The 57,197-nt window shown below is 58.6% G+C and carries 53 protein-coding genes, 1 tRNA gene and 2 pseudogenes (2 of these 56 running past the window's edge); 23 read left to right on the top strand and 33 right to left on the bottom strand.

The genetic code is table 11. The features are described from left to right. A protein-coding gene (locus tag FVF58_RS12210; RefSeq protein ID WP_149670152.1) for a LysR family transcriptional regulator crosses the window boundary here: on the bottom strand, window positions 1-871 show its 5' portion. 233 nt of this gene lie to the left of the window's left edge; 871 of the gene's 1,104 nt are visible here — the first part of the coding sequence; its start codon is at window positions 869-871; the stop codon falls past the left edge of the window. Window positions 872-909: 38 nt separating this feature from the next. On the opposite strand from FVF58_RS12210, the gene FVF58_RS12205 reads away from it, so the two are divergent. Further along, the gene (locus FVF58_RS12205) at window positions 910-1,107 is read left to right on the top strand and encodes a hypothetical protein (protein ID WP_149670151.1); all 198 of its coding nucleotides are present in this window, start codon (window positions 910-912) and stop codon (window positions 1,105-1,107) included. 104 nt (window positions 1,108-1,211) lie between these two features. Here the strand turns inward: FVF58_RS12205 and FVF58_RS12200 are convergent, their stop codons facing one another. Then, the gene (locus tag FVF58_RS12200) at window positions 1,212-3,068 is read right to left on the bottom strand and encodes a phosphoenolpyruvate carboxykinase (GTP) (RefSeq protein ID WP_149670150.1); all 1,857 of its coding nucleotides are present in this window, start codon (window positions 3,066-3,068) and stop codon (window positions 1,212-1,214) included. A 378-nt stretch (window positions 3,069-3,446) separates the two neighbouring features. On the opposite strand from FVF58_RS12200, the gene FVF58_RS12195 reads away from it, so the two are divergent. Further along, window positions 3,447-4,460: a D-2-hydroxyacid dehydrogenase family protein gene (locus FVF58_RS12195; protein WP_149670149.1), complete on the top strand. Its 1,014-nt coding sequence runs from the start codon at window positions 3,447-3,449 to the stop codon at window positions 4,458-4,460. 155 nt (window positions 4,461-4,615) lie between these two features. Here the strand turns inward: FVF58_RS12195 and FVF58_RS12190 are convergent, their stop codons facing one another. Together FVF58_RS12190 and FVF58_RS12185 are read right to left on the bottom strand one after the other, a co-directional pair. Further along, window positions 4,616-5,491 (bottom strand): patatin-like phospholipase family protein, encoded by an 876-nt coding sequence (locus tag FVF58_RS12190; protein ID WP_149670148.1) that lies wholly within the window; start codon window positions 5,489-5,491, stop codon window positions 4,616-4,618. A 35-nt stretch (window positions 5,492-5,526) separates the two neighbouring features. Next, entirely contained in the window at window positions 5,527-5,931 is a 405-nt protein-coding gene (locus FVF58_RS12185; RefSeq protein ID WP_149670147.1) for a PaaI family thioesterase, read from the bottom strand. A gap of 203 nt (window positions 5,932-6,134) precedes the next feature. Between FVF58_RS12185 and FVF58_RS12180 the strand changes: the two genes are divergently transcribed. From FVF58_RS12180 to FVF58_RS12165, 4 genes are all read left to right on the top strand, one after another. Then, a tRNA-Lys gene (locus tag FVF58_RS12180) sits at window positions 6,135-6,210 on the top strand. Between the two features lie 28 nt (window positions 6,211-6,238). Next, a complete protein-coding gene (locus FVF58_RS12175) occupies window positions 6,239-7,453 on the top strand; it encodes a tyrosine-type recombinase/integrase (protein WP_246217030.1) in 1,215 nt (404 codons plus the stop codon). A 629-nt stretch (window positions 7,454-8,082) separates the two neighbouring features. After that, window positions 8,083-8,496 carry a DUF3010 family protein gene (locus FVF58_RS12170; RefSeq protein WP_149670146.1) on the top strand — a complete coding sequence of 138 codons (414 nt, stop codon included), beginning with the start codon at window positions 8,083-8,085 and terminating at the stop codon, window positions 8,494-8,496. A 3-nt stretch (window positions 8,497-8,499) separates the two neighbouring features. After that, window positions 8,500-9,597, top strand: coding sequence for a protein kinase domain-containing protein (locus FVF58_RS12165; protein ID WP_149670145.1), 1,098 nt, complete (start codon window positions 8,500-8,502; stop codon window positions 9,595-9,597). A gap of 119 nt (window positions 9,598-9,716) precedes the next feature. On the opposite strand, the gene FVF58_RS12160 is transcribed toward FVF58_RS12165, so the two are convergent. The 9 genes from FVF58_RS12160 to FVF58_RS12120 all read right to left on the bottom strand — a co-directional run bounded on the left by FVF58_RS12160 (window position 9,717) and on the right by FVF58_RS12120 (window position 18,054). Beyond that, window positions 9,717-10,649, bottom strand: coding sequence for a restriction endonuclease (locus tag FVF58_RS12160; protein WP_149670144.1), 933 nt, complete (start codon window positions 10,647-10,649; stop codon window positions 9,717-9,719). 90 nt (window positions 10,650-10,739) lie between these two features. After that, window positions 10,740-11,684, bottom strand: coding sequence for a hypothetical protein (locus FVF58_RS12155; protein WP_149670143.1), 945 nt, complete (start codon window positions 11,682-11,684; stop codon window positions 10,740-10,742). Beyond that, the gene (locus tag FVF58_RS12150) at window positions 11,668-13,131 is read right to left on the bottom strand and encodes an Eco57I restriction-modification methylase domain-containing protein (protein WP_149670142.1); all 1,464 of its coding nucleotides are present in this window, start codon (window positions 13,129-13,131) and stop codon (window positions 11,668-11,670) included. Before FVF58_RS12150 ends, FVF58_RS12155 begins: the two co-directional genes overlap by 17 nt. Next, window positions 13,128-13,325, bottom strand: coding sequence for a ribbon-helix-helix domain-containing protein (locus FVF58_RS12145; RefSeq protein ID WP_149670141.1), 198 nt, complete (start codon window positions 13,323-13,325; stop codon window positions 13,128-13,130). The genes FVF58_RS12150 and FVF58_RS12145 overlap by 4 nt, the downstream gene beginning before the upstream one ends. 503 nt (window positions 13,326-13,828) lie before the next feature. Then, a complete protein-coding gene (locus tag FVF58_RS12140; protein ID WP_149670140.1) occupies window positions 13,829-14,326 on the bottom strand; it encodes a 3'-5' exonuclease family protein in 498 nt (165 codons plus the stop codon). 35 nt (window positions 14,327-14,361) lie between these two features. Continuing rightward, window positions 14,362-14,565, bottom strand: coding sequence for a hypothetical protein (locus tag FVF58_RS12135; RefSeq protein WP_149670139.1), 204 nt, complete (start codon window positions 14,563-14,565; stop codon window positions 14,362-14,364). Window positions 14,566-14,624: 59 nt separating this feature from the next. After that, the gene (locus FVF58_RS12130; RefSeq protein ID WP_149670174.1) at window positions 14,625-14,930 is read right to left on the bottom strand and encodes a HigA family addiction module antitoxin; all 306 of its coding nucleotides are present in this window, start codon (window positions 14,928-14,930) and stop codon (window positions 14,625-14,627) included. Window positions 14,931-15,607: 677 nt separating this feature from the next. Continuing rightward, window positions 15,608-17,725 (bottom strand): TraI/MobA(P) family conjugative relaxase, encoded by a 2,118-nt coding sequence (traI, locus tag FVF58_RS12125; protein WP_188130799.1) that lies wholly within the window; start codon window positions 17,723-17,725, stop codon window positions 15,608-15,610. Between the two features lie 2 nt (window positions 17,726-17,727). Then, on the bottom strand, window positions 17,728-18,054 hold the full coding sequence (locus tag FVF58_RS12120) for a plasmid mobilization protein (protein ID WP_149670137.1): 327 nt from the start codon (window positions 18,052-18,054) through the stop codon (window positions 17,728-17,730). Window positions 18,055-18,672: 618 nt separating this feature from the next. On the opposite strand from FVF58_RS12120, the gene FVF58_RS12115 reads away from it, so the two are divergent. Then, complete coding sequence (locus tag FVF58_RS12115; RefSeq protein ID WP_149670136.1) at window positions 18,673-19,665, top strand: hypothetical protein; 993 nt, start codon at window positions 18,673-18,675, stop codon at window positions 19,663-19,665. Between the two features lie 924 nt (window positions 19,666-20,589). Here FVF58_RS12115 and FVF58_RS12110 read toward each other — a convergent pair. After that, entirely contained in the window at window positions 20,590-21,102 is a 513-nt protein-coding gene (locus FVF58_RS12110; RefSeq protein ID WP_149670135.1) for a hypothetical protein, read from the bottom strand. Window positions 21,103-21,545: 443 nt separating this feature from the next. On the opposite strand from FVF58_RS12110, the gene FVF58_RS12105 reads away from it, so the two are divergent. From FVF58_RS12105 to FVF58_RS12090, 4 genes are all read left to right on the top strand, one after another. Beyond that, on the top strand, window positions 21,546-23,030 hold the full coding sequence (locus tag FVF58_RS12105) for a M23 family metallopeptidase (RefSeq protein ID WP_149670134.1): 1,485 nt from the start codon (window positions 21,546-21,548) through the stop codon (window positions 23,028-23,030). A gap of 498 nt (window positions 23,031-23,528) precedes the next feature. Continuing rightward, window positions 23,529-23,879, top strand: coding sequence for a hypothetical protein (locus FVF58_RS12100; RefSeq protein WP_149670133.1), 351 nt, complete (start codon window positions 23,529-23,531; stop codon window positions 23,877-23,879). A gap of 175 nt (window positions 23,880-24,054) precedes the next feature. After that, entirely contained in the window at window positions 24,055-25,188 is a 1,134-nt protein-coding gene (locus tag FVF58_RS12095; protein ID WP_188130798.1) for a sensor histidine kinase, read from the top strand. A 107-nt stretch (window positions 25,189-25,295) separates the two neighbouring features. After that, the gene (locus FVF58_RS12090; RefSeq protein ID WP_149670132.1) at window positions 25,296-25,679 is read left to right on the top strand and encodes a response regulator; all 384 of its coding nucleotides are present in this window, start codon (window positions 25,296-25,298) and stop codon (window positions 25,677-25,679) included. A gap of 304 nt (window positions 25,680-25,983) precedes the next feature. Here FVF58_RS12090 and FVF58_RS12085 read toward each other — a convergent pair whose 3' ends face one another. Further along, complete coding sequence (locus FVF58_RS12085; RefSeq protein WP_188130797.1) at window positions 25,984-26,385, bottom strand: hypothetical protein; 402 nt, start codon at window positions 26,383-26,385, stop codon at window positions 25,984-25,986. Window positions 26,386-27,461: 1,076 nt separating this feature from the next. Between FVF58_RS12085 and FVF58_RS12080 the strand changes: the two genes are divergently transcribed. From FVF58_RS12080 to FVF58_RS12040, 9 genes and pseudogenes are all read left to right on the top strand, one after another. Further along, window positions 27,462-28,181, top strand: coding sequence for a Crp/Fnr family transcriptional regulator (locus FVF58_RS12080; RefSeq protein ID WP_149670131.1), 720 nt, complete (start codon window positions 27,462-27,464; stop codon window positions 28,179-28,181). Between the two features lie 404 nt (window positions 28,182-28,585). Continuing rightward, window positions 28,586-29,050 (top strand): IS66-like element accessory protein TnpA, encoded by a 465-nt coding sequence (tnpA, locus tag FVF58_RS12075; RefSeq protein ID WP_149670130.1) that lies wholly within the window; start codon window positions 28,586-28,588, stop codon window positions 29,048-29,050. Beyond that, the gene (tnpB, locus tag FVF58_RS12070) at window positions 29,050-29,403 is read left to right on the top strand and encodes an IS66 family insertion sequence element accessory protein TnpB (RefSeq protein ID WP_188130796.1); all 354 of its coding nucleotides are present in this window, start codon (window positions 29,050-29,052) and stop codon (window positions 29,401-29,403) included. Before tnpA ends, tnpB begins: the two co-directional genes overlap by 1 nt. A 101-nt stretch (window positions 29,404-29,504) precedes the next feature. Further along, window positions 29,505-30,839 (top strand): annotated as a pseudogene (tnpC, locus tag FVF58_RS12065) (IS66 family transposase); the annotation flags it as partial. Between the two features lie 160 nt (window positions 30,840-30,999). Beyond that, complete coding sequence (locus FVF58_RS12060) at window positions 31,000-32,232, top strand: site-specific integrase (RefSeq protein WP_149670128.1); 1,233 nt, start codon at window positions 31,000-31,002, stop codon at window positions 32,230-32,232. Beyond that, complete coding sequence (locus FVF58_RS12055) at window positions 32,229-33,176, top strand: tyrosine-type recombinase/integrase (protein ID WP_149670127.1); 948 nt, start codon at window positions 32,229-32,231, stop codon at window positions 33,174-33,176. The genes FVF58_RS12060 and FVF58_RS12055 overlap by 4 nt, the downstream gene beginning before the upstream one ends. Then, a complete protein-coding gene (locus FVF58_RS12050; protein ID WP_149670126.1) occupies window positions 33,173-34,168 on the top strand; it encodes a tyrosine-type recombinase/integrase in 996 nt (331 codons plus the stop codon). The genes FVF58_RS12055 and FVF58_RS12050 overlap by 4 nt, the downstream gene beginning before the upstream one ends. A gap of 88 nt (window positions 34,169-34,256) precedes the next feature. Further along, window positions 34,257-34,538 (top strand): annotated as a pseudogene (locus FVF58_RS12045) (transposase domain-containing protein); the annotation flags it as partial. Window positions 34,539-34,783: 245 nt separating this feature from the next. Continuing rightward, entirely contained in the window at window positions 34,784-35,911 is a 1,128-nt protein-coding gene (locus tag FVF58_RS12040) for a J domain-containing protein (RefSeq protein WP_149670125.1), read from the top strand. Between the two features lie 236 nt (window positions 35,912-36,147). Here the strand turns inward: FVF58_RS12040 and FVF58_RS12035 are convergent, their stop codons facing one another. The 3 genes from FVF58_RS12035 to FVF58_RS52655 all read right to left on the bottom strand — a co-directional run bounded on the left by FVF58_RS12035 (window position 36,148) and on the right by FVF58_RS52655 (window position 38,271). Then, window positions 36,148-36,840: an alpha/beta hydrolase family protein gene (locus tag FVF58_RS12035; protein ID WP_149670124.1), complete on the bottom strand. Its 693-nt coding sequence runs from the start codon at window positions 36,838-36,840 to the stop codon at window positions 36,148-36,150. Window positions 36,841-37,294: 454 nt separating this feature from the next. Beyond that, entirely contained in the window at window positions 37,295-37,786 is a 492-nt protein-coding gene (locus tag FVF58_RS12030) for a low affinity iron permease family protein (protein WP_149670123.1), read from the bottom strand. Then, window positions 37,783-38,271, bottom strand: a complete 489-nt coding sequence (locus FVF58_RS52655; RefSeq protein WP_246217028.1) for a hypothetical protein — start codon at window positions 38,269-38,271, stop codon at window positions 37,783-37,785. Before FVF58_RS52655 ends, FVF58_RS12030 begins: the two co-directional genes overlap by 4 nt. Here FVF58_RS52655 and FVF58_RS54715 point away from each other — a divergent pair. Then, a complete protein-coding gene (locus tag FVF58_RS54715) occupies window positions 38,240-38,329 on the top strand; it encodes a tail fiber assembly protein (RefSeq protein ID WP_408368196.1) in 90 nt (29 codons plus the stop codon). The two genes, FVF58_RS52655 and FVF58_RS54715, sit on opposite strands and share 32 nt — an antisense overlap. Before the next feature lie 97 nt (window positions 38,330-38,426). On the opposite strand, the gene FVF58_RS12020 is transcribed toward FVF58_RS54715, so the two are convergent. The 3 genes from FVF58_RS12020 to FVF58_RS12010 form a co-directional block, all read right to left on the bottom strand. Continuing rightward, a complete protein-coding gene (locus tag FVF58_RS12020; RefSeq protein WP_246217034.1) occupies window positions 38,427-39,692 on the bottom strand; it encodes an ABC transporter substrate-binding protein in 1,266 nt (421 codons plus the stop codon). 1,557 nt (window positions 39,693-41,249) lie between these two features. After that, window positions 41,250-42,155, bottom strand: a complete 906-nt coding sequence (locus FVF58_RS12015) for a hypothetical protein (RefSeq protein WP_149670120.1) — start codon at window positions 42,153-42,155, stop codon at window positions 41,250-41,252. A 59-nt stretch (window positions 42,156-42,214) separates the two neighbouring features. Then, window positions 42,215-42,526, bottom strand: a complete 312-nt coding sequence (locus FVF58_RS12010; protein WP_149670119.1) for a hypothetical protein — start codon at window positions 42,524-42,526, stop codon at window positions 42,215-42,217. Between the two features lie 94 nt (window positions 42,527-42,620). Here FVF58_RS12010 and FVF58_RS12005 point away from each other — a divergent pair, with 94 nt between their 5' ends. Next, entirely contained in the window at window positions 42,621-43,394 is a 774-nt protein-coding gene (locus tag FVF58_RS12005; RefSeq protein ID WP_149670118.1) for a hypothetical protein, read from the top strand. Between the two features lie 970 nt (window positions 43,395-44,364). Here FVF58_RS12005 and FVF58_RS12000 read toward each other — a convergent pair. The 12 genes from FVF58_RS12000 to FVF58_RS11945 all read right to left on the bottom strand — a co-directional run bounded on the left by FVF58_RS12000 (window position 44,365) and on the right by FVF58_RS11945 (window position 55,676). Next, window positions 44,365-45,459, bottom strand: coding sequence for a phosphoserine transaminase (locus FVF58_RS12000; RefSeq protein ID WP_149670171.1), 1,095 nt, complete (start codon window positions 45,457-45,459; stop codon window positions 44,365-44,367). Window positions 45,460-45,488: 29 nt separating this feature from the next. Then, complete coding sequence (locus FVF58_RS11995; protein WP_149670117.1) at window positions 45,489-46,727, bottom strand: ATP-grasp domain-containing protein; 1,239 nt, start codon at window positions 46,725-46,727, stop codon at window positions 45,489-45,491. 82 nt (window positions 46,728-46,809) lie between these two features. Then, window positions 46,810-47,007, bottom strand: a complete 198-nt coding sequence (locus FVF58_RS11990; RefSeq protein ID WP_149670116.1) for a hypothetical protein — start codon at window positions 47,005-47,007, stop codon at window positions 46,810-46,812. A 549-nt stretch (window positions 47,008-47,556) separates the two neighbouring features. Beyond that, window positions 47,557-48,318 carry an SDR family NAD(P)-dependent oxidoreductase gene (locus FVF58_RS11985; protein ID WP_149670115.1) on the bottom strand — a complete coding sequence of 254 codons (762 nt, stop codon included), beginning with the start codon at window positions 48,316-48,318 and terminating at the stop codon, window positions 47,557-47,559. 23 nt (window positions 48,319-48,341) lie between these two features. Next, complete coding sequence (locus tag FVF58_RS11980; protein ID WP_149670114.1) at window positions 48,342-49,256, bottom strand: LysR family transcriptional regulator; 915 nt, start codon at window positions 49,254-49,256, stop codon at window positions 48,342-48,344. Between the two features lie 9 nt (window positions 49,257-49,265). Next, entirely contained in the window at window positions 49,266-49,601 is a 336-nt protein-coding gene (fdxA, locus tag FVF58_RS11975; RefSeq protein ID WP_149670113.1) for a ferredoxin, read from the bottom strand. Further along, the gene (locus FVF58_RS11970) at window positions 49,601-50,374 is read right to left on the bottom strand and encodes an enoyl-CoA hydratase-related protein (protein WP_149670112.1); all 774 of its coding nucleotides are present in this window, start codon (window positions 50,372-50,374) and stop codon (window positions 49,601-49,603) included. Before FVF58_RS11970 ends, fdxA begins: the two co-directional genes overlap by 1 nt. Further along, window positions 50,371-51,549, bottom strand: coding sequence for a CaiB/BaiF CoA transferase family protein (locus tag FVF58_RS11965; protein WP_149670111.1), 1,179 nt, complete (start codon window positions 51,547-51,549; stop codon window positions 50,371-50,373). The genes FVF58_RS11970 and FVF58_RS11965 overlap by 4 nt, the downstream gene beginning before the upstream one ends. Next, a complete protein-coding gene (locus FVF58_RS11960; RefSeq protein ID WP_149670110.1) occupies window positions 51,546-52,931 on the bottom strand; it encodes an FAD-dependent oxidoreductase in 1,386 nt (461 codons plus the stop codon). The genes FVF58_RS11965 and FVF58_RS11960 overlap by 4 nt, the downstream gene beginning before the upstream one ends. Window positions 52,932-52,967: 36 nt before the next feature. Continuing rightward, window positions 52,968-53,807, bottom strand: coding sequence for an ABC transporter permease (locus FVF58_RS11955; RefSeq protein ID WP_149670109.1), 840 nt, complete (start codon window positions 53,805-53,807; stop codon window positions 52,968-52,970). After that, on the bottom strand, window positions 53,807-54,640 hold the full coding sequence (locus FVF58_RS11950) for an ABC transporter ATP-binding protein (protein WP_149670108.1): 834 nt from the start codon (window positions 54,638-54,640) through the stop codon (window positions 53,807-53,809). Before FVF58_RS11950 ends, FVF58_RS11955 begins: the two co-directional genes overlap by 1 nt. Before the next feature lie 4 nt (window positions 54,641-54,644). Continuing rightward, window positions 54,645-55,676, bottom strand: coding sequence for an ABC transporter substrate-binding protein (locus FVF58_RS11945; protein ID WP_149670107.1), 1,032 nt, complete (start codon window positions 55,674-55,676; stop codon window positions 54,645-54,647). A 445-nt stretch (window positions 55,677-56,121) separates the two neighbouring features. On the opposite strand from FVF58_RS11945, the gene FVF58_RS11940 reads away from it, so the two are divergent. Continuing rightward, on the top strand, window positions 56,122-57,197 hold the 5' portion of the coding sequence (locus FVF58_RS11940) for a porin (RefSeq protein WP_149670106.1). It continues 52 nt past the right edge of the window; the window shows 1,076 of its 1,128 coding nt (coding positions 1-1,076); the start codon lies at window positions 56,122-56,124; its stop codon lies off the right edge, out of view.

Below are 57,197 nucleotides of genomic sequence, written 5' to 3'. Positions count from 1 at the left end.
CGACCAGATGATCGATGAACGTGCGCACCTTCGCCGGCAAGTGACGGCGGCTCGGATACGCAATGTTGATCTCGACCTGCGGCAAGCGGTAATCGCCGAGCAGCCGCACAAGCCTGCCGCGCGTCATGTCACGGCCGATCAGGTAGCTCGGCAGAATCGCGATGCCCATGCCGAGCAACGCGAATTGCCGCAGCATTTCCGTGTTGTTCGCGACGATCACGTTCGACGGACGCACCCGCACTTCGCCTTCGGGGCCCGTGAACACACGCTCGTCACCCCAGTACTCGGACGGCAGGCTCAGGCACGGATGCTCGAGCAGGTCCTCGGGACGAGCCGGCGTACCGTGCTTCTCCAGATAAGCCGGCGTCGCGCACACGGTCATGCAACCGGTGGTAAGACGCCGTGTGACGATGCTTGCGCTGCGCATTTGCCGCGCGATCACGACGCCCACGTCGAAGCCTTCTTCGACCAGATCGACCTGACGGTCCACCAGCGTGACATCGGGGATCACTTTCGGATAGCGCTCCGCGTACGTTTGAAGCACGGGGGCGAGATTATGCAAACCGAATACGACGGGCGCGACGATTCGCAACGTGCCGACGGGTTCGTGATTGCGCGCGACCACCATCTGTTCGACGTCTTCCAGTTCGTCGAGAATCTGGCGCGCGCGCTCGAGATAGACCTGGCCGGATTCGGTCAGGGACAAGCTGCGGGTTGTGCGATTGAGCAGCCGCGTACCAAGACGGCCTTCGAGATCCGCAACGTGACGGGTGGCGACCGCATTGGAAATATCCATCGCGCTCGCAGCGCGGGCAAAACTGCCGAGATCCGCCACTTTGACGAAAACTCGCATCGACTGCAAATGATCCATAGGACAACTCCTGCCGTGTTACTGCTTCCTGACAATTAGTGAAAACCAGTGAAGCGAACTTGGAATTCTCCTACGACTCGCAAGATCGTGCAGAAGTTGCCCGCGAAACTCGAAATATTGCCAATTTTCGTGCAACTCCATTGCCCAATGCGGGGCAGGATCGTCGATTGTTCCGAGATCTGAAACAATCTGCTGCGGTGCAGCTTGCACTGTGTTTTTTGTTCGAACAGACGTAAAGGTCACTCCTGCATTGCGAAATCCGCAAAAATCGCCGAATTGGGACAGGTCACAAAAAAGCCGCCCGAAGGCGGCTGTTCTCTGCAAAGTGAATGCTCACATGCTAGGCGGCGAGCTTTCCTTCGAGCGTGCGTTTAGCCTGCGTCAAAGCCGGCGGCAGGCCTTGTTGCAATGTGTCAAACAGCTCGGCATGGAGGGCGAGTTCATCGCGCCAGGCCGCATCGTCGACAGAGATCACCTGCTGGAATTGCTCGCGGCTGAAATCCAGGCCGCTCCAGTCGATGTCCTCGTAGTGCGGCGACACGCCGAACGCATGTTCCTCGCCTTGCGCCGTGCCTTCGATCCGGCCGACCATCCAGCTCAACACGCGCATGTTCTCGCCGAAGCCCGGCCAGACGAACTTGCCGTCCGCGCCCTTCCGGAACCAGTTGACGCAGAAGATTTTCGGCAGCGTCGCATTCAGCGTTTGCAGACGCTCGCCGGTCTTCAGCCAGTGGCCGAAGTAGTCGCTCATGTTGTAGCCGCAGAATGGCAGCATCGCGAACGGATCGCGGCGCACCACGCCCTGCTGGCCGGCCGCGGCTGCGGTCGTCTCGGAGCCCATGGTCGCCGCCATGTAGACGCCCTCGACCCAGTTGCGCGCTTCCGTGACGAGCGGCACGGTGGTGGAACGGCGGCCGCCGAAGATGAACGCGTCGATCGCCACGCCCGCCGGATTTTCCCAGTCGGCGTCGATCGACGGACATTGCGAGGCCGGCGCCGTGAAACGCGCGTTCGGGTGTGCAGCCTTGCGCCCGCTCTCCTTCGCGATGGCCGGCGTCCAGTCGCTGCCCTGCCAGTCGATCAGGTGCGCGGGCGGTTCGTCCGTCATGCCTTCCCACCAGACGTCGCCGTCGTCCGTCAGCGCGACGTTCGTGAAAATCACGTTTTCCTTCAGCGTCGCCATCGCGTTGAAGTTGGTTTTCTCGCTCGTACCCGGCGCGACGCCGAAATAACCCGCTTCGGGGTTGATTGCGTACAGGCGACCGTCCTGGCCCGGTTTGATCCACGCAATATCGTCGCCGATGGTGGAGATTTTCCAGCCGTTCAGGCCTTGCGGCGGAATCAGCATCGCGAAATTGGTCTTGCCGCACGCCGACGGGAAGGCCGCCGCGACGTGATGCTTACGCCCTTCCGGCGACGTCACGCCGAGAATCAGCATATGTTCGGCGAGCCAGCCCTCGGCGCGGCCCATGGTCGACGCGATACGCAACGCGAAGCACTTTTTGCCGAGCAGCGCATTGCCGCCGTAGCCCGAACCGTAGCTCCAGATTTCGCGCGTTTCGGGAAAATGGACGATGTATTTGGTTTTGTTGCACGGCCACGGCACGTCCTGCTCACCTGCCGCGAGCGGCGCGCCCACCGAATGGACGCACGGCACGAACTCGCCTTCTTCGCCCAGCACGTCGTACACCTTGCGGCCCATGCGCGTCATGATCCGCATATTGGTCACCACGTACGGGCTGTCGCTCAGTTCGACACCGATATGCGCGATCGGCGAGCCGAGCGGGCCCATCGAAAACGGCACGACGTACATCGTGCGGCCGCGCATCGCGCCGTCGAACAAACCGTCGAGCGTAGAGCGCATTTCAGCCGGGGCGATCCAGTTGTTGGTAGGGCCGGCGTCTTCCGCGCGCTGCGAGCAGATGAAGGTGCGGTCCTCGACGCGCGCCACATCGGACGGATCGGACCATGCGAGGTAAGAATTGGGGCGTTTCGCCGGATTGAGTTTCTTCAGGGTGCCCGCTTCGACCATCTGCGCGCAAAGGCGGTCGTATTCCTCCTGCGAGCCGTCGCACCAGACGACCTTGTCCGGTTTGGTCATCGCGGCGACCCGGCGAACCCAGTCGATCAGTTTGCGGTGCTTGACCCACGCGGGCGGCTCAATAGTGGCCTGTCCTTCGAATGAGGGATGATTCATCGACTCGTCTCCGTTTGAAAGCAATGGAAAAACGGCACAAGCCCGGCGACGCTGCATGCGAGAGGCATTCAATTCATCGCGCCGAGGTTTCGTTTACCCCGTCGCGCAATTGCGCAGGTCAACCTGGGCCATCCAGCTTGTTGGGCGGAGGCGCCCTGCTGACGGGGCTTCTGCAACCGTCTGTAAAGCGGCTTGCCTCAACACGCAACAAACTGTTAAAAACGATCTCAATTTGCCATTACGTGGCGCTGCCGTACTTCGCGACAGTTTCTACGGTAAGGCATCCAACCAGACCGGCATGTGACCTAGGTCACATGATGGGACAGTCAGCATAACACTCCGTTGCGCACCGCTATGGTGCGTCGCAAGACACATACCATGAAGATTGCCATTCTCGACGATTACCAGGACGCCGTTCGTAAGCTCGACTGCTTTCAATTGCTGGCCGACCACGAAGTCAAAGTTTTCAACAACACGGTCCGAGGTCTGGGCCAACTGGCAAGCCGTCTTTCCGAAGTCGATGCACTCGTCCTGATTCGCGAACGTACCCGTATCAACTCACAACTGCTCGACAAATTGCCGCGTTTGCGCATGATCAGCCAGACCGGCAAGGTGTCCAGCCACATCGACCTGGCTGCCTGTACCGAGCGCGGGATCGCCGTGCTGGAAGGCAGTGGCTCGCCGTTCGCGCCCGCCGAGTTGACATGGGCTCTCATCATGGCGGCCCAGCGCCGCATTCCGCAATACGTAGCTAACCTTAAGCAAGGCGCCTGGCAGCAGTCCGGGCTGAAGACTTCGGTGCTGCCGCCGAATTTCGGCTTGGGCCAGGTGTTGCGCGGTCAGACGCTGGGGATTTGGGGTTACGGCAAGATCGGACGCCTGGTTGCCGGGTACGGCAAGGCGTTCGGCATGAACGTGCTTGTGTGGGGCCGCGAGCATTCGTGCGAAGCCGCTCGCGCTGACGGCTACGGCGTAGCCGAGAGCCGCGAAGCGCTGTTCGAACAGAGTGACGTGCTGTCGCTGCACCTGCGCCTGCACGACGACACGCGAGGCATCGTCAAGCAGGAAGACCTGATGCGCATGAAACCGACCGCGTTGCTCGTCAATACGAGCCGGGCCGAACTGCTCGACGATAACGCGCTGGTGAACGCGCTGTCGCATAACCGTCCGGGGATGGTGGCGATCGACGTCTACGAAAGCGAGCCGATCCTGCAGGGCTATAGCCTGCTGCGGATGGAAAACGTGATCTGCACGCCGCACATCGGCTATGTGGAGCGCGAGAGCTACGAGCAGTATTTCACTGCGGCGTTCAAGAACATTCTGGCGTTCGACGCCGGCGACACGGCCAGCGTGGCAAATCCGGAAGCGTTGCAGGGTGGGCGTCGGCGGTAACTTTGGGTGATGGCTTGCCGAGCGCGATTGAATTGCGCAAGCCATCCAATGCGCCGGCTTCGATGTTTTATCTGGTTGCGGCCTGAGGTGCCCTTGCTCCGGCGCGCGGCTCGCAAACCGCGCACGGTTGCCGGAACACCTCGTTGCGACTCACTTCAACGCGCTTCGTGCGCGCCAGCTTCCAGCAAATCGGGTATGCGCGCGAGGAAGGTCTCGCCATCGACGCGGCCGAGGTTATACGCATGCACCATCTGCGAAGGGCTCGTGTAATCCCAGCTCGAAATCGGTACCTTGCGCGACGGCTGCACATAGAGCCGTTGCTGGACGCCGTGCGGCACGACGAACATCTGCGGCCGTGGATAGAGGCGCGTGACCATCACCAGCACGTTGCCGGGCGCGTCGGCGTCGAGCGCGCCGACCGGCACGTTGTCGACCATGCCGCCGTCCAGCACCGGCCGACCGTTGCGCCGCAGAACCGGCGTGAACGGTGGCGTGCTCGACGATTGCAGGATCAGATCGGCGAGATCCTCGACGCTCGCGCAATCCTGCGCGCGCACGAATTCCGGATGGAAGCCGAGCGTCTGCCCGAGCGTCGGATGCAGCGTCTTGCGCACGTATTTTTCGATGTTGTACGCGATCAGACCCGCGGCGACTGCGCTGCGCGCGCCGAGCCAACGCGGCAGATGCGACACGCCGATGCGGATTTCCGGCGCGTCGGCGAGCGTCGAAAACTTCTCGCCGTAGATGTCGAGCAGCGCCTGCCGGTAGATCCGGTAATGCGGAAACACCGACTCGCCGCGCAGCAGGTTGCCCCAGTAGGCGTTGCGGGTGTTGTGACGCAGCGCGTCCTGGTAATACCGCATCACCCAGTCGGAATCGCGCGTGTAGAGCATGCACGCGGTCGCGGCGCCGGCCGAAATGCCGGTAATCACGCGAGGACGAATACGCAGCTCCGGCTGCACTACGTCCCAGAAACCCGCCTGCCACCAGCAGCGATTGCCGCCGCCGGCGAATACGACCTGATCGAACATCTTGGGTACTTCCTCCGAGGCCGCCGCCGCCCGCTTCAGTCGAGCAGCGCGTACGTAGTGGTGGCGTGAACGGCCATGTTGCCGGTTTCGTCGAATAATTCGACTTCGCCGAACACCAGATTGCGGCCCATGCGCAGTACACGCGCGGTGATCAGCACGTCGCCCTTGCGCACCGCGCGCATGAAATTGATGTTCAGCGACACCGTGCTCATCGGCTTGAAGCCGCCGAGCGCGGCCGAAATGGCGACGATCATCGCTGTGTCGGCGGCCGCCATGAACACCTGGCCGCAGATCACGCCGCCCGAATGGCGCAGGCCGCCGGAAAACGGTAAGCGCAGCGTCGCGCTTTCTTCGTCGACCTTGACCGGTGTCAGCGTGAGAGCCCGGACCCACGGCGCGAGAATGCGGTCGAGTAGCTCGATAGTCTCATTGTCATCCATGGCAGTTCCCGGTCGAAAGCTGCGCGACGCTTCACGCGGCGAGGTGTCCGCGACATGATACCGGCTCGGTGCACGCTGCGGCTTTTTCGCGGTCGCGTGTCTGTGGAGGGATGACTCGGGGCCGTCCGAACAAATATTTTTAAGAAATCTGCTAAGGGGGCTTGGCAAGCTCGAAAAGTTACTGCATAATTTCCCTTCTGTTGGGGGCGTTAGCTCAGTTGGTAGAGCAGCGGACTCTTAATCCGTAGGTCGAGTGTTCGAGTCACTCACGCCCCACCACCGAATTTTTCAGTAGAAAATCAAGCACTTGCGAGCGATCGTGGTGCTTTTTTTTCGTCTGTCTCTAGTGCGTGGCGGCGTCAAAAACTGGCCTTTGCCGGAAATCTGCCGGAATTCGAGAATCCAGACCAAGCATTTCATCAATGTCTCTGGGAGCTGGAACATGGCATACATCAGTCAACGCGGCGTCTACTGGCGCGCCGAAATCCGCCGGCGCGGCTACAAGCCCGTCTACCGTACGTTCGACACGAAGCAACAGGCGCAGCAGTGGGCCCGGCGCGTCGAAGCCGACATGGACTCCGGTCTGTACTTCGATCGCTCAGAGTCCGAGCGCACCACCTTGCGCGAGGCGCTAGAACGGTACCGGCGCGACATCGTTCCCGAAAAGCGCCACCCATATCAAGAGAATCGTCGCATTCAACGGTGGATCGATCACGGCCTGTCGTATCGAACTCTCGCGAGTCTGCGTGGAGTCGACTTCGCCAAATATCGCGACGAGCGCCGTTCTGCCGGCAGGGCAGAAAACACCATCCGCCTTGAACTCCAGATCATCAGCCATCTCTTTGAAATTGCGCGCAAGGAATGGGGCATGGAGGGGTTGATGAATCCGTTAGACAATATCCGGAAGCCCACCGGTAGCCAGGCACGCGACCGACGCCTACGCCTAGGCGAATTCGAAAAGCTGCACAGTCTATTGTCCGCCGGCGGGAACCCGTGGGCCGCGCCTGCGTTCGAACTCGCCATCGAAACGAGCCTGCGCCAATCTGCGCTGTTCAGCGTGCGTTGGGAATGGGTCGATCTAGGCAGTCGCATGCTCAGATTTCCACCCGACGCGCGAGGCGCCGACAACAAAGGCATACCGGCTCTACTACCGCTATCGAGTCGCGCGATCAATATATTTCGTCACCTTGCGGCAATCGCCGAAAGTCCAGAGGTCAGAAGCGCTCGCTCGCGACAGGGTCCGGGAAATGTCGCCCCGGAGGAACTTCGTGGGCGGGTGTTTGGCACCACCACGAACGCGGTGATTTGCGTGTGGAAAAGGGTGATCCAGGCCGCCAGCGTCGACGATCCCGGGTTCAAAACTCTTCGCTGGCATGACCTTCGGCACGAGGCTGCCTCACGGCTTTTCGAGAAAGGCTTGCACCCGATGGAGGTCGCGTCGATCACAGGCCATCGAAGCATGCAGATGCTGAAGCGATACACGCACCTCAAGCCGGAAAGCCTGTTGGCTCGCCTAGGCTAAGAAGGCGGTCGGAGTCCCCGTACATAAAACTGGCAGCGGACGCCTTCCTCACGACCGCGCCAGCTGGGTCGCAAACCCCGGCTGCTACTGCTTGCTGGTAGCCCGGCACGGACCGGGCCTCTACGTTCTGTTCGCCGGCGAGCTTGAGCTTCTCCATCGTCTGGCCTGCGCGGCGGAGCCTAGCGGCCGTAGCACTGTCGAAGCCGCGCGCAACCAGCCCCTTCTCGGTTGGGTTGTTCGTCATACGGACGGACTATATGACGGAAACTAGTCAATCGCGAAGCCTAACCGCTCGTTCGAGCCGCCGCCTGCGGCGGCCGAACTCGAACGTTGAGCGTCCGCTACCAAGCTCCCTCCTTGCCGGTCGATGCAGCCGTTTTGTGTCGTCGACATCAGTTACGACAGGCCGGGTGTGGGCCATCAAGGGACGGTCGATAAATGGCGGTGAACGACCGGTGCGTGGTTGTTATGCGAACGGTCGAGATTCGCCGCAGTCGCTCCCGCCAGATATATCGCGCAACGCGAATAAGCGATGCTCAAAGTAACTCTCTGACCGCATATTCAGCACTTTGTGACAAAATCTGCCGTCGTACATCAGTCAGTCCGCCCTAATCCTTGGAGGTCGTGCAATGGTCGTCGCCGGTGTTTTCTTAAAAGCTAACGTCGCAAGATTCGTGACTCTTACCGGTAGCCGAGAATCGCATTCGACTGTGGGAAGTCGTTTCAACAAGCTTGAACTGACCAAGAACCCGACGCAGGACGATGTTGAGGTATTTGTACAAGCCGTTAAGGCGTTTTGTGCCGAACACTCGATTGACAAATTGGTGCTAAATCGTAGGGCGACTTCCGGTCAAGGTGCTGGTGGCGCCGGGACGTTCGTCATTGAGGGCATTTTACTCGCGACGTCGCCCGCGCCATTGGTTTTCGCGCACAATGCAACGGTCGCTGCAACAGAGCGGAAGGAGTCTGCACTAAAAATGCATCGGCCTACAACCGCTGATCTTGGCAAAGCCTATGACTTGGCCTTCGAAGGTCTAAACTAAGCTATGCCATTTGATACTAGCCATTTACCGGACGAGGCAAAAAGTGCACTAAAGCAGTTTCCGGAGTTCGAAATTGCCTCGTTTAATGATTCCGGCGCAAACGGGTACGTCCTCATAGGACGACACACTGTCTTGCAAAAGCAAGTTGCAGTTAAGATTTATTTTCATGGCACAAATGATATCGACCAAGAGCCAGCAATTGTTGCAAAGATTAACCATGAAAATGTTCTGAAAGTTTACGACGCCAGAAAAGTTGGAAAAGACTGCTCATATTTCATGATGCCGGCGGCAAGCGAGGGAGATCTTTCAAAATATCTGGATGCTTATTTCCTTTCACTACCGCTTTCTCATAAGCTACTTTGTCAGCTTCTGTCCGGCATCGCCGCCTTGCATACAAAACCGAACTTATTGGTACATCGAGATTTAAAGCCGGAAAATCTACTTGTTCACAACGATACAATTTTGATCGCGGACTTCGGTTCTGTTCGTCGAATCGACGAGCAGACTCGCACCGCACCGGCATCCAAGCACAGCATCCTGTATCGGCCACCCGAAGCTTTCGGGGAAGAGGCGTTCTTTGGGTTCGCGTCGGACATATATCAAGCGGGGTTGATAGGTTTTCTGCTTTTTGGCGGAAAACTACCAAGCAATTTGCTGTCTTACATGAAGAAGAAACAGAAAGCTGCTCTTTCTGCTATCGCTGGCGCCTATGAGCAATCAAAATACGTCGACTCCTGCATTGAGGAAAAGATAGTTCGTGGTGATCTTGCGGATTTTGGAACGTTACCTTTTTATATTCCGAACTCCATCAGGCGCGTTTTGAAGGCCGCTATTTCGCCGATTGAAAGGAGATACACTACAGTTAGTGAGTTTCTCGCCGATCTACTCCGACTGCGGAATCATTTGCCGGACTGGACTACGCGCGGGAAAGCGGTGCTTCTGCAGAACTGGCAAGGCATAGACTACCGGCTTCCGCACGACGAAATAGCGGTATACAAACGAAGAGCGGGGGGCGAGAAATACCGCCGTGACAACACCTACGTCGGTAACAGCCATGCCGAGTTGTTCGCGCAAATGAAAGACCGAATGGGGCTACCTTGATCTGACGACATTGCTCGACTGCCCGCCTTCAGAGTGACGTATTAACGGTATTAGCGGGCGTTGGTGTACGGAATGTTGCCGTTCGGCCGAACGCGGCCCAGGCTGCCCGGGAGTTCCGACTACGTCGATTCTTCATCAAAGTAGTCGCTGTCAACCTTCGGAACTTTGACTGTGCGTGCAGAGACACCAACTTCGTTGTCGATCATGAGTTCCGCCAACCGCGCCCCGTCGACCAGTACAACACGTTCTACGGACTTGGCGAACCCAATAGCTTGAGCCGTATAGGCAGATGTTGTGATGAACACTCCTTTGTTTGCACGCTGTCCAGCGAGCGCCCCGTAGAACGCTTGCACTTCTGGCCGTCCCACGGCTTGTTGCCAACGTTTAGCCTGAACGTAGACCTTCTCCAGCCCTAGCTTGTCAAGCGATATGACTCCGTCTATTCCGCCATCGCCAGATCCACCGACGCGCTGAAGATCTGCCCGACTGGCGCCGTAACCCATACGATGCAGGAGATCTAAGACGATCGTTTCGAAGAAGGAAGGCGAGACGGAGCCAAGTGTTTCAAGCAGTTCGGCGGCGACCGTTTGACGTAATTCAGAGACAGCTTCTGCAAGCCGGTCGTCTGGACTCGCGACTGAGGACGTCGGAGAACACTCTTCTACTAACTCCACGGAAGCCAGCGATTCGCTATTAGGTGGCGGCTTCAATCGAACATCTATGAAACCCACGGCAAGCTGCTCGACATCCTTCGGGGATAGCGGTGCCGGATGCGATTGCGCGAACGCAAGTCCCTGCTCAGTGATCTGCCAGTGACCACGGCGAGGGCTACTGGATAGTCCGGCGCGTTTCAGTCTGTCATGCGCCCATCCCGCTCGATTTTTATAGATCGGGTGTGAGCTACTCGCCAAAAGTTCTTGTCGGTCGGCATCAGAAATCCCGAGCGCTTGGGCGGAGGCCTCATGCGCATCTCGCGCAGGCGCTCCAGTCGGATGCGCGACCAAGTAGCGAAGGATTGGCTCTATGAATTTGTCGTAGCTGGGAACTGCCATTGAGCACTCGCCCGATAGATGGTAAGGCGTAGTCGCCCTAACAGTAATTGAAACTGAAACGACCGATGGACTTGTGTATCAAGTAGCCTCTTACGCCGACGTCGCTATCCGCACCTCATAATCCAGCGTCGGGAAGGCTTCTTGGCCGATTTCCGCATTACCAAAAACGGGAGATTCCGGTGCCCATTCTAGTCGACGTGTTATTGACTTAAGGTCTGGAGCACCGAACAAATAGCGCTCTTCATACCGCAGATAAAGCGTCTGAAAAAACTGTTCTAACCGCAGTGGGCTGTCATGCGGTGGAAAGTCGGTAAGCACATCGCCGGCGCGCTCACCTGATACTTCAATCATGGCCAGCGTTACCGCTTCATACCGACTGACGTCGTTGCGAATCCCCCGACGCCCAGTGAGTTCGCGCAGCGCCGAATGAAAGCGAAAAATCGACTCCACCGGTGCCCCACCTTCCTGGACAGCAATGTCATTGGCCAAGAGTTGTCGAGCTGGCGTCGCTTCGTCCGGGGCCAATTCTTCGGCCAGAGCGGCCACCACACGGTTGGCGCGGATGACGAACATGTAACCGAACACCATCGCTGGATAGGTGATGTGCAGGTTTGTACACTCACCGATCGTCTCTTCCATACGATTGGTCAGGTTGCGAAAAGCGCCGGTCATACCTTTGCATGAAACAGCGATCACCGGGCCGATCCCGTCCTTCGTTACAACCACATCGACGTTTTTTGTCTTCAGCCCCCCCAGCACGGTCCGCTCCCCGCCTGTTGCTTTGCTGGGATCGAAATGCAAATGGTGCTTGGACCCACGGGTCACGACCGTGAAGGGCGGTCGTGGGGTAACGTCATCCGGATGGAACCCTCCTTCGAGCACTAGTCGACACGCGACATACCAATGCAGCGGCTTGATGTGCTGCTGGCTTTGCGTGGCCCCCGTGTATGTGCCGAAGTGATGTAGCGCTTCTCTCTGATTGATCCACTGGCAGACGCGTGAATCGGCAGAGACAGCATTACTGCGCAACGGCATAGTGCCTCCATTCGCGCAGGGTCGTGAGCGCTTCCGCAACAATCAAGTTATTCATGCGCAGAAGATCCGATTCCGAGGGCAGGACAACCTGAGTTGCTTCGCGCGGCTCAAGCTTGAGCATGCCGCCTCCGAGCGGATGCCCTTCCAATTCGGTGCTCAGTTTGACGAAGGGCGATTCCCATGTGTCCAAAAGGCTCGAAGCATCGACGCCTTCGCGCAGCCTCACGCTGTGCACGGAGTTAGTACAAGTACAGCCGGCGTCGTTACGCACAAGGTTTGCCTCGAGGCCCGACATGTAGGACAGGAAGAAATCCGGAATCTGCACATCCGGTACGGAATACCATGGCTCTCGGACGCGGCACTTGTAGGCCTCACGGGCGATGACGCCGGCCTCGGAGTCGAGGTATCGGGAAACTGACGCGGGGACACGGCCTGTCTTCGGCATACGTAGCAGCAGAACCTGCTCGTCATTTTGATGCCATGTGCCGACCGTAGACGCGGTCAGACGTCGTCTCGGAAGAGCGCGGCCATTGCGCACTGTCGGATGAAGAAGTTGCTTGGGGATGCGAAGACGGCTTGCATCGGATGGACGCAGGTGGAAGAAATCATTGGCGCCGCTGACATAGCCAATGCCAATGTTTGCCAGCTCGCCGAACCGTTGTGTCTTCTTATGCGCGACGATCTCCCGGTACAGGCTTCTGGCTTCACCAGGCATCAAAAAGGGCCGTAGACGCCGTCCCCAAAGCCGCCAGTCGGCCATGGAGACGCGAGCGAAGCTCCTCGGCGGCGCAAGCATGCGCCGAAAAGTGGACAAGGCGGTAAAACGAATTTCCTCTGTTTGCTGGCCGAAACCGTCGGCGTAGAGCAGCCAACAGTCTTCCGAGAGTTCTGGAAAGAGCTTGTCACGGACGGCCACAACGTGCAGCACTGCAAAATGGGCAGCGAGATACTCGATGAGAGGCGCTGAGTAAGGCGCGTGACCAATCTCCGCCGGGACAACAAACGCCATACGGCCGCCGGGTTGCAGCAGACTTGCTGTCGCCACGAGAAAAGGAGCCCACGAGGAGCTAAGCCCGCTGAACTTGGCTCCGACCTGGGCACACAAGCGCAGCGCGCGATCGCGGACGTCGCCCTTGAAGGTCTGATAGCGAATGAACGGCGGGTTACCTGCCGCGCATTCGAACCGCTCCTGGGTATTGCTTGCCCACGCAAAGAAGTCGCCGTCATGCACGAGCGCCCACGGCGCCCGTTCCATCGCCTGCTTGCTCGCGGCTAGGTCTTGCTCAATGCCAACGCTGTTGCGGTGTCCTGCGATGAAACGGCCATCTCCACAGGATGGGTCGAGCAACCGATCATGTTCGCTGCGTAACGCCCACCGCAACAAACTTTCGGTGACGGCATCCGGGGTGTAATAGGCCCCCGATTCCTTCTGGCTAAGTGGCTTCATAGCTTCTTTTTCTCAAGCAACGGCCATTGGTCCGCGACGTATTTTTCGGCCGCGTCCCGGATGACCCAGGCGACAGAGACTTTCTTCTCTTTGGCGATATCTTGCAAGATTTGGTACAGCTCCGGCGGTAGGCTGGCAGATGCTCGCGTCGCAGGCGGCTTTCCCGTCGGCTTACGCCCTCGTTTGGTAGCCATGACACGACGTCCGTGAATTCGATACAGCACTTTACATCAAAGCGAAGCAATTTTGCCGGTCGCCAGGACGTGCGCTCAGGGGTTGCCCTTAGGAGCCGGCGAACGGCAAGAAGCACCTAATCCGATGGACCGATGACGCGAGCGATCGAAGGGCTGAAGCGGGCAATCCGGCACCTCGTGTGTGCTGAACCTCCGTGACCGCCGTCGACCCAAATCAGACAAACAGACTTTGCGAAAGCCGACGTCAATCCGTGCGCTCAGAGGACTCCCCCAAAGCGGAAGTATTCAGCGCTCGTCGCGCACGGCGCGCTCCCGATAAGTGAACGTGTTAGCGAAGATTGAGTCAACGTCTACGAGTTGTCCGATCTGCCTCTGCCTCCCGCGCGCAAAGCCGTTCCGTGTAGGACTCCCGCCGGCCCTCTTCTCTCACGAGCGCGAGACTGATAAGCCTGTGTTGTGTCTGGCGACGGCGGTCTATCCGGTATAAAGAAACAGCAGCAGAGCTAGCGAAAAGCGAAGGCATTCGCGCGGGCGTCATGCAGCGCGTGATGTTCTCCGCCGTGCTCTACGATGTACTCGGTGAAACGTTGGGCGTCGATCCTCTGTGCCACGTTTTCATTCTTCCACCCGCGCGGCAGCGGCCCGTCAAGCAGATGGCCAAGAAGTTCTAAATCGCCTTGAAAGTCGTAGCACAGGACGGGCTTGGGCTTTAGTGGCACGGCCAGCAGCCACACCCGCAGTTCGTCGCGCAGTTGTGCAAATGGCATCGATCGGCCCGGAAACTGGCCGAGCTGGGGCAGCACGACCTCACGTACAAAGTCGCTGCATAGCGGGCGTTCAAAGTCCAGGGATTCGCCGTAGAACTCACGCCCGTCCTCGCCCGCAATCGCCACGCTGATGAGCTGGAAGGCATTAAAATCCGTGAACTCGGTATCAAGGAAGTAGCGGGTTTTCCACGGACTACGTGGTCCTCTGTTCCTAACCATTGCCGGTACGGTCATCGATTTTGTCCATGTGCGTTCAGTACAGGTGCCCTTCAGCTCGCCCAGATCTCCCAGTTGCTCGCATAGTAGCGTCGGTTACACTCCGCGCAGAGCCGCTTGACCTCGCCGGTCAGGTTCACCCTGATTGCCGGCATCGCCCCGCACTGCTCGCAGGGCATCACCACGTCTCCCGGTTTCCGGGCTGCGTCAAAGAGCCCCTTCACGTGGTCATCGGTCAGTCTAGGTAACAATGCCATATAGAAGTCCTAAGTTTTTCGGATTAAAAACCGACATCCCTCTTCTTGAGAAAGGAGGGCTAGAAAAGCGCCGGTTGCCGCTCCGATGCAATCGGCACGACATTCAGTTCGGCGAGCCGCCTGCGCGCCTGCGCAAGGTCATGCAACAGTTGCCGCTGAAGCCAGGTTTCTGCACCACCACCGAATGCTAGATCGAGCCGCAGTGCCATTTCAGGTGAGATGCCAGCCTTGCCGGTGATCAGGTTCGTCAGCGCCTGCCGGCTGACACCCAGCACGCGTGCGCCATCGGTAACGGTCAGCTCGAAGCGCTCTAGACACTGCTGGCGAACCAGTTCGCCTGGATGAGAAAAATCGGGATCGGCCATCAGCAAACGATAACGCCAACCGTCGCATTTGGCAAGTGACAAGCGACACTTACATGTTCGCGCGTCAGGGGTGATGTACACTTCCCGATGCTGCTGAGGTATTTGAAATCAGGTCATCGACGCCTTTCCCAAGGAGCTCGGATGCAGCAACAGCTTTGCCCATTTTTTACTCCAAAAAAATAGTTAATTGTTTGATGATGTTTTGGGGCTAAAGGGTCAGCCTTTTTGGGGAAAGGTCAAAACTTTTGGGGAGAGGGGGAAAACCCTCCGCAACTCGTTGAAATCACGGCAGAAGCGGGTGCCCAGCGAATGAGATAAGGTCAAAATTTTTGGGGGCAAAGTCTCGATTGACGCAGTAGATGCGTATCGGAAAAGGCGTTCGTGCGCAAGGCACGTGGCCTGACTTAAGAAGACTTTCCGACATTTCCGCCGCACCTCTCTGAGCACTCTCAAACGCAACTTAAAATCGCAAAAGCTCGACAAGCTGGCCCAGCTTGCTGTTGCTCTCTAGGCTCATCCGGTCCCGCTTGTCGCACTGTCGACGCTTGCCACATCGGATAGAGACCGTGTCGGGGATCTGCTCCCCCTGCTCGATCGTGAACGGCAGCCAACAGACATCTGTCCGGGCGCCAGCTAGACCAGCCGTCCTGCGTCGAAGCAAACCTTTAGCTCCTCCGCTACCCTCGACGCCCTCTTCCCTTTCGGACAGTTTTGATTGGTGTCGCTCCCGATGATGCAGCTGGACTAAGTTCGACGGGTGCTGATTCCGGTTGCGCGATCAGTGTTTGTGGGTTGACCGGTACGACCCCGGGCACGTCGGGACGCTCCGATGCCTCGTTCCGCACGACAGGGATTTTCCCGTTTCGCGCCTGCAGGGCGATGTAACGAGCCTGCACCGGCTGCAGCTCACGGTTCCGGACGGTCATGCCAGCATTGACGGCCGCCTTGACCATGCGCTCCACGAAAATTGCATCGCCCCCCGTCAATACGATCGAGCGCCCCCACTTCTCGCGCGCATGCAACATCGTCAACGCAAGATCCTGGTCGGTGACTGTCTTGCGATCGAACGCCAACCGGTTGCCTCTGTCGACGAATACCGGCTCACCTGTGGCGCGTCGATATTCGACATTGCCGTTATTCGTCACCCGCCACGTCAACCCGCGAATCCGCTGCAGCAGTGCATCAGCCTGTTCTGCGCGTATGCGCCCAGATTGAGCCAATCGGATCGACGCCTCTTCCTTTTCGTGCGCAAGCAAACCCGCCAGTACTGCATCAGCGTCGTCGTCGCCCTGCAAGGAAGTGACGGCGTTCACGTCCACGCACGAATCGGCGCGCGCCTGTTTGCGGCTCCTGCGTCCCGCGTCATACACCAGACCCCGCAGCGCTTTGAGCGCTGCTAGATCCCCCGCCTGCGCTTCAGCTTCAAGCCATGTTCTCCATGCAAGCGGAGCCGGACGCGATACGAGTATGGCCTCGCGTCGTGCCTGGGCCTCCGCGTTGACAAGCCATCGGTCTAAACGGGCATTAATGGTCAAATTCCTGCGGCGGAGTCTCCGTTCGTGCGAGTCTGGCTCGTCCTGGAGCAGCGCTTTTTTTTCAGCAGCCGTTTCCACACGCAGCGCATCAGTCTTTGCCTTGCACCATGCAGCCACCTCCGCTAACTGTGCCTCGGTAGTGGATCGGGCGGCCTTTGCTGCCTCCTGCGCCGCCCGATAGCGCTCGATCAGCGCGGAGCGTTCCGCGGCCCGCTCCAAGCGCCTCGCCTCGCGTCTGAATGGATCACGTTTCGGCGGGGTACTGCCTTCCTTGCGCCTGTCTGACATCGGTGGTTTGACGGTCGTCGTGAGCGCTGTGCGGTCTGGCGTGAAGGGGCCAATCACCTGCTCGGCCTCACCCAGTCTGATGCCCCGCAACGCCTGGCTGACGGGCAAACGGATCGTCCCGCCGGTTTCGTTGATTGCATCGAGCTGGAAGGATCCGGCGCCCGTTTTGCGGACACGCATGCCGTGTTCCCCGAGCAGCTGATGCACGGCGTCCCATCCTGCCGCAGCATCAAGCAGGTGCGCCATCTCGTCCCTGACCATCTCCCGGCAATATTCAACCAGACTGGGCTTGTCCGACCAGGCCGCCATGCGACGCGCCTTCTCCCCGCGAAGCGAACGGTCGACGTCCGGTGCGTCCCGCCAGGAAGTCTTGGGAACCACGATTTTTTTCCCATCCGGCCGGGTCTGCACGACAAACAGACCGTCATCGTGAAACCACCCGTTCCTGATCTCGATCTCGCGCGCGGCCCGGTGCAGGGTTCGATGCATCCACGGCAGATGCTGCGATTTATAGGTATCGGGATGAACGCGGCTGACCTCGATGTGACAGTGAAGATTGTCGGTGTCGTTGTGGATCGCCATGAGCGACTGGTGCTCATGCAGGTTCAGCGCTTTCAGCACATCGCGCCCGGCCGCAAAGATTGCGTCGTACGACGGCCGTTCATGCTCTGGCCAGCTCACGATGAGGTGGACCACCGGGTTTTCGACATTGGGATTGCGCATCGCGACGCTATGAAACTGGGCGGCGGCGGTGGCAACCGAACGGATCCGGTGTAATGACACGGCCACGCATTTGTCCTGCCCCGCCTGACCGTGAGCCTGTGCAACGTATTCCGTGAGCGGCCCAAACCCGGGACGCTCACGCACCGCCCGCGCATGTTCATCGGCACTGATTCCACCCGTGATATACCGCGCGAGTTCTCCGAAATCGGATTTTCCGTCATGTCGATTCGGGACCTCTTTGACAATCATTGTCAAACAGCCCGCTGCATCGTTTCGATGCATTCGTTGACAAACGCCCTGAAAACCTCGTCATTCAACGTCGAGCCCGGATTTTCCTGAATCCCGTTTCGCAATGCATCGACACGGTCTGCAATACGTGTCAGCACCAGAATAACATCGGCATTGTATTGAACGTCAATACGACGCCCGAGCGCGCAGCGGCGAACATATTCTGAAAACGTCAATCCTGCTACGGATGCCCGGACTTCGATTCCCGCTGCATCTACCAGTGTAAGCCGGAATTTTTTTGTAATCGTCGCGTTGTCGTTACCGGAGTTTAAGGTCGGCCTGGTTTTCATCTCTGATCGGGCGCAAAGTGCGCTAACTTGTTTTCAGGTTTGTTTTCAGGTGCGGGTCTCGGGGCGCAGCCCTGAGGTTCCCCGGGAGGGCCGGTGGCGACGGGGCGCGCAGCGATCTAGTCACCGGGCCGGTGGGGCCGCAAATGAAATTTGTGGCCACGCCCGGCATCCTGTCCTAGGTTTCAGGGTTCAGATTGTAGATTAAATGAAGATGGAATGGAGATGAATATGACATTAGATGTATATTAACAAAAGGCGGACCGGTGGCGGGTTCGTTATAGTCTGTCGACGGCGGTTGGATAAACCGGCCAGTGATACATGATTCAACTCAAGCATAATGATGAATAACCTACCGGTTATTTATGCACCAGTTATACATTACTAGTGCATTAACAGACGCACCAGTTTATGCACGCGTTATTCATTCTTCACATGCTTTAAAGACGGTTCAAGGACGATGTTGATGCTCGAAGGCGTCGAAACATCGTTGCTATTCATCGCGTTGAAGATGTTTGATGCATCATTTGTTGCCTTGTTTTTTGAAAGAACCGCCAGGTGAATGATATTTTGCAGAGCGGGCAGACAGGCGCGAGACCAATTCACTTCAAAGAGACAACCATGACGGTAATCAGAAAACCGACGAGAAAAATCGGCCTGATCGACATGCACGCGATCGGCATCGTCCTTGAAGTAGCGGCGGTGGCCGTTGAGCCTGAGGAATACAGCTATCGGACGGTGTTCAGAAAAACGATGCCGAAGCTGTATGTCATGCGGCAACACGGCATGTCTTTCCGGCAGCTTCATCGGCTCCTCCACCAGGCAGGCTTTCCAATCGCGCTTACGACACTACGGACGTACTACAGCAAATGCCTGCTCGAGATGCGTGGTGAGTGTGAGCAGTACCTCAGGAAGCTGGACAGGGTCATGAAGGGCGCGGGAAAAGCCGCAAACGTCGACCTCGCGCAACTTCGCGCAGCAAAAACGGCTGTCCGGAGCGCCGTGACCGCAGAGGAAAACACCGGAGCGGCCGCGGCGATCAGGGCATTTGCTACGTTCGATACCACAGCAGGCGGAGCCACGGTGGCCCCGGCGCCAGCAACACGGGAAGCCGCGGCGCCGCCGCGGTCGCCCGAACCGTCGACAGGACCGGAGCTATCCCCGGCCAGCGCACCCGCGCACTGCAAACCCCAACCGCCGGTGGTTGCGGTTGTTGCGCCGGTCGCCGCCCCTGCCGCACCTTCGCGCGCCACGAGGGCCGCAAGGCAGGCGCACCAGCCGCTCCGTGCGGCAGGCGCACCCGGTTCGCCTCACTGCCTCACAGCCCCGAGTGAGGCCCAGATTGAAGTTCTCGATGGCTTACCGCCTGAGGCGCTGTCCGATGCCCTGCTCGAACACCCGGCGATTCCCGCCCTGATGCTTACCCGCGCCCAACGCCTGTTTGTCGGACGGCTGGAATACCGCGATGCCGCGGGATCACCCTGTCTCGAGAAAGGGACGGAAATGATGAACCGGAGGGAATGGAAGCCCGCGGTGCCGCCGTCTGTGGGCAGAACCAGCGGCGACTTTGTTGAATTCGACACAACGATCATTGGACGACGCAAGACCCGCTGAGACATCCGGCACCGTGGCAGCAAAGGTTGACGGATGCCGGCCCCGCGCCCACGAAACATCAGGAGCGTGGGCGATACCCCGATAGTGACCCGGCCTTGCCAATCCGGCCGAACGCACCAAAACCCTGCCAGCTGGGGCTTTCAGGCCAAATCCCTGGTGGTCCTTGAGGCTTCCGTCAGCCGTCCGGCTTGAACCTGAGCGTTGGCCCGACATGCACGCAATCTTTCCGCCTAAAATTGCGATTCAGCCTGAAAACCCCTGCCAGACTGCGCTTCACAGCCAGACGGACCGTTCAGATCTGGCGGTTTCACGCCTGTTTTCCGTGTGTGGGTATCGGGACATCGCCCATGCTATCGGGGTATGGCCCACGCCCTCGCGCGACATCCGGCAAACGCCACCGCAGCGTGCCGCCCTTTCGCTACACTGCCTGCTCGCAACCAGCCCTCTTCGAAGCCCGGCCATGACACACGACAAAGACCTGCGGCCCGATTTCCTCGCCTCACTCGATTCGCTGGCCTCCGTGCCGGCGACGTCTGGTCACCGGGCAGGCATGCCGGACAGGGACGTCGGTTCGCGCACCGACACAGGTGAGGGAGGCAACAGCCTCCCGGCTGTCAGAGACAACCTCCCTGTCGCCAGTGAACAGGCGATTACAGGGGACCACGCGGCCGGATGACCGGAAGATCCTAGCGCGGTGCGAGGCGCTCGGACTGCCGCTTCTGAAAGCGGTGCAGCTTGCGGTTGCCAGTGATCCGGCCGACCCGAATGCGCTGCTTCGCCTGCTGGACCTCGATTTTCAGACCGGTGAGCCGGTCCAGCGCAGCAGGCCACAGCGCTCGCTGTGGATGGCTGCACAGACCTCCAGCGTGAGCTATCGGGGCACGCTGGCCGCTAGTGTCGCGCTGCCGACGTCCGACGGCAGCGCTAGGAAATGTTGAATTTCTTGAAAAACGTATCCCAATAAGCGATCGCAGCTGTGAATACTTCGTCTGCTCGCTTTCGGTCGCCGCTTAATAGCTCGACTTTCAGAACGCTCCTCGACAGTGCCATCGCTGTTGCAGCTCTGGCACTGATATCGGTGACTTGCACGCGCCGCTGGTAACTCGAATCCTTGTCCAGTGTTAGGTGCTTCGAACCTGTCGCAATCTCAAAGCAGATAGCCAGTGCGTCGGATTCTTGCCTGATAAGGCTGTGCAAATCATTGAAAGTATGCAACCCGAGATCCTTCAGATTCCCGCAATTGTTGGGATTAAACTTTTTCCATACCCAATCCGCAACGTGCCACACGGTAATGGCGAAATTCATCCCATGATCACTTATAAGATCGTTGTCGTCCGGAGATGACTCGGCGGCCCGCAACCGGCGCAGTTCACGCTTAGCCTTTTCAAGCATATCGACGGGAGTTTTGATTTCAAACGAAAGTAATGAAGTTTTCACTGGGCAGTCTCTCTGTTCGCGAACCAGGCCGCTCCCGAAAGGAAGGATAGGTTCTTCGCCGTTAGATGCAAGCGCAGCGCAGCGTCATCTGGGTCGTTTGAAGCAGTCCGGTTGCAGCGACAGGCGAGTCGCGGCCATCTAGAGTCATTCGCTGGCATCGTACAGCCGACATTCGGGCGTCGTAGTTCGCACAGTACCGGTCGTTGGTGCGGACGACTCTCGCCGCGTCCGGTATCTGGTATCGCTCCGCGGAGATCTGCGCCATCTCGGCACCACAGCACGAGACCGCTGGCGATCCACTCCCGGGCCTCGGCCAGCTCAGAACGCACTGGTCGCTGTGACAGCTAGGACGCTCGGCCGGCATGCATTGACACTTACTGAGTACTTCCTCTGTGAACGCTCTTGTCACCTATACTTGCTTTGCGTGACTTCGGTCGAACTCGATGTTGAATATGCACTGTGTCGGCAAAACGAGAACGCCGCAGATGCGGCGGGTTCGGCGCCTGCTAATCGCCGAGGTCATTGTTTTCGCCGGGGGGCTGGCAACGTCGGCATTCACGGAAGACTTGCTTCCGCCTGCACTCGTAGCTTTCGACACAGATAGGGAAGGCATTGACGGTGCCACTCGTTTAGCTGCTTGGCTAGGCATCTTTTACATCGTGTCCTCGTTCTGTTCCAGTGCAGCACTCTACTTCGCCGTTCCCTACGCGCGTGCGTTTTACGTCGCTTCGACTTGTCTTGGCGTAGTCTTGCTTCCCCTGTTAGGACCGTATGCAAGCGCGGGATGGAGCGATCTCCTCGACGCTCTAGGATCACTAATATCCGGGGCCATTATTGCAATGGTCTACACGTCTCCTACGAAAGAGTGTTTTGGAGGTGGGCGAAAACCGCCTACTCCGGCGTTGGTGCTCCTAGTGCTGGGAGTTGCGGCTGCTGCAGGTATGCAGCCGGGTGTAGTACGTTTGGCTGAGGGAAAGCCCCTGATCCGCGGAAGCGTGGGCAAATTTCTTCATAAATCAGGCATCGAAATAAACAAAGGAGCAATAGCGGTAGGTGGAGGAGTTGAACATCTAGGTGGCGAGATCGGGAAGTTTGCCAACAAAAAAGGAACCGAGATAGAGAAAGGACTCTGCAGCCTTTTTACTGCGGGCGGCTCAGACAGCGGATCTGCAGGTTGCGGGGTCAGCGTTGGCGCGGGCGTCGATGAAAAGGGCCCATATACCTACGATCCGGCGAAGCCAGACGAGAGATATCACGGCAATGAGACTTCCGGGGATCCGAAGACAGCTGAACTGATAAAAGGTGCAGATTATCTACGACAGGTACCGATAGAAACGTGGGAGTACGAGGATAATGACGTTTATGGTATCCGCCGATTCGTTCCACCGGATACCGTAATTGGCGAGGCTTGGCCGGATGCCGCCAAAGAGTTGAAGCCGCCGACGCAATCCGGAGCGGTTCGTCAGTGCGGCCACGAAGGTTGCGGGGGGTTCCTTGCAACACGACCTGCAACAAGCGGAGGTGGCCTGCGTTTTCACGCTGGCGTAGATTTCTTGACCAAGCCAGGGGATCCGATTTACTCGCCGATGAATGGATGGGTGGAGAGGCCTAAGAATCCCGGGCGTCCTCATATGACCGGCCTATTGATCAAGAACTCCGCGGGCTATGAAGCGTCTATCTTTTACGTGCAACCCTCAAAAGCGATACTTGACTCGTTTTCGAAAGGCGTAGCTCCCGATGGCATTTCAAAGCGATACCCGGTTAAGGCGGGGGAGACGATTATCGGTTATGCACAGGACCTCCATGTAGACTATCCCGCAGGCGTCCCCAATCATGTCCACTTGTCGTTGACTGATCCAAGCGGACGGCCGGTAGCACCCGACGGAGTGACGCGTATAAAGAAAACTCCAGCGTCGCCTGCCCACTGACGGCGCACTCTGCTTCGTTACCGCAGTATGGCGAATGCACGTTATGGTGACTTGGAAGAAGTGGGCATCGTTAGCTGGACCGAGGGTGATATTCGTCAACCGCGCGCCCCGTCCTAGGCCTTTTGCGACATGTCCGGTTCTTCGGGGATATGATGCGCCGCCCGAAACACCGTACGAATGGCCGTTCCAGTCCGCAACGTGCCATCGCCCTCGCATCTGGTCGACCGGCAGCAACGGGTCGGCTACGGTCGGACGCGCAATGCCGAGCCCGGGTGTTCAGGCGTGCGGGACGTCAGGCAGGCTTCGGCCATGAACGGTCGGTCATCATCAAGGAGCGAACGGCTGCTATGAATGCTCTACCGGGCGCTCGTTGATCCAAGCGTGCGCCGCCGGATCCTATATGAACGTCAAGCACGGCCGTCTTTCCACGCGCCCCAGTACTCGCGAGTTGCCGTAGACTGGGAGCTTGCACCCACCCAGCGCGGCACCGGACGATAGATGACCAAACCGAGCAAACTTGATGACGAAGCCCGTGCCGAACTGCTCTCCTATCTGGTGGTGGGGCAACTGGTTGCGCGAGCGCGTACGGGCAGTTGGCTGCGAACCGATCATCGTGTGGAGCTGCTGAATATCTGGTTTAACGGTAATGGAGCAGAGGCCGACTGGCTGGAGGGCGCGTACCTTAGTCCTTTGTCGGAGAAAGTCGCGCTGGATTTTGCCGGGCGCCCCAACTTCGCTGACTCAGCCTCGCTTGCTAAACTGTTCACGGACGGCTGGCGAATGGACTATCGTTCGCCGAACGTCTGGAATATCCGCGCGGCTTGTAAAGACGAGCTGAAAACAGGTTAACTGCGTGCCGCGTTCGATCGCTTTGTCGCGAACGCCGAAAAGAAGTACCTGGACCCGCATAGCGCGTAAAATGTACAGGTAGTTACTACTCTAATGAGTCTGTAAGTCTGCGGCGCCCGGCAGCGCCGGCGGGTGATTTGCGAAAATGCCGGAGTAGGCGTCCAGGGGCCGCATCATGATGCACGTTTTTCTGGCGAACAATCGCGATGCCTTGATAGAACGGTGTCGAGCGAAGGTAGCGCAAAGGCCTGCGCGCGAGGCAACTGCGCAGCAACTTCAAAATGGCGTGCCACTGTTCCTGGATCAGCTCATCAGGACACTTCGGATGGAACAGACATCGGCACCCATGAACAGTCGCAAGATTTCTGGTCCTTCGGGTGGCGGGGCATCTTTATCCGAAATCGGCGAGACAGCGGCGCAGCACGGGCGGGAGCTGTTGAACCTCGGCTTTTCGGTTGATCAGGTCGTTCACGATTACGGCGACCTATGCCAGGCTATTACAGATCTCGCATTCGAGCGCGACGCTCCGTTTCTGATAGACGAGTTTCGAACCCTGAACCGCTGCCTGGACAATGCCATCGCCGACGCGGTCACGGAATTCAGCTATCAGCGCGATTTCGCCGTCGCGGACAGGCAAGCCGTCCAGATGCATGAGCGACTGGGTTTTTTCGCACATGAACTGCGTAATTTCCTTCAAACCGCCACGCTTGCGTTTACTGCAGCCAAGACCGGAAATTTAAACCTGTCCGGGGCCACGGGGTCGGTTTTGGAGCGGAGCCTGAACGGCTTGCGCGATCTTATCGATCACTCGTTGGACGAGGTTCGGGCGGAAGCTGGAATTTCCTTGCAATCAAGGACGTTTTCCGTTGCGGACTTCATCGCTGAGGTGAAATATGCCGCTGACCTTGTGGCCCAGACTCGTGGATGCGCACTGACGGTTTCTGCTGTGGATTCGCGGCTTGCCTTCAGCGGGGATCGTGACCAGCTTTATTCGGCGGTCGGAAACCTGCTGCAAAATGCCCTTAAGTTTACTCACCACCACACCGAAGTAACGTTGGACGCCTACGCGCTGTCGGATCGCATCCTGATCGATGTGAAGGATCATTGCGGTGGTCTCCCACCCGGTGATGCGGAAAGGATGTTTCTGCCGTTCACCCAGAACGGCGAGGATAGAACCGGACTGGGGCTAGGTCTTTCAATCGCGAGGCGTAATGTTGAGGCCAACAACGGTATTTTGAGCGTCCGCGACCTGCCGGGCACCGGCTGCGTCTTCACCATTACTCTGCCACGATATGCATTAACGGCATGATGAGTATGGTTTTTGACGGTTCGCCCTATGTGAATCGCGTCAAACCGGCGAGCTGACCCGTATCCGGGACCTTAAATTGCTCATAAGAAAGCAACTAGGGGAAGCGAATGTCCATCGCTGAGGCCGCACGCCTGCTCATCGCTGACGACGATCCAGATATGCTGGCGGGGTACGCACTGTTTTTTTGTGATCGGGGTTTTGAAATCCGGACCGCCAGGAACGGTGCTGACGCGTTCGCCGAATACTGCATATGGTATCCGGCCGCAGTGTTGCTCGACATCGAAATGCCGCATCTCGACGGCCGCGCGGTGGCGATAGCGATCCGACGTGTTCAGGCGACACCTGCGCCGCTGCTTGTGGCGGTGAGTGGTCTATCGTTGCCATTTGAGCGGGCTGAGTCGATGCGCGCCGGATTTGATCACTATTTCGTGAAACCGGTTCTGCTGCCGATCATCCTGGCTTCTATTAACCATGGGCTTGCTCCGCATTGAATAGCGAATCCTGTGATCGAGGCCATCATCGGACTCAGTTGCGGCCAGGAACAGTCATTCGACATGGGCACTTGGATCGTCAATCCATATCGGATCATTGACCACCTTTGATATAGCATCGCGAGGGAGGCGCTCCACGTTGCCACCCGCCGATTTATACGCCGCCCCGATGTTTGCATAGTGCACGCTAGCTCCTCTAGCCTGTGCTGAGTGACTTGATCGTCACGCGCGACTACCCAGGTGGTGGAAGCGATTGACGCTCCGATACAGCATTGCGCAACCTTCGCGAACCGGTCGGCCGCGGTTATTCACTTTTAAACCAGCGAGCCGCGGCGTCCGCAGTGTCCTCGGGTCGCGTATTGAACGCGATGGACGCATTAGGAGCACATTTGTGCACGGTATTGACGAGAGTCTCGAAGAGCATCAAGCTCTTTGGCGGAATGCGTATCCCGCCGCCAATCACAACGCAATCGTAAGTTGCGGTTGTTAATTGGCGTTCAAGCGCAACGGGGGCGGTTTCGTCTGGTCGCACCAGGCAAAGATCGGCACGCCATCTATGCTCCGCCATTTGCTGCATGGCGACTGAAATCCCGGCATGAATCTTCGCCGCGTCGATCCCCGGCGGTAGCGCAGGGTCCGAGAAGTCGACCGTTTCAGGCTCCTGGCCGACGAACAACACCCGCTTCAAGTCGTGCAATTCGCTCATCATGTTCTCCTAATTCGGTGCCCACGGTTGATGCTGCGCCACAGCAGATGCAAATGCGGTCCGATAGCGTCCAGGGACGCGAACGCCGGCCCGAATCAGTGTCGTTTCCTGAGTTCCGACTGGCGCGCACCTTCGAGGCCGAGACGTTTCTTCGTCCCGGCGGTGAGTCGTGGCCGCGTCTTCGCCTAGTCTGGTCCACACGCGATGGGACCGCGCCGGCCACGCTTCCCACCTGCGACGAAGGTCCTACCTCAATCCGAAATAGCCGAGTACGAACAGAACGATAACCACGGCTCCTACAAGCCAGATGATGTTGTTCATGACACCCTCCATAAGTTCGATACCCCTTCATCAGCCGCGCGACGCGTCGGTCGCGACCAAATGGCAAAAAGTCTTTCGGCATCTGACGTTCTGTCACTAGAAGGGCGTGCCACGTTGCGCCGGTCTCCGACGGTCGCAAATGCTTGCCGCGCGAGAACGGTCCGAAAATCGTTGGTGCGCACAGTCGGTAGCCGTACGTTCTCACGACTGACGGGGTATGTCTGTACGGTGACGGTTAATGACTGCGACCCGAAGCGTCAAATCGCAGTTACGGGGCTATTTGGTGTCGCGCACGAGAATGACGATCGACATTCAGCCCCGAGGAGAATGTCCAGTTGGCTCACCACCAGATGGGGCATGTGCTCCCAACTCGGACTGGTGGAGTACCAGCGGCTGCTCACTGTTGTCCGAAATTAGGCTTAACGACCGACATTCGGCGGCATGTTGCGTATGACCGCAGAGGAGTCGCATGCCGCCAGTCGGCGTCGGACCGGACACGGGCGGCGAGTTCACGCTCAGGCTGCTGATCGTCGAACGGCACGCCACCGTTCGCGACGGCGCATGACCGGATTGTGGCGCGATCTATAATTTAACGGTGCATTGGTGGGATAGCGCGTCCGGCGAAGATTGCCGCTCGCGACGCCGTAGCACGCGCGCCGAGCCGTTGGAGGCATCCATCTTTTTATCCATACTCACCCGTCAGGAAATCGTCAGCGAGAGCAGAGCAGTTCTGGGCGGGCTGCGGAGAGTGGCAAATGTCGGACGAGCGTCATCAAAATGAAAATCACCTGCTAGCGGTGCTGCCTGACGCAGAGTGGGCACGTCTGGTTCCGCACCTGGTACTGGTGGATATGCCGCTGGGCCACGTCGTCTATGAATCCGGGGACCGCCTCAACCACGTCTATTTCCCGACAACCTGTATCGTGTCGCTGCTCTACGTGATGGAGGACGGCGCGTCGGCCGAAATCTCGATCGTCGGCAACGAAGGGATGATCGGTATTGCCCTCTTCATGGGGGGCGAAACCATGCCAAACCGGGCGGTCGTGCAGAGCGCGGGCAAGGCGTATCGACTGGACGCTCTAATTCTGAAAGAAGAATTCCATCGTGCGGGTCCTGTCCAGCGGCTTTTGCTCCGCTATACACAGGCGCTGATCACCCAGATGGCGCAGACCGCCGTGTGTAACCGTCATCATTCGATTGACCAGCAGTTGTGCAGGTGGCTGCTGCTCAGCATCGACCGCCTCTCTTCAAACGAACTGAAGATGACGCAAGAACTGATCGCCAACATGCTGGGCGTGCGCCGGGCCGGCGTGACCGAAGCGGCGATGAAGCTGCAGGACACGGGCTTGATTCGCTATAGTCACGGGCACATTGAGGTGCTGGATAGACTTGGACTCGAAAAGCGCGTGTGCGAGTGCTATGGCGTAGTGAAACGGGAATTCGACCGGCTGCTGCCTGATTTGAAAGCGCTCTAAAAATCCCATCGATGTGCGGCAACGTGAGCGACACTGCTTGCGGCGTGGGCGGATAAATGAGCGGAGTCCAGCGTATGGCTGCTGTACAGCGATGTACCGCCATTCACCGAAAGTATCGCAAGGGCCGCTCAGGGTCGATTTCGGGCGACCGCGTCGGGCAGTGACCGGCCAATGCGCGTCGTTCGACGCTCCGCCAGTCTGGCTCCGCCCGCACCCCTAAGCGGTCACTCACGGATCGACACCGACGCCGGAGGCCTGTCGGCCAAATCAAAGCAGATGCCCTACGCGATTTCCGGGGCGGATCACCGCAAGTGGATCGTAAGCGCTAGTTTTCGCGCACCTGGCTTCTGGATTTGAGAAGGTCCACGATTGCGTCCGCAACCCCAAACTTGCGGACGCAATCCATGATCGAGAATGACCTGACCTTTTTGCCCTTGCGGGTGACACGCGTTGGTGTCGGCGGCAAGCGCAGTTTCGACCCTGCAGACAAGCGGCGACTGGTCGACGCCTGCCTGCAACCAGGCGCATCGCTGTCTGGCCTCGCCCTGAAGGCTGGGGTGAACGCCAACCAGTTGCGCAAATGGGTCGGGCTGCGCGAACAACAAACTGCCTCCGCAAGAGTCAACACTACTGTCGGATTCCCGGCCTTCGTGCCGGTCGTCGCAATCGATGACGCGGCGCCCGTGCCGGCGACGGCACACGTTGCGCGGCCCACGCCTGAACTGGATCGCGAGGACCTGTCGCCACCGGCGACACAGGGTGCACGATTGTCGGCCAGATTGCCCAACGGCGTGATGCTTGAGCTCGAATGTTCAGGACACGATGCCGCACTCGTGAGCGCGATGATTACCGCATTGGGAGCGCGCTGATGTTCCGGTTTGAGGCGGACCTGAAGGTGTTCCTGCATCGTGAGCCGATCGACTTCCGTGCCGGCATCAACAGCCTGGTGGCACTGGTCGAGCAGTCCATGCGACTCGACCCGTTTGCGCGTGCCGTGTTTGCCTTCCACAATCGCAGACGCAACCGGGTCAAGTTACTGTTCTACGAGCGCACCGGCTTCTGGCTGATGCTGCGGCGCCTTGAGCAGGACCACTTCGTCTGGCCACGTCGGTCACAGGCGGTAATCGAGTTGACGACCGAACAACTGCATTGGCTCCTTGAGGGCATTGACGTTGATGCGGTGCGCCGCCATCCATCACGGCGGTACCGCCACGCGAGTTGAACGCCGGGGCGTTCCCGGTAAAACAACGGGGCGCCTGGACGGTTAGACGGTTACAAATTCCCGTAAACCCATCGCACGCAGTTCTTCGCTACCCTGGGAGCATGAACGAAGACGATTTCTCCCGATTGCCGCCGGCCGCCCAGGCCTATATCCGTGAACTCGAGACACGCAACCGGCAACTGGGCGAACGGGTTGCCCAGCTGGAGGAGCAGTTCCGCCTGGCACAGAGCAAGCGCTTCGCGCCGAGCAGCGAGAAACTCGGGGATCGCGTCTTCGACGAGGCCGAACAGATTGCCGCCACCGACGATGATGACGCCGGCGATGTCGAAGACACGGTCGAACTGCCCGATACTGGCCTGCCAGATGTACCCGGGTCGGCACGAAACAGGCCCGGACGCAAACCGTTGCCGGCACACCTGCCACGTCAGCGCGTCGAATACGACCTGCCCGAAGAGCAGAAGGTCTGCCCGAGCTGCGCCCATGCACTTCACCGCATGGGCGAAGAGGTCAGCGAACAGTTGCATATCGAGGTGAAAGCGTCCGTGCTGCAGCACGTGCGCTTCAAGTACGCGTGCCGCCACTGCGAACGCCATGCCGAACGTACGCCGGTGATCACCGCACCGATGCCAGCGCAGCCGTTGCCGGGCAGCAATGCCAGTGCGGCGATGATCGCCACCGTCACCGCAGGAAAGTACGTCGATGGTACGCCGCTGTACCGGATGGCTCACGCGCTCGCGCGCGCAGATATCGAAGTCGGACGTGGCACGCTGGCAAACTGGATCATCCGGCCCGCTGAACTGCATTACAGCCGGCTCTGCGAGGCACTGCGCAGGACGCTGCTGTCGCAGCCATTGATCCATGGCGACGAGACAACAGTGCAGGTGCTCAAGGAACCTGGCAAGGCCGCGCAGAGCACATCGTATATGTGGGTCTACCGCAGTGCCGAAGACTGTGCGCAGCCGGTCGTGCTGTTCGACTATCAGCCTGGGCGGGGGCAGGAACATCCCCAGGCGTTTCTCGCCGGCTATGAAGGCCTGCTGATGACGGACGGATACGCCGCCTGGCGCACGCTCGAAGGTCCAACCCACTTCGGCTGCCTGGCTCACGCCCGTCGAGCCTTCGTCGACGCGCTCAAGGGCATGAAGAAACCCGGCGGCCGTGCCGCGCAGGCACTGCAATACTTCAAGGCGCTGTATCAGGTCGAGGCGCTGGCCAAAGCCGATCTGCCCGAAGGCAAGACGCGCGCTAACTACACATACCAGCTGCGCCAGCAGCACAGCGTGCCACTACTCGAAGCGTTCAGAAAGTGGCTGGACGAGCAGGCGCCGCAGGTCCTGCCAGAAAGCCTGCTGGGCAAGGCGATCTCATATACACGCAACCAGTGGACGTATCTCAGTCGCTACGTGAGCGACGGGCATGCGCCCGTTGACAACAACTGGGTTCATGCCGCTAGCGGCATGAAGAATGTTATGCTGACTCCCCGATTATGCCGCGTCATGCATGCGCGTGACGGTGGGTATGGTCTCTCGTGATTGCTGTGTCGGCATAGCCGTATGATTTCTCAGGCTGGCTATCTAGCTGGCCAGGAGAGATCAAATGAAGGCGACACGCACAGTCAGTGAATCCGGCGGGCTGCCGGCCCGTCACATTGATGCATTTCTTGATCGTCTACGCGCGGCACACTATTCCGAGGTGACGCTTCGCAAGAAGCGAAGAGTCCTGTGTACGTTCTCTGGGTGGATGAAGACCAGGAACATCGACTTGATTGATCTCGATGAGTCTGCCGCGACTCGTTTTATGACGCGCCTGATCGACGCCCCCCGAGACCGCGTCCAGCGCGAGCGTGCCACATTACGGCAGTTCCTCGCCTATCTGCGCGCCGAAGCCATCGTGCGCTCGCCGACGTTGGGCGGCCAATCCGCGATTGCGCACATCTATTGCCGATACCTGGATCATCTGAGGCAGGATCGTGGACTCGCGAAGAACTCGCTGCTTGTCTACGGGCCTTTCATTCGCGACTTTCTCGACAGCCACGCGGCCGGCGACGGAAGTATATTGCCCGATGCATTTGACGCGGTAACGATCCGGAATCACCTTCTTGCCCGCAGCAAAGGGCGGTCGTCGGAGTACACGCGGCTGATGGCAGTTGCGCTTCGTTCGTTCTGCCATTTCCTCTTTCTGCGCGGCGATACGGCACGAGACCTGTGTGAGTCGGTGCCCTCAGTTCGTAAGTGGCGACAGTCAACTGTGCCGACGCTCCTCACGCCTGAGCAGCAAGAGGCTCTTATTGCAACTGCAGACCGGTCGACTCCGTGCGGTCGCCGTGACTACGCAATCCTGCTGTTGCTAGCGCGGCTCGGTCTACGTGCCGGAGAAATCGTCGCAATCGAGCTTGACGACATTCACTGGCGTTCGGGAGAACTCGTCGTTCATGGCAAGGGGCGAATGGTCGAGCATGTCCCCCTTCCATCGGAGGTTGGAGAAGCAATCGCAATTTACCTCCGCGATGGTCGCGGAGCGAGCGCATCGCGGCGCGCCTTTCTTCGCATATGGGCACCTCGGGTTGGTTTGGCTGGACCGGCGGCGATTGGCAAGATTGTTCGTCTGGCCTTCGCGCGTGCCGGTTTCAGCCCCGCGTGCCGGGGCGCCGCACATCTATTCCGTCACGGTCTGGCGACGACGATGATTCGCCACGGTGCCTCGATCGCGGAAATAGCCGAGGTCTTGCGACACCGCTCACAGGACAGTACCGCGATCTATGCAAAGGTCGCGTTTGAGGACCTGCGTGAGATCGCCCGCTCATGGCCCATGGCAGGAGGTGCAATATGACTGCGATCCGCGACTCTCTCGCACGGTACGTGGCGGTCCGCCGTGCTCTCGGGGCGTCATTCTATGAACCTGCGTTGGCACTCGGTCATTTCGTTGATCTTCTGGAACGCGAAGGCGCCGAGTTCATTACCACCGATCTGGCTCTGCGCTGGGCGACTGCTCCCGTACTCGTCGAACGTGCCACCTGGGGGCGGCGCCTCTCCCAAGTCAGAGGATTCGCCAGATGGATGAACGTCATTGACAGTCGAAACCAGATTCCTCCAGCAGGACTCCTGACTGCCCGCAGACGGCGCAATGCCCCGCATATTTACACTGAGCAGGAAATTGACCTGCTTATGACCCAGGCCGCTCAACTGCGCTCCCGAACCGGCATGCGAGCACTGACCTATTCGACGCTCATAGGGCTTCTTGTAGCGACAGGCCTCAGGCCAGGCGAAGCGCTTCGACTCGACCGGTCCGACGTTGACCTCGTTAACGGGATACTCTCCATCCGGGAGTCGAAGTTCGGCAAGTCTCGCTTTGTTCCCGTACAAGAGTCGACCCGGGTGGCACTCGAACACTATGCCCAGAAGCGCGATAAAGTCTATCCTTTACGATTGAGCGAGGCGTTCCTGGTTGGTGAGCGCGGCAACCGGCTGAAGGCCTGCACTACGCGAAGCATGTTCGTCAGAATGTCACGTGCGATCGGTCTGCGATCGGCGGCAGAGGATGGGCGCGATGGTCACGGCCCGCGCCTCCAGGACTTCCGGCATAGCTTCGCGACTGGAAGGCTGGTCGAGTGGTATCGCGCCGGTCTGGACGTAAGTCGGGAATTGCCGAAACTTGCCGCCTACCTCGGGCATGTCAACATCGGTCTTACGTACTGGTACATCGAAGCGGTTCCTGAGTTGCTTGAACTCGCGGCAGCCTATCTCGACAAGAACTGTCCGGGAGAACGGCCGTGAGCGCCGCCGGCCTCCCATCCCTCGTTCAGCGGTTTTTTACCCAGCGCCTGCTCGAGCAGCAAGGTCTGAGTTCGCATACGGTGGCAAGTTACCGTGACACGTTCCGGTTGCTGCTAGCGTTCGCCACGAAGCATATCGGGCGCGCGCCGTCAAAGCTGCGAATCGAGGACTTCGACGTGTCGTTGATCGAGGAATTCCTGCAGCACCTCGAACACGGCAGAGGCAATTCGGTGCGGACACGCAACACGCGGCTTGCCGCCGTGCATGCCTTCTTCCGGTTCGTCGCGGTCAGCGAGCCTGCGTTGTTTCTGCAGTGTCAGCGCATTCTTGCAATTCCATCTAAACGCTGCGAGCACGGCCCTGTTGAGTTTCTGACCGAAAGCGAGGCCGCCGCTCTGGTAGGGGCGCCTGACGTACGAACGTGGATCGGCAACCGCGACCGAACGCTGCTTCTTGTAGCGGTTCAAACGGGTCTGCGCAACAGCGAATTGACCACACTCCGGCGTCAGGATGTGATGCTCGGCACAGGCGCCCACGTCCGTTGCCTTGGCAAAGGCAGAAAGATGAGATGCACTCCGCTGCGACCGGATGTCGTTGCTGTCCTGAAAGAATGGCTGTTGTATCAACCAGGCGAACCAGGTGATCCGGTCTTCCCCAGTTCGCGCGGTGGTCATCTCAGTGCCGATGCTCTTCAGCGACTCGTGTCGCGCAACGCCGAAATCGCGCGTCTCTCGTGCCCCTCGCTGAAGAAAAAATCAATAACGCCTCACACGCTTCGGCACACGGCCGCGATGAGCCTGATGCATCACGGCGTCGACCTAACCGTGATCGCGCTCTGGCTCGGTCACGAGTCCTCCGAGACTACTCAGATCTACTTGCACGCCGACATGCAACTCAAGGAACGCGCGCTCGCGCACGCCACGGCGAGCGGCGTCGCGCCGACACGCTACAAACCTCCAGATCCGTTGCTCGCCTTCCTGGAGGCTCTCTGATAATGCCGACAATCCGAGCGACCGGGAACAGAGATCCGCCCAACCGTTGTGTGCGTGGATTCATGACGCGGCATAATCGGGGAGTCGGCATAACGTCATCGAGCGAGACATCAGGCCATTCTGTACAGGCCGATCCTCATGGCTGTTCGCTGACACGGTTGCTGGCGCGAAAGCAAGCGCGATGGTGTACAGCCTGATGCTGACGTGCCGCGCCTGCGGCGTCGAGCCATACGCGTACCTGCTGCATGTGCTGACCGAATTGCCGCAGCGCGTTGCCGACGCGGACGTCAGCGATCTCTTGCCGTTCAACTTCAACCCGCAGAAACCCCTGCGGGACGCGAAGCCGCAGGATTCGACGAACACGCCCTGATACAAGAAAGTGCACTGCTCAAGACCCTGCGCGTGCCCCCTGCATGCTTCGGACGTCGTCGTTGCGACAACTTCGCGGTGCGTCCACGCTTACCCCTGTGAAGTCGTCATCGCCGCTCGCGTCGCAGATGTCGGCGCGTAATAGCGCGACAGGGTGTGGGTTTGTTTGCAGTGGGAGCAGGTCCGGGAGCCTGGTTAAAATATCGCCTTGCGTCGCTTCGCGCAGTAATCGGAGAAAACCATCCCATGACCAGGACGAACCGCAGGTCCGTGAGCATCGCCCCGGCCCACAACAGGGCCAGTCTGTCGAAAGGCCAGAAGGCATTCAACACACTCATCCGACAGATTGAAAAGCGGCGTCACCATCTCGGTGCGTGGGAGGTGGTCGGGCCAGTCTTCCAGAAAAAATATACCGACGAGTTCCTTCCACTCGAGAAGATCTGCACGGATTTGCAGGTAAAGATGGTTCATTGCCTTGAGCAGGCATTCGACCAGAAAGGATTGACGAAATCCGAACGCCGCACGATCTCGGAGCTGATTACCGGCCTGGCGGGCGATCTAATCGAAGAGCAGGACGATGCGCAACTGAAAGCCATTTACAACCGGCATAGTCAATCCGACTTCGACAGCGAAGCAGCGGCCGAACTTGAGGACATGAAGTCTGTGCTGGAGGCGATGCTCGGTGCGGAACTGGGCGACGATATCGACATGAGCTCACCGGAAGATCTGTTGCAGCGGGCGCACGAGAAAATGGAAGAGCAACAGGCGCGGGAAGCTGCCGAAAATCGGGCGCGAGAGGAGCGCCGTGCCAAACGGAAAAAGTCGGCCAAGCAGCTCGCCGCGCAGGCGCGGCAGGAGCAGGAGCAGGCACAGCTAAGCCAGTCCATCCGCGAGGTCTATCGCAAACTTGCCAGTGCCCTTCATCCCGATCGTGAACCGGATCCCCAGGAGCGCCAGCGCAAGACCGCGCTGATGCAGCGGGCCAACCAGGCTTATGGCAACAACAATCTGCTGCAGCTGCTGGAATTGCAGCTCGAACTTGAACACATCGATCAGAGCGCGATCAACAATATCGGCGAAGACCGGCTGAAGCACTATAACGTGATCCTGAAGGAGCAACTCGGTGAACTGGATCAGGAAATCCTGCATGTCGAAGCGCGATTCAGGCATGCCTATGGAATTCCACCATTCATCGACATCTCTCCTGACTCCGTCGTACGCAATCTCGCCGGTGACATCGCAGGAATTCAGCAAAGCGTACGCGACTTGAAACAAGACCTGCTGGTGTTCGAAGAGATCAGGACACTCAAGAGCTGGCTGAAGAGTGTCAAACATCAGAATGCAACGCTTCACTTCGGCGAAATGCCGTTCTGAGCGATTTCGAAGTTCGTGCCCCGAAAATCTCGAGTGTGCTGAAATTCGCGCTTACAGTGGATCTGACAAATTCACTCACTCGGCACTGGGAACACGTCGCTGACGCGACAGGTGTCGCTTATCGTGGCTATGCCAGCGACCAACTCCGGATAGCAAAGGGATTGAGCGGGCGAGTGCAGCACGGCGAATTCGCCGGCTCGCCGTCCCGACTCTGCTACAAGCATTCCTACGCTTGCTCAGGTAACGGGCACGAACTCTCCTTCGGCGAAGAACCACGCCGACATCGTCCGTGCCAGTTCGAGCACAACCTCCGCGTCGGTCCGGCCGGAGGACGCGCGCACGTGGAACGAATGATCTGCGTCGTCCACCACATGCAGCGTGGCGCGTGACCCCAGCGTCCCGACGACCGACCTCAGCAGGTGAAGCTCGGCCAGCTTGTCGCGCGTGCCCTGCAGGAAGAGAATCGGCACCGTGACGTGCGCCAGGTGCCGTGCCCGCTCCACGCCGGGCGCGCCCGCCGGGTGCAGCGGGAACGCGACGAAAGCGAGGCCACGCACGCCGTCCAGCGGGGAGATGGCTTGGGCCTGGGACGTCATGCGGCCGCCGAACGACCTACCGCCCGCGAAGAGCGGCAGGGCAGGCAACCGCCGGCGGGCCTCTGCGACGGCTGCCTGCACGGCAGCATGTGCCACGGCCGGCGAGTCCACCCGCTTGGAGCCCCGCTCCATGTACGGAAACTGGTAGCGCAATGTGGCGACATTTGCCGCCGCAAGCGCGTCGGCCAATGACGACATGCCGGCGTGCTGCATGCCCGCCCCGGCACCGTGCGCGAAGACATACAGGGCTCGCGCGTCCTCCGGCGCTCGGAGGAGCGCAGAGACCTTGGTGCCGTCGGGGAGTGCCAGGGAAAGCGATTCTGGGTCGTCCATCGTATTCAGGTCGTGTCGTTGTGGCCTTTGGGCCGATTCTGCATCAATGAGGCATCGGGGAGCGTTTGGGGCGGCCTCCGGCAGGGCATTGCGAAAGCGGAGTTTGCCGGCCGATCCACGGAGCGCGCGCCCATCGTGAACGGCGCCGCAGTCGCGATGTGCCGGTTGACGACCGCAAGCCCGATCTGTGGGCCGCAAGGTGATCCGCGCTTTGAGACATCTGCGTAATAGCACGCCTGCATCATTGTCAGCGAGCTGTTACGACACTGCAATCAGCGTCAAAGGAAGTTCTCGAAGGGCAGTTCATTTATCTGGCCCTCAGGAAGAGCATGTCCGGCTGCAGAAAGTTCTGGGTTCGGCCACTTTCGGTCATTCGCTTGCCGCCTAGAAAAGCGCCGGCCAAGATGTTGACGCTCATCGAGCGGATGCGCGCCGCAGTCGGACAGCGCGTTTGCTAGCCGCGTAGCGGCGCGGTCCCCGGCTTGCCATCGCGATTCTCATCGCCTTGCCGGTCGTCATCATTGTCATCGTGGTTGTCGACGAACGGCGAATCGGTGTCGCTGCCGCCTGCACGCAGCGCGGTCCGCGCTTCTTCCGCCAGTTTTTCGTAGTGTTTTCGGAAACGGCTCAGGTCTTTTTCCTCGAGTTCTTCGAGATCGAGCAGCGCGTTATGCGCACCTTCCATTGCGCGGATCAGCTCGTCGAGCTTGATCTGCATCGCCGCCGTGTCGCGGTTCTGCGTGTTCTGGATCAGGAAGACCATCAGGAACGTGACGATCGTGGTCGACGTGTTGATCACGAGTTGCCATGTGTCGCTGTAGTGAAAGAACGGGCCGGTGGTCGCCCACACGATCACAAGGGCGACGGCCATCACAAAGGTGGCGGGCCTACCGGTCATCGTGGAAAGGTAGCTCGCGAATTTCGAAAACCACTTGCTGCTCATCATGATCTCCGGTAGTCGGGTCCCCGCCTATGCGCGGCGCGGTAAAGGTGATCGATCAACGACCGCAGGGTATCACCCTGATGTTCCTTGAACAAAGCCACAAAATCATTGGGCGAAGCCTTCAAGAGTGCGGCTTGCAACCTGTCGTCCCAGCGGCCCTCCTCAAGAAGCAATGTCGCCGCGACCTCCAAGTCGAGCGGACCTTCTTCCTTTGTCACCATTTCCGCAAAACGCTCCCTGAGCGTTTCGTCATCGATATCCTTGTTCCATGGGGAATCGTCGATCCTGAAGAGGTCGGCGCGGCCCGCATTGAGCTCCACGTACTTCTCGATTGCTGCATCGGCATTTGCGCTAAAACCGAGTTCGCGAAGCAGCTTTACCGTGCCGTTCAGACTCAAAGGCGACGCGCGCACGAATTCGGATGCATGGAAGGTATATCGGCAGGCATTGCGCGACGTGCCGCAACAGGCGGGCTTTCCGATGAACATCGAATGGCCTGATCTTCCCGGCGACACAGACGCTCAGGACACTCTCTGTATCCTTTGAAGGCAACTGCGTGACGTCTCGATGATGCAATGACCACGCGTCTCGTCTCGCACAAAACGCGTGGCCTGAATTATGGCGGTAGGTGAAGCATTCCAGACTACTTTTGGTAGCCCGCCTGGCGCACGGCGCGATCTGCTGTCGCCTGACCAGCCTGCAGTGCCTGGTCAACGCTTAGCTGACCTGCGAGGGCACCAGCTATCTGTTGCCCTATGATCGCCCCAAACGACTGGAATTCCGGAATTCCTACGTATTGGATACCGGTGTACGGCACCTTTTCCAACGTTGCATCGTTTGGATTGGCGGTCTGGATTGCATTCAGCACAAACTCGCTGAACGGGGCAGCCTGTTTGTATTCAGGTCGTGCGTAGGTCGACGACCGCGTGCCCGGCGGCAGTGAAGCCCAACCAAGGTCATTGCCGACCATGGTGATGTATTCTTTGGAAGTCGCCCATACAATGAATTGCTTGGCAGCATCCTGCGATTTCGAAGATTTTGGAACTGCCAGCGACCACGACCAGAGCCAGTGCGAACCCTTCGGTGTGATCTGAGTCGGAGCTGCCGCGAAGCCCACTTTGTCTGCCACGGCAGATTCCCTCTTGTTATAAAGGATACCAGCCGCGGCAGTCGCGTCTACCCATATTGCACACTTACCGCTCATCATGAGCGTCAGATTCTCATTGAAGCCGTTTGAACTGGCGCCTTCCGGGCCGTCCTTCTTCAATAAATCCACGTAGAACGTGATGGCGCGTTTCCATTCCGGAGAATCAATTTGCGCGTTCCACTTCTCATCAAAATATCGTCCACCGTACGTGTTCACCAAGGTGGAGACAATGGTCATGTTCTCGCCCCAACCGGCCTTGCCACGCAGACAGATACCGTAGACTCCTTGGGCCCTGTCAGTAAGTTTGTCGGCAAACTCACTGATCTGACTGTATGTAGGATGACTTGGCATCGTCAAACCCTTGGCAGCGAACAGATCCTTCCGGTAGAAGGTCATCGAGCTTTCGGCATTGAACGGCAAGGCGAATAGCGTTCCATCGGAAGACAGTCCGTCGCGAACCGTTTCGAGCACGTCATTGAGATCGTAGCTTGCGGGTAGCCCTGTCATTGGAACCAGCCATCCGCGCTTGCCCCAGAGCGGAACTTCATATGTCCCGATGGCTAATACGTCGAATTGCCCACCGTTCGTCATGATATCAGTCGTCAATCGCTGTCTAAGCACATTTTCCTCAAGAATGACCCACTTCAACTGGATATCAGGGTTCGCCTCCTCGAACGCCAAGGAGAGCTTTTTCATTTCGACAAGACCGATGTTATTTGGCACGGCGATCGTTACGGTGGTTGCGTAGGCCAAATTGCCCATGGCGAACCCAAGTGCCGCAACAACAGGCACGGCAAGACGGCGCCACAAGGTATCGCGGTGCGACGCAACTGCATTAGACAGATGAATCATTTGCGTCTCCTAGACATCGTTGGTCGCGTGGCCGAGCGCGTCGCGGTCGGCCGAGATCGCCCCCTTACAGCCGTTCGCGCGATAGCGACGACCGCCCGTTTTCAGGTCAATATGAGCCCGTTCTCAGAACTCGTATCGATGCGCCGACCTCTCCCGATCGAGTTCCACCCGGAACGGAACGTCGAGGTTCTCGATAGCGGGGGTTCGAACTCTTGCTTTTCGACCTATCGAGACCGGCCACGGGCCCAGTGCTTCACACGTTATCGATTCGAGCCGAACCGCCCAAAGGCAGAACGCATCGGTACGTAACGGGCGCCGCGCTATGTTCCGAAGATGTACAGACTCGCCAACCCGAATTCTTCTAGCAGTGATTTACCGGCCGGGAGCATACCGAAACGCAAGACCTCCACCTCGCCACTTTAATGTTAGGTGCGATCGCCAAGTGATAGCTATCGGTGACGACTCGCACCGCGAGGCGATCCACTTCGGGCACTGGGTTGTTCAGTGGTTCCGCGCGCGCAGACTTTATATTCCCAAGCGTACCGGCGAGGAGAGAACTGAACATCGCCGGCCCACATGTACACAAAATATCGCGCCGAGAAACCCGCGACTCCTCAGAATCTGGGACACGGCTGCCTCCTGTCGGAACCAAAGCGTACGGTTGTTTGTTCGGCGCCAACGCTCTGCGCCGACCCGACGCCCGTTGGCGGCCTTTGCATGACCGTCGCCGGACTCCGATGGAGAACATGAAAGCGGCTTCCCCTACACGAGTGGTCCAACAATACTAGCGTGTTGGCACTCAGGTGATTGCTGCACCGTGACAACTAGCGCAGGTCAATTCAGCTGGATGGTACGATCCAGCCTCGACATCGCCGATGCTGCGGCGCACAGGCGAGATGCCGCTCGTCCCGCTAAATAGTTACGTGGTAGACATTGAGCATGCACATCGACGTTCGCTGCAATGGCCACTTTGGGGAAACTTGAGTGACGGCTGTGGGTCGTTCAGCGACGGTCGCGGACGGGGCCGCGTCCTGGCAGAAAAGTGTCGGCCGTACGGCTTGTTTCGCTAACCGTACCAATAGTTTTCATTTACCCGGCGCAGATTTCACTTTTTGTGGGCATTCGACAGGACATGACTCGAGCCACGGCACAATTTTCACTGGTGAAAATCAGCTACTGCATCCGATGTCGCTCCGCAGCTCGCCAAAGCGTGCACCACAATTCGCTCGGTCGGCCAAATGTCGTGTCGCCTCCCCAGCTCATCGATGCTTTCGGGTGATACCCACATCGAGGGTATAGATGCACGTCGCGATTTTCACTAGTGAAAATCGCGAGGGTACGCCCACATAGACGACGCGAAGTCCTCGTTCGCGATCAAGATACCTCCGTTTGATATCCGGCCACCCAAACGTCGCGTCTGTCACGGTTGTTCTCAACACAGATTTCTGAGCAGACCCAAATCAAGACTCACGATTTGACGCACGATGCGTCTCTTTTTTGAGCACTTGCCGATATAAGAGCTGCCCTCACCGCATCCATGTTCTTTCGACCTACGTCGCGCGCGGTGGGTCTTGGAACAGATTCCGCATGTGAGTCTGCTCTCCCTCTCCTCTCACGAATCGCTGGCGCAAGCTCCGGAACAAAATTACCCGATGCAGCCAGGTTGACTAGCTCGCCTACCCACGCTCGGACGCTACCGATTGGCTTACGTCTTGTGCCACTCCGAACCGATTCAAGCGCTCCAGCCAGCTCGTCCAAAATCGTTTGCGCGACTTCACCATCAATCCCGGACAACAACTGCAACAACATTTTTCGATGTGGCTCGATCGTGACATCGAAAAACAGCGGCGTTGGCGTTGTGTTCTTAGTTTCCTTGTTGTTCTTGTTGTGGTTGTGGTTGTAGTTGGCTTGCCCTTCGGAAGGGGTTGTCGACACCCTACTAAGTCCCTCATAAGTCCCTTCCACGGAGTCTTTGTCATGCAATGCACCCGCTTCCCATCTAGTCACGTCGATTTCGGGCAATAAGCTATGAACCGCGGCCTCCGGCACGCCGATATCTAACGATGCCTGCACCCAATGTTCCCGAAGCTGACTTGGAAGACCTGCGAGTTCCTTCGCGGCCGCCTTCGCCACGTTTCCGGAGAAAGTCGCCTCCCAACTGTTGTGACGAAACCATGTTCGGACGAGGATGTAGTCGTCAACACATACGGCGATCCGACGATCCTGGAGACGCTGGACGACGTTCATGAATTCCTCTTGTGACAAGCCCATCTCTGCGGCTGCAATTCGACTTACCACACGGTAGCAACCGATAGTGTTGGTGAATGGACTCGTGAGTAAATAGAACTCTCCATATCGCTCGCTGATAGTCAAGTCACACGAGTCCGCTGAGCGCCACGTTTGCTCTGGCGATATCGGTCGGTAGCGGGCCATCAGCGTTTCGCCTCTTCGATCGTATGGCGGGGACGCCCGATTCGTACATCTGCTTTTCCAATTGGCCCCTGTTTCCCCATACCGTGTCGATCAGCTGCAGCGCTATCCAGCCAGCCGCGAATGTCTTCGACGAACCAACATGCGCGCCGCTTTGCAGGGAAAGCAGTTGGCGGCAGTTCGCCGCGATACGCCATTTGAGTAACCGCACCCACAGTGGTCGCAAGCAACGCCGCCAATTCGTCGCGATTGATAATCGCCTGTGGTGCCATACGTGCAAAAGCTTGACGAAATTCGTTATCAGTCTTCGCCATTCGAAATCTCCAATCACTTGTAGTTAGTACGTTTAACAGAATATGATTCGATCTATCGGCACGCGAGGGCCAGTTTTTGATGTCGGAGGAAAAGATGGCGAACGACAAGCCGAACCAAGGGCGCAGACTAAGACTTGCGCTTTCTCGCTTCTCAGCAATGCTCGTTCAGGAAGCTAGACATATCGGCCAGATTAGCTCCTACCGGGAGTTGGACGAAGCGCTCGGGCTTCCTGATGGGCAGTCGCTTCGATATTCCCGATACCCGATTGACGCGAAGACTCGGGCACCGCAAGCAGCGTGGATACAGGAACTCGAGAATAGAGTGGCAAAATTTTTGAAACGCAAAGCGCACAGGGTTGTCGTAGAAAATAACCGGACAATGGAGGAAATGGGTGCGCCGAGCGATCTACTGAATCTTCGTGAATTTTCTGCCGTTGATTTTCAACTGGGCTACGAAGGCGATTGGCCTACATACCGGCGATTGATAACATCGGAACCTGATCTGATCGAGATGTACTTTTGGCAGTGGGGAGTTCTATGGGATCGGGGCTTGCCTGGACTCTCGCGAAAAGAATGGGGCGTACCTAGCGATATGACAATCGAGCCGTTTATCGACGCTCTAACCTCCGACAAGATACGAGATCGAGCACGGGTCGACGCAATGTTAGGCGAATGTTACCGATGGGGTGAGGCACCGAACATTGATCCGTCTGAAATTTTTTTGGAATGGAATTTCGCAAAGACAAAGAACTATGTCCAGCAGGTTGGTGGAGACGTAGCGCTGTTTTGGACTCAGGCCACTCGCGGGACGGCCCGAACGATGCCTCAACCGATCAGCTACGACGAGTTCTTGCCGGAATCGACCTAAGCCGGACGATTTCCCTCTCCTTCCTCACTGCTGCCCGCCTAGATCGGATGCGTGACGGTACGATGTCTACGGGCGACCATGCACAACCGACTGTGGTCACCTCCATGCCGGAAGGAGTCGTCCTTGATAGCTCAAATTCGATTGCTTCACTTCCTCCGCGGATGCGCTGCGCCGAAGAACCTAGACGAGTCATCGGCCGTGTTATGCCCATTTTTTGGGCTGACGACTAGCTTTGACGACAATGGAATGTGGGGCACAGGGACACTGTGCGCCTTTTAATGTCACGAGAACCCTTGATTCGCCCGCAGACGTGGCAGTAGACCCTGTTCACCCCGAGTTTCACTCTAGTGCAGATACTACGAGCGTCAACGGCGGGTTCCATTTGTGCCGGAAATCTGCCGGAATTGCCTAGTTATGACCAGTTGTCACACGAGCTCAGGCGTTGCGAAATTCCTTGTTAAATCAAGTGACATGCAATAACCTGCAAGGCGCTTGGTTTGACTCTTAATCCGTAGGTCGAGTGTTCGAGTCACTCACGCCCCACCAAGCATTCCGAAGCCCGGTTAGCGAAAGCTGATCGGGCTTTTTGCTTTTGAAGGCCGTCCAAACACCACGTAGGCAATCCCAGGATTTGCGAGATCAAAACGCACAATTGGAACAAAGGCAAAAAGAGCTGACGCCAGCTTGCTACGATGGAACGACCGGCAGTGGAAAGTCCAGGTATGTTCCGAAGCTAGTCGAGATTCGAGCGTTCGTGGGCCAAATCCAGATACGCAGGCGTTTTAAGGCACTGTGTGCGGCGTTCGCAATAACTCCACCATCGCCGTCTGCCGCAAATGCGGCGCAAGAATCAGCCGCCTGCCACCCGTCATTGCCCTTCGTCGGCAGCCTCGTAGGCTCAAGGTAGCAGGCGACGATCATTCTTCCCTCGGATCGCCCTGCAGGTCAGCGTGAGAACAGCCCTTGCTGCTCAAACCCTTTGCAGACTGAATTCCGTCAGTGCGTCCGCCAGAATATTCACGGCCTGCTCGGTAACAGCGTTGTAAAGAGACGCCCGCAGACCGCCAATTGAACGGTGTCCTTCGAGTCCAACGATGCCCCGCTCACGAGCCGCCACGATAAACTCATCGTCGAGCCGCGCATCGCCGAATGTAAAAGCCACGTTCATCTGCGAGCGCCAGCGACGGTCCGCGTGAATGGTCACGCCCCCCTCCAATGCGTCCAGCGTGTCGTACAGCCGCTGCGCCTTTCTTTCATTGATGCTTTGCATCGCGTGCAGACCGCCGACATCGAAGCGCAGCCAGCGCGTAATCAAAGTCAGCACATAGATCGCGAACACGGGCGGCGTGTTGTAGTTGGAACCATGTGATACGTGGGTGCGAAAATCGAGGATCGCCGGCAAACCGTCGGGGATCCGCTCAAGAAGCGAACGCTTGATTACCGCCACCGTTACCCCAGCCGGACCAAGGTTCTTCTGCGCATGCGCATAGATCATCGAATATGCGTCTGGCCGGATGGGCTTCGACAGAAAATCGGACGACATATCCGCAATCAGCGGCACCTGCGTAGCCTCTTCGCAATTCGGAAACTGCAAACCTTCCACGGTCTCGTTCGACACGTAGTGCAAATAGGCAGCGGAGCTGGAAATGTCCAGTTCATTGAGAGCGGGCAATTGGCGGTAGGCAGTCGCGTGGCCGTCCCACGCAACTTTTCTCTTCGTCACCTTGGCCGCCTCCGATGTCGCTCTGCCGCTCCAGTAGCCTGACGTCACATATTCGGGCGGCGCGAATCCTTCCCCGGCAAAGTTCATCGGTACCATCGCGAACTGCAGACTACTGCCTCCCTGCTGGAAGGTAATGGCGTAGTCGTCGGAAATGCCAAGCAGAGCACGCAAATTCAATTCGGCCTCGTCCAATATCGAACGGAACCAGTCTGAACGATGGCTCATGCCGAGTATGGAGATGCCAGTTTCCGGCAAAGCGTCGATCGCGACGCGCGTCTGCTCCAACACCGTTTCGGGGAGCGCTCCGGGACCACCGGAGAAATTCAGTGCATTGGACTTCACTATGCCTCCAAGGCCAGCCGTTGGATTAATCATGCGTTCGCAGCCGCGCGGCGCAGCATTTCATGGAAGGCGTCAGCGACCCGCCGAATTTGAGGAACTTTGTAGGGAAACATGTTCGGGTCGTCCATGTCGTGCACGACCATGCCCGTCGCGATCTCGAATATGAGTAGTCGGCCGTCGCTCGTTTCGGCGCAATCGAATCCCACGTAGTCGAGACCGGTCAATTCGGCGACGTTGTGAAGCGCCTCGCGGTGACGCACCGCAAATTCGGCGTCAAAGCCCGCCATCAGGCGCGCTTCTTCCTCTCTCCGATCGGGATGGGCCAACATTTCCGCATAAGGGTAGTGAACCATCCAATCTTTCGAGATGCCCATATGACACACGAACGGCTTTCCCTCGATCATCACGATCCGGTATTTGCGAAACAGGCCGTCGGCGCTGCTGTAGTCGATGAAGGGCGCCATGTAGTATTCCGTCGCAACCGACTCAGCGAGGTAACGGGCGAGCTCCTGTTTATCAGCCACTTTTGCCAACCCTTGTCCGGCGTGCGACCCTATCGGCCGGATGATGAACGGATAGTTTCCGTCCAGCACATCAGATAGATTGCACGCGCCCGAAGCCGCTTCGTTGACCTGCGCGCGGGACAGCCGCACCGTATGGGCCATACAGATACCGGGGGCAGCGCCCAGCAGCGCATAGGCGGCGTCGCGCATCGTCTTCGCAACGTGTTCAGCCCGGTTCAGCACGCGGCAGCTCGTCCCGCTGGTCAGTGACGTAATCTGGGCAAGAACACCAACGGTTTCATCCGACGCACATGCCGCCACGAAAATGACGTCGTGCTCGGGCAACCGGGCGTCTTCCAGAGGCCGCGCATCGGCATACAGGACTTCTATCTGCAGGTCGGCGTTTTCGAGCAGGCATTCAAAAGGCGTGTTCGCCATCAGATCGCCCGGAGCCTTGAGTACCAGCACCTTCAAGGGAGACTGGGTCGTCTGGGCACTCTTCAACCGATAACGCCTGGTCATCTGAAACGCTTGCTCCTGGACCGCGAGAGCGGCCGCCTTCTGGTATTTCATCTCCAGTACCAGCGACAAGTCGAGCAGAGCGTAGGGATCGTCATGCTGCTTCACGTGCTCAAGCAGCAGTTCGCCCAACTGCGTCAGATCGTTCCCAGCGGTCGCTTCACGCAGCAGCGTAGCCAGTCCCAGTGGCTGATGCATCCATGGATGGCCGGCATCACCCGTTAATTGAGTTCGAACAGTATTCATGAATGGCGCGTTTCAGTGGAGTGAAGCCCCCGGGCGCGAAAGAACGCGCTTGCCGGGTTAGTTTTAGTGAAGTCCATCCAGGTCAGTCACGGTATCCGTGAGCCGGGACGCGGGCACCCGCCGGCCTTTCGCCGACGTAACCGACCTCTTCGTCGAACCATCCTTGTGGCATCGGCTCGCCCGTCGTTGCTTCACGCACCGCGGGAATTGCAGCAGCGCTCAACGTGTTGACTACGAGGGACAACCTGGCCGAGCTGCCGCGTCGATTTGCAACTGACATGTATCTTTTCCTTCGATAAAAACAGCAGGCTTTTCGTCATTCACGACATGTCCGGCAAGCTGCATTGTTCCTATGGCGTGACCCATGATACGAGCCTGAAGCTGAGCCAAAACGAGCGAACAGAGGGGCGATTGGTCCTCTATTCAGAGGTCTTCGAGGTGATGACTGGTCGGGGACAACTGTTTTCCATCCTCGAGCTCCAGCATCGCTCGGGACCTGGTGTGTGAAATCGCACAGGTCTGAGTACTGCTCGGACAATACTGAGCAGGCTCGTGGATCTTCTGCTTTCGGGAGGCTTTCCGTACGGTCGAAACAGTTGTGAAAGGAGAGTGCGCGTCGGGTGTTTCCAGAGCGCAAAGGTCAGTTGCCCGGGCTGAGCCGACGTTCAAACGTCCGCTCAGGAGCTCGAATGAATGACAGAAACTGGGCCGAACACGGTCGGATGCTGAATGAACAATACGGCTTACCAGAGATCGAACTACGGTCCGCCCCTTGCCACCCCAGCCTGTGTGGAAATGCGCTCACCGTCCAACGTTGGAGAATGCCACTTCAGGGCATGACTTGACCGCCGTTGACTTCGATGATTTGCCCCGTGACGTAGCTACTCGCTTCGTCACTAGCCAGAAACAGAAACGCACCGGTACATTCTTCAGCGGTGCCTAAGCGCCCCATCGGAATGGCCGCAGAAAAGCGCTTGAGAATCTCCGGGCTGGAGTGTCCATCATGGAACGGCGTTTCGATCACACCCGGCGCTACCGCGTTGACGCGGATTCTCTCGCCCACGAGCTCTTTCGCCATCGTACGGGTAATGGTCGACACGAAGCCCTTGCATGCTGCATAGAGCCCGGCACCCGGCCCACCACCTGTCCGAGCCGCTTGCGTTGTCACGTTGATGATGTTTCCACCGCCCGATCCCGCCATGAGTGGAATGACTCGGCGGCTCACGGCGACGACCGAGCGCGCATTGAGACGAAAGACGTCCTCGATGTAGTCGTCGTCTGCTTCGACGATAGGTGCACGCCGCACAAATCCGCCCGCATTGTTCACCAGAACGTCGATGCGTCCGAAGTGCGCGTGCACCTTCGTCACCATGTCATCCACCTGTGCGGACTCGGTAACGTCGGCCTGCACGGCGATCGCATCGCCGCCCGCCTCCTTGATCTGCGACACGACGGATTGCGCCGCTGACGCGCTACTCCGATAGTGAACCGCAACTCTGGCGCCACATTCGCCGAATGCGCGGGCGAGCGCGGCCCCGATGCCAGAACTCGCACCTGTGATCAACACCACCTTGTTCTTCAAATCTCGCATGGATGCTCCGGAACGCCGATTGATCAAACTCCGCGCAACGACAATTCGACATGCTTCAGGCGTCTCACCATACGGTCGACGAACTGAAGCGTCACGTGAGCCAGCGCGCGTTGATTCGGCGCAATGACGCCGACGGTGAGCGCGTTGACATTCACATCGTCAAGCGGCCGCCATACCACCTCGCCTCGCGCCAGCTCGTCGAGAAACGCCAGTTTGGAAAAAAACGAAATGCCCCGCCCCGATGCGATCAGGCGCTTGAGAAGCGTCGTGGAGTTGCACGTCACGCTGGGCCTCAGCGATTCCCAATACTCGTGAAAATCGTTTTCCACGATACCCTGAATTGGCGAGCGTCCTTCGAGTCTGAGAAACGCGTGGTTGCGGCACTCGTCGAAGCTGATGCGCTCCTTCTTCGCCAACGGGTGCGACGAAGCCATCACGACCCCAGGCGGCAGGGACACTTCCGTCACGACATCAAGGCCAGCTGGCAGCTTTGTGATGTACGAAATGCCGAGGTCATATTCACCGCTCACCAGCCGCGCCGGTACGTCGTGAGGCGGCACGGCAGCAATCGAATACGTCACTGCCGGATACGAATCGGAAAACTCCTCCACCGTGGCGGGCAGAAAGTCGACGAAGAGCGAGTCCATCGCCGCCACTGACACGTGTCCCTTGCGCTCCCCCTTCAATGCATCGAGTTCACTGCGCATCAGATGAAAGTCGTTCAGTGTCGAACGGATATGCTGGAGCACACGCTCTCCCGCCGCGTTCAGGCGGATCCCATTCGGCAGCCGGTCGAACAGTTCCGCGCCCATCTCCGATTCGAGCTTGAGAATCTGGCGGTTGACCGCACTCGAAGCGACGTACAGATTCTGTGCGGCCTTCCGGATCGATCCGCAACGCGCCACTTCAACAAAATATTTCAGGACATTCGAATGCATCGTGTTGCCTCAATTCGCAGCGCGCGCCGGCCACCCGGCGACCACGGGATGGTCGCACGGTACCTTGCCTACATCGCACGCGCCACCAGGTGAACCCAGCGCACTGACAGGGCCATCGAAGAACTCCCGGTTGACGCAGGTGAATCGAACCTCTGCCTGCGGAACCTCGTCCTCATGGAAAATCGCCTCCGTCGGGCACACCGACACGCACACCCCGCAACTGATGCATTCATCGGGATGAATGTACAGGGTGCGCTCGCCTTCGTAGATACAGTCGACGGGACAGCATTGCACGCAGGCGCCGTCCTTGACGTCGATACAGGGTGACGTGATGACGTAAGCCATTAGCGTCCGCTCCAGCGAGGTTTGCGCTTCTCCTGGAAAGCGCGCACACCTTCATGCGCATCTTCGGATTGCAACGCCGACACCAGTGCAGGCAACCGCAAAGCCTGAGCCTCCGCCGCTGAAAGCGTCGACGTCCTCCGCACCACCTGCTTGATGGCCTGGAGTGACAGCGGAGCACAGGCGAGCAACGCTTCGACCCAACGTTCGACGGCCGCGTCGAGTTCCACGCGCGGCACGACTTCATTGACCAGCCCCATGTCGAGCGCTTCGCGCGCCGCCACGCGGCGTCCTGTCAACAGCATCGCCATCGCCTGCCGGTAAGGGATCTGACGTTGCAGGAGCGTCATGCCCCCATCGAGAGGCATGCGCCCGACAAGCGCCTCGGGCAAGCCAAAACTGGCCTCTTCGCAAGCGACCACGAGATCGCATCCGAGTACCATTTCGAACCCGCCGCCGAGCGCATAGCCGTTCACACGGGCAATCACGGGCACGTTCAGCGTTTCGCGCAGCGCGATGCCGCCAAATCCGCCCGGCCGGGGCGCGGCCCAGTATTCGAGCCCGCTCATCGATGGGTTCTTGAGATCGGCCCCCACGCAGAACGCACGCTCCCCCTCCCCAGTCAGCACGACGACGCGTATGTCCCGGTTCCGCTCGAGTTCGTTCCAGACGCGCTGAAGTTCGCTCTCGGTCTCGAGATCTACGGCATTGAGCGCTTCCGGCCGAGCCAGCGTCACAGTGGCCACATGCTGATCGATCGTCAGTCTTACGCTCATACGACCTCCGGCGCGATCGTCCCGCGCAACTGATTGAGAATCTCCTCGGTGTGCTGCCCGAGCCTCGGGGGAGCGCGGCGCAGTCCAACAGGCGCCCGCGACAGTTCGATGGGACTGCCGATGAAGCGCACGGGCTGCCCTTCACCGTCTCCTTCGATGATCAGACGGTTGTGCAGTGTCTGCGGGTCGACAAGGGCTTCGCGCAGGTCGCGCACCGGGGCGCAAAGGAGGTCCTGCTCTTCCAGCCGCTCGAGCCAGAAGTCTCGGGTGTTGGATGCTAAGTGCTCACGGAAAATCGTTTGCAGCTCGTCCTTGTGGCGGAACTGCTCGTTCAGATTGCAAAAACGTGGATCACCGGACAGGTCGCCGATTTGCAACGCCGCACAGATATCGCGAAGCGGGTTCGGCTTGAATGCGCCGACGAGGACAAGGGCACCGTCCTGGGTATCGAATACACCCGAGAGCGGCATTGCCGCCCAATTCACTTCGGAGTCGGCCATCATGATCATCGCCGCTTCCTGCATCTGCATCGAGAGCATCGAGTTGTACAGCGATACGTTGACCTTCTGTCCTTCCCCGGTCCGCTCGCGATGCAGCAATGCGAGAAGGATGCCCTGCACCATGTGCATGCCCGCGGAATAGTCAGCCAGCGCGGTCGGGTACACCGAGACCGGCAGCGACTCATCCGCCCGGCGCGCCATCACACCGCTCATCGCCTGCGCGAGCACATCTTGACCACCCTTGTGCGCGTACGGCCCCGTTTCGCCGAACCCAGTCCCCACCGCAAAAATAATCCGCGGGTTCAGGCTCCGACATGCTTCATAACCGATGCCCATCCGATCCATCACGCCTGCGCGAAAGTTGCTGACGACAACGTCGGCGTCGGCGATCAGCTTCTTCAGTGCCGCCATCTGTTCAGCGTCGCGCAAATCGAGTTCGAGGCTGCGCTTGTTGCGGTTGAGACTGCAGAAGATCGGGTTGTCGGCACCGGCCACGGGCTCGAATGTGGAGCGGCTCAAATCGCCCCCTCCGATGCGCTCGACCTTGATGACGTCCGCACCGTAATCGGCCAGCATCTGCGTGCAGACGGGCCCCATCATGACCTGCGTCAAGTCGATGATGCGCACGCCTTGAAGCGGCAAATCCTGCGTGACTGCGTTGTAACCGTTATTCATGCTGCAGCCCTCGCATCGACGTGAATGGCAAGCGGCGGAACGTCGGCGTTGCGCCCCGTCTGGTCGCCGGGGTCCGCGCCTTGGGTGCGCAAGGTCTTCTGCAGGGCGCGCACGTCGACATTACGAACCGACACATTCGCGTTGAGCGCAAGCGCTGCGGCAACGCCAGCGGCCTCACCCATCGCCATGCACGGGGGAATCTCGCGCGACATCTTTTGTGCCTGCGACGTCGCCGAATAGTGACGGCCCGCGACGAGCAGATTGTCGATCTGCTTCGGCAGCAACACGCGGTATGGCATGTAATAGTCGCGTCCGCGAGCGATGCTGTCGTCGAAGCGCGTGCGCTGCGCGAGATCATCCTTGCTCATGACATATTCGCCTTCGAGGAGGCGAGTCTGGCGCACGCCGGTTTGCGGTGCGACATCGATCACATAGCAGTTCTTGAAGCCCGGCAGCTTTTCCCGCACGAAGTCGACCACGGCATGGATGTGTTTGCGGCCCTGCACCTCTGCTCGCGTCAGATCCTCCGGGTTGAGGCCGTCGAGACCCGCCATATGCGGGCAGTTGCACCATACGACGCCCGGCAAAGGCGTCTTGAGCCACCAGTAGCCCCACGAACCGCCGAGGATGCGCTTGATCTGACGGTCGAGCAGTGCGAACGTCTCCGGCTCTTCGGCCTCAAAGCGTTCTGCCTCGTCCGTGTCGACACCGCCGAGACGAAATACTGTTGTCGTGATGTAGGTGCCCCCGACATGCGGAACACCCGCCGAGGCGGCAACATCCAGGTCGCCGGTCGCGTCGATCACGACGTCGGCAAGAATCGCTTCCCGTCCGCTTTTTGTATCGCAGATCACGCCCTTCACCTGACCGTCCTCGACGAGGGTCTGCGAAAACCACGAGTGCAGCCGAAGCTTGATACCAAGCTCTTCCACCATTTCCAGCGCGACGCGCTTCATCGCGTCCGGATCGAACGCTGCCGCGAAGCACACTGGATGCGGCGTCTTCTGGCTGTGAAAATCAAAGGTGCCCCAACGACCCCACTGACGATAGGCCGCAGGATCTTCGCCCCATTCGTGCGAACGCGGAAACATCGCAAGGTTGCGCGCCGCCATCCGCTCGATGAACGTCATGCAGGTGCCGCGCACGGAGATTTCTTGAAGGTGGTTGTCCCACATGTCATCGAGTACGAGCACCATGCCGCCCGATGCTAGCCCGCCAAGATGGTTGTAACGCTCGAGAAGAATGACTTCCGCACCGTTTCGCGCCGCGCCGATCGCTGCCGACAGGCCTGCGGGACCACCTCCGACTACCACGACGTTAGCCTTCGCGACCACGCGCACATCGCGCGCGGGTTCCTGAATCCATTCGCTGATCATGTTCATTTCGTCTCCTTTCAGAATTGGCTATATCGCTCAGGCTCAATGCGCGCTTTCGGGTTGCCATTTGACGAGGCAACGCTCGACTACTGCGATGATCAGGAAAAACGCACCTGACAAGATGGCGCTCATGATGATGGCCGTGTACAGCAGCGCGGAATCGAAGTTATAGGTCGCCTGAATAATCATCGCGCCTATACCCTGCGTCGCCCCGATCCACTCGCCCACCACTGCACCGATCACCGACATCGACGCAGCGATGCGCAGCGCGGAGAAGAGATACGGCAGCGACGAGAAGACCCGGAGCTTGAAGAAGATCTCGCGCTTGCTGGCCGAGAGAATCTGCATCAACTCCATTGCCTGCGGATTGACTGCATTGAGTCCGCGAACCATGTTCACCAACGTCGGGAAGAAGCAGACAATCGCAGCGATGGTGATCTTCGGTTCGAGCCCGTTGCCCATGATCAGCACGAGAATCGGTGCCTTGGCGACGACAGGAATCGAGTTGATCATCACAGCAACCGGATAGAAGATGTCCTGCAGCGTCTTGTTGTGTACAAAGACGGTTGCCAGCAGGATCGCTGCGAGATTCCCTAGCAGAAAGCCCAGCGATGCCTCGATTGCGGTCGGCAGCAAATTCTGTATCAGCACATCACTCTTGCTGACGAACGTCTCCAGCACGAGCATGGGCGTTGGTGCAATGAATGGCTTGACGTGAAAGCCTGCAACCACAGCCCACCAGGCGAAGAGAAGGCCCGCGATACCCAGCGCCGGCAACATACGCGCGCGCCAAACTTGCCGACGTCGGCGGGCGGCCCAAGCCTGCGCTTCGTCGTCGGCAGTCGGGGAAGACATATTCAGGTGGATCTCAGACGTAGCCATTAGCAGGTCTCCAATACACGTCGTAGATAGGCGGCGAGTTCGACGAATTCGCGGGTCTCGCGGATATCGAGCGTGCGGTCTTCAGGCAGACTGACGGGCACGATTTCCTTCACCCGGCCGGGGTTAGCAGCCAGCATCAGGACACGTTGACCGAGGAATGCCGCTTCGTAGATGCTGTGCGTGACGAACAGCGTTGTGAGTCCCATCTCTTTCCAGACGCGGCGCAGTTCTTCATTGAGGCGATCGCGCGTAATTTCATCGAGTGCGCCGAACGGCTCATCCATCAACAGTACTTTCGGGTCGCTGACCAGAGCACGGGCGATGGCGACCCGCTGGCGCATGCCGCCCGACATCTCATGCGGGTACGCGTCCTCACGCCCCTTGAGTCCGACGAGTTCGAGCAGTTCACGTGGCGTGGCGCGACCAGCCCGATTCTTCCCGCCCGCCACTTCCAGCGGCAACTGCACGTTCTGCAGAGCCGTTCTCCACGGCAGGAGCGCCGCATCCTGAAACACGAAGCCAATATCGCGCCGCGCACGTGCGACATTGGGTGCGGCGCCGAGCACACTGATCTCGCCCCGGCTCGGCTTGACCAGATCGGCAACGACACGCAGGAAAGTCGACTTCCCACAGCCGGAAGGTCCCAGAAGCGTGAGGAATTCACCTGCCGCAACGTCCAGGCTCAAACCTTCGATCGCGGTGACGCTACGACGGTCGGTGAAGAAGCGCACATTGATATTGCGGCAGCTAATTGACGAGGCGCCGGCCTGCAGAACATCTACGGGCGAGTTTTCCCGCTCCGCGCGCGGCGGATTAAACGTGGCAGCATGCATGGGTTTACACCAATAGTCTTGAGGAACGGGTAGCGTTGAGCACGTCCATCGTCATGACGTCCTCCACCTTGGGTTGATGCGCCCTGAACTGGCCGAGCTGTCCGTAGGTCGAGATCTGTTCTTCCCAGACCGCCGGATCCATCGCGCCCCAGCCGTGGGTCTGCGTCGTCGGGTTGAAGGCGTAGCTCATCAGGGAATCGATCGCGACACGCTCATCCGCATGATTCAGATTCGGGTATTCCTTGATGAGCAGGTCGACGGCCTGATCGCGATGGGTATTTGCGTAGATCCAGCCACGCGCCGTTGCGCGCAAGAAGCGGTTGACCGTGTCCGGATGCTCCTTCAGCGCTGCCGTTGTCGTGTAGTACGGCAACGCATAGAGGCGTACGCCGGTGTCCCACAACCGCAGATCAACGCGATCCGCGCCAAGCGGCTTGAGCGCCGTGGTGTTGGTTTGCCAGCCGGTCACCGCATCCACCTGCCCGCTCAGAAGCGGCATCATGTCGGCGCCGATCGGCACGATGTTGACCTGACTTTCAGGAATTTTGTTCTTGGCCAGCAACGCCTTGAGCAATACCATTCCCGTCGCCTGGATGCCAATGCGCTTGCCTATCATGTCGTGCGGCGTGCGAATCGGGTTTTTCTTCAGTGAAAAGAATGTGTAAGGGTGCTGCTGCAGCCCGGCGGCGATGCATTTGATCGGCAGCCCCTCTGAGACGGCCAGCATGATCGATGGGCTCGATGAGATCTCGCCCGCCTCGAAGCGCCCCGAGGCGACGATTGCGACGCCATCGATATTCGGGCCGCCCGGCTGGATGTGAAAATCGATTCCTTCCTGTTCGTAAAAGCCGAGTCGCTTCGCGACGATCTCACCGACCTGATTGCCGCCCGGAACCCACCCCAGCTGCATATTGACAGTCGCTTTTTCGCCTGCTAATGCGCGCACCGAAAGCAGTGCACCTGTCGCCGCCATGCCGCCCATTGCGAGCGTCATCCGCAGCACACGCCTGCGCCCTGCATTCTCGATTACTGACATCTCTCACTCCTCCGATGGTCCTTCATGGATTCAAGGGAACCGGTCTGTTGCTTTCCGAGGTGCTGCCGGCTAAGTGCATTCTCAGTAGCCGAAAGTGTCCCCGCAAGCATCAATTTTGAAGACGAGTGATGCCGAAATTAGCTCACCCCCTGCGATGCACCATTTTTGTGCAACACGCAGGACTGCGCACATGACGCGCGCATTGCTCGATGACCCGATCTGAAAATTAGCTCACTGCTAGTCAAATTCGGTGCTAGCCGACGCGATTTTTGTTCCGCAAGAATCGGTCGCTAGTGAGGCGGCCACGAGACGGCCTCCTCCACACAATCGGGTGTCAGATTCACCACGCCGGCATGTTCAAGGCCGGCTAGACAGCTTCAGAAATTCGTTTTCCTAATTAATCGAGCCGAACTCCAAAACAATCGGGCCTGCACTCAAGGAAATCATGATTCGACGCGCTATCGTAATTACGGCAACCGCTCTCGCTTGTCAGACCGCATTCGCCCAAAGCAGCGTAACGCTCTACGGTTTGATCTCAAGCGGAATCGTGTATGCGAACAATCAGAAGGGAGCCGACAAACAAGGGCATTCGACCTGGCAGTTCGCGAGCGGACCGATGCAGACGCCGCGCTGGGGCATGAGGGGGGTCGAAGACCTTGGCGGGGGAGTCAAGACGCTCTTCACGCTGGAAGGCGGCTACAGCGTCGCCAATGGCGCCCTGTCGCAAGGCGGACGGCTGTTCGGGCGGCAAGCCTTCGTTGGCTTGTCATCGAACAGTCTGGGCACGGTCACGGTCGGCCGCCAGTATGACGAGGCCGTCACGCTTTGCATTTTTTCGTCTGCCTGCCAGTTTGCCGCATATGGTGCGCACATCGGCGACAGCGATAACGTCTTCGATACTTTCCGCATTAACAATGCGGTGCAGTACAAAAGCATCGATTACGGTGGATTGCAGTTCCAAGGACTCTATGGCTTTTCGAACAAGGCTGGAGCTTTCTCAGACAACACCGCCATCAGCGCAGCCGCTCAATATCATCGGGGACCGCTCTCGCTGGGAGCCGCCTACCTTCAGGTCAAAATGCCCAATGATCCGGCCAATCCCAACGGCGCCGTGGTTGGCGACTACGGCTTCACCTCACCCTTCATCACTAATCCCGCGACCAATGCAGGTGTGAGCAAGCAGAGAATGTTCGGCACAGGCGGCGCCTACGCATTTGGAAATGCAAACCTGTCCATGCTCTATACGAATGCGCGCTTCGAATATCTCGACCAATCCAGACTGACGCTGCAGAACTTTGAAGTTTCATTGACCGACTACGTGCTTCCGGACCTGATGCTCGGTGCCGCATACATCTTTACCACGGGACAATACCATCCTCAGGACTCAAGTCCGAAATGGCATCAGTTCAACACCGGCGCGGTGTATTTCCTGAGCAAACGAACGGACGTGTTTCTTGTTGGCATTTACCAGAAAGCCGCAGGTGATGCGCAATTCGCCCAGATCTACACGCTTTCGCCGTC

This window comes from Paraburkholderia panacisoli, assembly GCF_008369935.1.
Lineage (GTDB): Bacteria > Pseudomonadota > Gammaproteobacteria > Burkholderiales > Burkholderiaceae > Paraburkholderia > Paraburkholderia panacisoli.
The sequence above is the reverse complement of the archived record's forward strand: the minus strand, read 5'-3'. Positions and strand labels throughout refer to the sequence as shown.

Excerpts from the sequence above, each read along its gene's own strand:
- FVF58_RS12200 (WP_149670150.1), bottom strand. The coding sequence starts at position 3,068 with ATGAATCATCCCTCATTCGAAGGACAGGCCACTATTGAGCCGCCCGCG.
- FVF58_RS12195 (WP_149670149.1), top strand. The coding sequence starts at position 3,447 with ATGAAGATTGCCATTCTCGACGATTACCAGGACGCCGTTCGTAAGCTC.
- FVF58_RS12190 (WP_149670148.1), bottom strand. The coding sequence starts at position 5,491 with ATGTTCGATCAGGTCGTATTCGCCGGCGGCGGCAATCGCTGCTGGTGG.
- FVF58_RS12185 (WP_149670147.1), bottom strand. The coding sequence starts at position 5,931 with ATGGATGACAATGAGACTATCGAGCTACTCGACCGCATTCTCGCGCCG.
- FVF58_RS12170 (WP_149670146.1), top strand. The coding sequence starts at position 8,083 with ATGGTCGTCGCCGGTGTTTTCTTAAAAGCTAACGTCGCAAGATTCGTG.
- FVF58_RS12165 (WP_149670145.1), top strand. The coding sequence starts at position 8,500 with ATGCCATTTGATACTAGCCATTTACCGGACGAGGCAAAAAGTGCACTA.
- FVF58_RS12160 (WP_149670144.1), bottom strand. The coding sequence starts at position 10,649 with ATGGCAGTTCCCAGCTACGACAAATTCATAGAGCCAATCCTTCGCTAC.
- FVF58_RS12155 (WP_149670143.1), bottom strand. The coding sequence starts at position 11,684 with ATGCCGTTGCGCAGTAATGCTGTCTCTGCCGATTCACGCGTCTGCCAG.
- FVF58_RS12150 (WP_149670142.1), bottom strand. The coding sequence starts at position 13,131 with ATGAAGCCACTTAGCCAGAAGGAATCGGGGGCCTATTACACCCCGGAT.
- FVF58_RS12145 (WP_149670141.1), bottom strand. The coding sequence starts at position 13,325 with ATGGCTACCAAACGAGGGCGTAAGCCGACGGGAAAGCCGCCTGCGACG.
- FVF58_RS12140 (WP_149670140.1), bottom strand. The coding sequence starts at position 14,326 with ATGACCGTACCGGCAATGGTTAGGAACAGAGGACCACGTAGTCCGTGG.
- FVF58_RS12135 (WP_149670139.1), bottom strand. The coding sequence starts at position 14,565 with ATGGCATTGTTACCTAGACTGACCGATGACCACGTGAAGGGGCTCTTT.
- FVF58_RS12130 (WP_149670174.1), bottom strand. The coding sequence starts at position 14,930 with ATGGCCGATCCCGATTTTTCTCATCCAGGCGAACTGGTTCGCCAGCAG.
- traI (WP_188130799.1), bottom strand. The coding sequence starts at position 17,725 with ATGATTGTCAAAGAGGTCCCGAATCGACATGACGGAAAATCCGATTTC.
- FVF58_RS12120 (WP_149670137.1), bottom strand. The coding sequence starts at position 18,054 with ATGAAAACCAGGCCGACCTTAAACTCCGGTAACGACAACGCGACGATT.
- FVF58_RS12115 (WP_149670136.1), top strand. The coding sequence starts at position 18,673 with ATGACGGTAATCAGAAAACCGACGAGAAAAATCGGCCTGATCGACATG.
- FVF58_RS12105 (WP_149670134.1), top strand. The coding sequence starts at position 21,546 with ATGTTGAATATGCACTGTGTCGGCAAAACGAGAACGCCGCAGATGCGG.
- FVF58_RS12100 (WP_149670133.1), top strand. The coding sequence starts at position 23,529 with ATGACCAAACCGAGCAAACTTGATGACGAAGCCCGTGCCGAACTGCTC.
- FVF58_RS12095 (WP_188130798.1), top strand. The coding sequence starts at position 24,055 with ATGATGCACGTTTTTCTGGCGAACAATCGCGATGCCTTGATAGAACGG.
- FVF58_RS12090 (WP_149670132.1), top strand. The coding sequence starts at position 25,296 with ATGTCCATCGCTGAGGCCGCACGCCTGCTCATCGCTGACGACGATCCA.
- FVF58_RS12085 (WP_188130797.1), bottom strand. The coding sequence starts at position 26,385 with ATGAGCGAATTGCACGACTTGAAGCGGGTGTTGTTCGTCGGCCAGGAG.
- FVF58_RS12080 (WP_149670131.1), top strand. The coding sequence starts at position 27,462 with ATGTCGGACGAGCGTCATCAAAATGAAAATCACCTGCTAGCGGTGCTG.
- tnpA (WP_149670130.1), top strand. The coding sequence starts at position 28,586 with ATGATCGAGAATGACCTGACCTTTTTGCCCTTGCGGGTGACACGCGTT.
- tnpB (WP_188130796.1), top strand. The coding sequence starts at position 29,050 with ATGTTCCGGTTTGAGGCGGACCTGAAGGTGTTCCTGCATCGTGAGCCG.
- FVF58_RS12060 (WP_149670128.1), top strand. The coding sequence starts at position 31,000 with ATGAAGGCGACACGCACAGTCAGTGAATCCGGCGGGCTGCCGGCCCGT.
- FVF58_RS12055 (WP_149670127.1), top strand. The coding sequence starts at position 32,229 with ATGACTGCGATCCGCGACTCTCTCGCACGGTACGTGGCGGTCCGCCGT.
- FVF58_RS12040 (WP_149670125.1), top strand. The coding sequence starts at position 34,784 with ATGACCAGGACGAACCGCAGGTCCGTGAGCATCGCCCCGGCCCACAAC.
- FVF58_RS12035 (WP_149670124.1), bottom strand. The coding sequence starts at position 36,840 with ATGGACGACCCAGAATCGCTTTCCCTGGCACTCCCCGACGGCACCAAG.
- FVF58_RS12030 (WP_149670123.1), bottom strand. The coding sequence starts at position 37,786 with ATGATGAGCAGCAAGTGGTTTTCGAAATTCGCGAGCTACCTTTCCACG.
- FVF58_RS52655 (WP_246217028.1), bottom strand. The coding sequence starts at position 38,271 with ATGTTCATCGGAAAGCCCGCCTGTTGCGGCACGTCGCGCAATGCCTGC.
- FVF58_RS12020 (WP_246217034.1), bottom strand. The coding sequence starts at position 39,692 with ATGGGCAATTTGGCCTACGCAACCACCGTAACGATCGCCGTGCCAAAT.
- FVF58_RS12010 (WP_149670119.1), bottom strand. The coding sequence starts at position 42,526 with ATGGCGAAGACTGATAACGAATTTCGTCAAGCTTTTGCACGTATGGCA.
- FVF58_RS12005 (WP_149670118.1), top strand. The coding sequence starts at position 42,621 with ATGGCGAACGACAAGCCGAACCAAGGGCGCAGACTAAGACTTGCGCTT.
- FVF58_RS11995 (WP_149670117.1), bottom strand. The coding sequence starts at position 46,727 with ATGAATACTGTTCGAACTCAATTAACGGGTGATGCCGGCCATCCATGG.
- FVF58_RS11990 (WP_149670116.1), bottom strand. The coding sequence starts at position 47,007 with ATGTCAGTTGCAAATCGACGCGGCAGCTCGGCCAGGTTGTCCCTCGTA.
- FVF58_RS11985 (WP_149670115.1), bottom strand. The coding sequence starts at position 48,318 with ATGCGAGATTTGAAGAACAAGGTGGTGTTGATCACAGGTGCGAGTTCT.
- FVF58_RS11980 (WP_149670114.1), bottom strand. The coding sequence starts at position 49,256 with ATGCATTCGAATGTCCTGAAATATTTTGTTGAAGTGGCGCGTTGCGGA.
- fdxA (WP_149670113.1), bottom strand. The coding sequence starts at position 49,601 with ATGGCTTACGTCATCACGTCACCCTGTATCGACGTCAAGGACGGCGCC.
- FVF58_RS11970 (WP_149670112.1), bottom strand. The coding sequence starts at position 50,374 with ATGAGCGTAAGACTGACGATCGATCAGCATGTGGCCACTGTGACGCTG.
- FVF58_RS11965 (WP_149670111.1), bottom strand. The coding sequence starts at position 51,549 with ATGAATAACGGTTACAACGCAGTCACGCAGGATTTGCCGCTTCAAGGC.
- FVF58_RS11960 (WP_149670110.1), bottom strand. The coding sequence starts at position 52,931 with ATGAACATGATCAGCGAATGGATTCAGGAACCCGCGCGCGATGTGCGC.
- FVF58_RS11955 (WP_149670109.1), bottom strand. The coding sequence starts at position 53,807 with ATGGCTACGTCTGAGATCCACCTGAATATGTCTTCCCCGACTGCCGAC.
- FVF58_RS11950 (WP_149670108.1), bottom strand. The coding sequence starts at position 54,640 with ATGCATGCTGCCACGTTTAATCCGCCGCGCGCGGAGCGGGAAAACTCG.
- FVF58_RS11945 (WP_149670107.1), bottom strand. The coding sequence starts at position 55,676 with ATGTCAGTAATCGAGAATGCAGGGCGCAGGCGTGTGCTGCGGATGACG.